Here is a 53910-nt window from a genome sequence, read left to right as displayed (position 1 = left end):
TGATGGCCGGTGGCGGCCTGTTCGAGACCGGCGCCGGTGGTTCGGCCCCGAAGCACGTGCAGCAGTTCGTTGAAGAGGACTACCTGCGCTGGGATTCGCTGGGCGAATTCCTGGCCTTGGCCGCGTCGCTGGAACACCTGGGCAACCGCTACGACAACGCCGCAGCCCGCGTGCTGGCCAAGGCGCTGGACGAAGCCAACGGCCAGTTCCTGGACAACGACAAGTCGCCGTCGCGCAAGCTGGGTGGCATCGACAACCGCGGCAGCCACTTCTACATCGCGCTGTACTGGGCGCAGGCGCTGGCCGCGCAGGACGAAGACGCCGCACTGAAGGCACGCTTCGCCCCGCTGGCCAAGGCGCTGACCGACAACGAGCAGAAGATCGTTGACGAGCTGATCGCGGTGCAGGGCAAGGCCGTGGACATCGGCGGCTACTACCGCCCGGACGTGGCCAAGGCCAGCAAGGCGATGCGCCCGAGCGCGACCTTCAACGCCGCGCTGGAGCAGCTGCGCGGCTGATCCATCGCCGCTCGGCCGTGACACCGGAACCCGCGCTTCGGCGCGGGTTTCTTTTTGGGCCAGGATTACTGCGGCCCTTCATCCACGCATGGCGTGGATCTACCGGGGACCAGAACCGTGACATCCATCGGCTGTCGGAATGCCGTCAAAGGGGCATGAAACTTGCCCGCGATGGCCGTCGCAGAACGGATAGGAGACAGCCTGCAACCGCCCTCGATCTGAGCAGTCGATCACGACGGCTGCCGCTGGCGATGCCCTAGCCTTGGCGACGCGAGGCCACCGGGGAGGTGGCCGCACGGGGAACACGGATGGCACGCGTGCTGGTAGTGGGAACCGACATCCAGGGCGAGCAGGCCCTGCTGCAGCGGCTGCGCGTGGCATCGGCCCTGCCGGACGGCCAGATCCGCCGCAGCCAGGACCTGGATGATTGCGATCTGCTGGTCATCCGCGATACGCCGGCGCTGCGCAACGCGGCCCAGCGCATGCGTCAGCAGCGTCCGCGACTGCAGTGCTGGATCGAAGACCTGGGCGGCCAGCTGCGTGACGGTGATGGGCACCAGGACGTGCTTGACGATGGTGCCATCGGCCGCGCGCTGCGCCGCATGCAGTTGGCACCGGAGCCCATGGCCATGCACGCACCCGCACCGATCCGTCTGGCCGATGGTGCACACGCCATCACCCGCCTGCTGCGCGAGCGGCTGCCGCTGCGACAGGGGCAGGCACTGTTGAGTGATGCGGGCGAGCCTCTGCTGCTGATGGATCTGGAGCACGACCAGGCCGTGCTGCTGCAGGAACCGGCTGCGGCGCTGGTGGAGCGTCTGGCCGATGCCTTCGAACGCCTGCAACTGGATGCGCTGACACCCGCACGCCTGCAGGCGCTGGCCGGTGAGCGGCCACGCCAGCCACTGCGACCGCTGCTGTGGCAGTGGGCGCAACGCAGCCGCCATTGGCAGGCATTGGACGAACGCCTGCGTGGCGCTTCAGTGAAGCTGCTGCGCTGGCCGGACTTCCGCGTACTGGGCCACGACCATGATGGCTTCCGCCTGTGTTCGCTGCTGCTCAAGCGCGCGTGCACGGTTGACGAGTGCGTGATGCTGCTTGATTTGCCGGCTGCGGCGGTGCGCGATTTCATCCATGCCGCCTACCTGTGCGGCTACGCGCAGCTGCAGACTGCACCGGCGGCGCCGCTGATGGCGACAGGTGGCACCCGCACCGACAACGGCCTGCTTGCCCGCCTGTGGCGGCACCTGCGCGGGAGCGAACGCAATGCGTGAGCACAAGGTGGTGGTGCTTGGCGGCATGGGCAGCGGCAAGTCGACCCTGGTACGCAGCATCGCGGTTGGCGCGGTGGTCGACACGGATGTGGCCAACAGTGATCGCTTCGGCGCCGACAAGGCCTCCACCACCGTAGCGCTGGACTACGCAGACATCGACCTGCCCAATGGCGAACGCCTGCGTCTCTACGGCACACCCGGCCAGCAGCGTTTCGATTTCCTGTGGCCGATCCTGCTGCAGGGCGCGCGTGGCGCGGTGCTGCTGCTGGATGCGCGTCGTGCCGGGCTGGCCAGCGAGCTGGAGGACTACCTGCAGGTGCTGCAGCCGTTCGCATCATCCCTGGCACTGGTGGTGGCGGTCACCCACCTGGACCAGGCACCGCAGGCCGCACTGGACGACTGGGCCGCCCGTGCCAGCCTTGACGACCAACCACTGCCGCTGCTGGCGGTGGATGCCCGCGACCGCGAACAGGGACTGTTGCTGATGGATGTGTTGATGAGCGAAATGGAAGCGCACGCACTGGTGGCGGCGCATGGCTGACGGGCAGATGGCGGTACTGCCCGATGCCGGTCAGCGTGAGCGACTGCAGCCGCTGCTGCAGGACCTGCAGCAGCGGGTCGAAGGCGTGCGCACGGTGGTGCTGGCCAGTGTCGATGGCTTCGCCCTGGTCAGTGCCGGGGCCGGAGGGCGCGGTGAGCGGCTGGCGGCGATGACCAGCGCGATGCTGGCGCTGGCCGCGGCAGTGGGCCGCGAACTGCTGCTGGGCGATCTGCAGACGCTGATGCTGGAGGCCGGGGGCGGCAAGGTGCTGATGCTGGCGATCCAGGCCGAAGGGCGCGCACCGCTGCTGCTGATGGCGGCCTGCGACCAGCGCAGCGTGATCGGCCAGGTGCTGTGGCAGAGCAGGGAATGTGGCCAGGCGATCCTGGCCGAACTCGGCGGATCGTGAGCCCGGCCGCAGGGGAACGAGGGGCTCGAACCAACATCGACAAGGGGTGCGACGTGGCTGGATTGAATGAATCGTTGAACGCACTGATGGGCATCGACGGCGCGCAGGCAGTGGCGCTGGTCGACTACGAAAGCGGCATGCTGCTGGGCGAAGCCGGTGCCGGCATGGACATGGAAGTGGCCGCCGCCGGCAACACTGAAGTGATCCGCGCCAAGATGAAGACCGCCGCGTCGCTGAACCTCAACGACAGCATCGAGGACATCCTGATCTCGCTGGGCAAGGCGTACCACATCATGCGCCCGGTGGCGAAGAAGAAGGGCCTGTTCTTCTACATCGTGCTGGACCGGACCAAATCCAACCTGGCGCTGGCGCGGCGCAAGGTGCAGGACGTAGAGGCCGAACTGGCGATCTGATCCACCGGCGCGTTGTAGAGTCGAGCTTGCTCGACTCTACACAAGCCACCCCACGCCAGCGTATGGTGGAGACGGTCCTCCCCGGGTACGCCGTGCATGTCAGAGCCTGTCATCGCAACCGTACTGGCGCCGCGTATCGCCGGTGCCATCCGCGATGGTTTCGAGCAGTACCATGCCCGCTTCGCGGCGATCACCGCGCGGGCGCGGCAGCGCTTCGAGCAGCGCGATTGGGCTGGTGCGCGACAGGATGCGGTCGAGCGCATCGCCCTGTACGACCTGTGCATCGCCGAGCAGATGGATGCGTTGCGCCGCCTCGCCGATGACGCGATCGGCGAGCGCGCGCTGTGGCTGCAGGTGCACGCGCAGTACAGCGCGCTGCTGCAGGGCCTGATCGACGCCGAGCTGTACAAGACCTTCTACAACACGCTGTCGCGGCGCCTGTTCGCTACCCGCGGCGTGGACCCGGCGCTGGAATTCATTGCTTTCGACGTCGAGCCCTCCGATGCAATCACCCATCCTGTCGCGCGGCATACCTACGCGGTCTCGCCGACGCGGCCGGTGGAGGCCCTGCAACGCGTGCTGGCCGACTACCGCTTCGACATCCCCTATGCGCACCAGCTGCGCTGTGCGGCGGCCATCGCCGTGCGCCTGCAGGACGACCTCGCCCATTGGGGGGACACGCCGGTACGCAGCATCGAACTGCTCGACACGGTGTTCTACCGCGAGCGCCGCGCTTACCTGGTTGGCCGCGTGTTCGGCGAGCATCGCTTTTCGCCATGCGTGATTGCCCTGGTCAACGATGCGCGCGGCCTGCGTGCCGATGCGGTGCTGACCCGGCGCCGTGATGTCGCCCATCTGTTTGGCGTGTCGCGCAGCTACTTCCAGGCTGACCTGGGCACCGTGGGCGACGCGGTGGTGTTCCTGCGCAGCCTGCTGCCGGGCAAGCCGATCGACGAGATCTACACGGTGCTGGGACGTGCCAAGCAGGGCAAGACCGAGCGCTACCGAACCTTCTTCCGCCACTTCAACGAGCATCCGCAGGAACGGCTGGTGCATGCCGAAGGCACGCCGGGCATGGTCATGGCGGTGTTCACCCTGCCCAGTTATCCATTGGTGTTCAAGCTGATCCGTGACCGTTTCGCCTGGCCCAAGGCAATGTCGCGGCAGCAGGTGGAAGAGAAGTACGCGCTGGTGTTCAATCTCGATCGTGTCGGCCGCCTGCTTGATGCGCAGCCTTATCGCCACCTGCGTTTCCCGCGCGAGCGCTTCGCGCCGGCCCTGCTGGAAGAGCTGCTGCAGCAGTGCGCGCAGAGCGTACGTGTCGATGGCGACGAGGTCGAAGTCGCACTGTGCTATGTGCAACGTCGTTTCCGACCTTTGAACCTGTACCTGCGCGAGCAGTCCGGCGAGGCGGTGCGCGCGGCGGTGCTCGACTACGCGCAGGCGATCACCGACATGGCGCGCAACAACATCTTCCCCGGCGACATGCTGCCGAAGAACTTCGGTGTGTCACGGCACGGCCGGGCCGTGTTCTATGACTATGACGAGCTGTGCCTGGTCAGCGACTGCGTGTTCCGCGCCTGGCCGCAGCCACGCACGCCAGAGGAAGCGATGGCCGACGAGCCGTGGTTCCATGTCGGCCCGCGCGACGTGTTTCCCGAGCGCTTCGGTCCGTTCATGGGCCTGCCTGCTGCGGAGCTGGCAGCCGTGCGCGAGCACTACCGGCACCTGTTCGACCCGGGCTGGTGGCAGGGCCTGCAGGAACGCTTCGCCCGGGGTGATTATCCGGACACGCCGCCCTACGCGGGCGCACACCGGCTGGCGTGAACCGGCTGTCATGGCGGCTGGGACTGGGATAGGCTCGCCGTTCATCACCAAGGATCCGGCAATGATGCGTTCCCCACTGTTTCTCGCCCTCGCGCTGGCCGTAGGTGCCGGCGCCCCCCTGCTTGCAGGCGATGCCACTGCGCAGACCGCACGTGCTGTACGTGCGACTGCGGAAATGAGCATGGTGCTGTCCGGTCATATCGAGGTCACGCCGGAGGGCGCGGTCCGTTCGCTGGTGCTGGACCAGAAAGCCATGGTGGCCCCGAGCATCGCCTCCTTCGTGGAAGGCACCATCGGTGGCTGGCGCTTCGAGCCCACGCTGCGCGATGGCCAGGCGGTGGCCACGCGGGCCCCTTTGCGCGTTCGCCTGCGCGGCAAGGCTGCGGCCGATGGCGGTTATGAAATCAGCATGACCAGTGTCGACTTCAGCGAGTACGATCCGAAGGCCACCGATTCGGTGACCCAGCTGCACATGACGCCGCCGCGCTACCCGGAAGCGGCCTACCGTAACGGTGGCCAGGGTGAGGTGCTGCTGTTGGTCAAGGTGGCCCGTGACGGAACAGTGGCCGATGTGGCCGCCGAGCAGGTGAACATGGCCGTGGTCGCACCTGAGCGGACCCTGGCCAAGATGCGCGACATCCTGGCCAGAGCCAGTGTCAGCACCGCCCGCACGTGGACCTTCAAGCCGCCGACCACCGGCGAGGACAGCACCCGGGACAGCTGGACGGTTCGCATCCCGGTGAACTTCGCCCTGAACAATGATCCCAATGCAGTGGCGGAACGCTATGGCCGCTGGCGCGCCTTCATTCCGGGGCCGCGGCAGACCGTCCCGTGGCGCGAGGCGGACCCGGTCGAGCAGGTCGGCAGCGATCTGCTGCCGGAAGGCGGCGTCTACATGGTGGACGGCGCCAAGCGCGGCCTGCGCCTGCTGACCCCGCTGGCGCAGGGCTGAGACCCGCTGCGGAGCCGGGCAGCCCGGCTCCGCGTCAGTCGGCGTACGGGTAGACCACCACCCGGTTGCGGCCCTGTTCCTTGGCCATGTACAGCGCCTTGTCGGCCAGCCGCAGCGCCTGTTCTGCGTCGACATGGAAGCTGGGGAAGTGGGCCACGCCCAGCGATACGGTGATGGTGCCGACCGGTTCGAACGGATGGTCGGCGATGTGCTGGCGCAGGCGTTCACCGGCCTGGCGGGCCGATTCAGTACTGATGCCCGGCAGCAGCAGCAGGAATTCCTCGCCGCCGGCGCGGCAGAGGATGTCGCTGTCGCGCGAGTAGCGGCGCATCTGGTCGGCGATGTGGACGATGGCGTTGTCGCCGACGTCATGCCCGTAACTGTCGTTGATCGACTTGAAGCGATCGATGTCCAGCGCCAGGATCGCGAACGGAATGCCCTGCACCTGCAGCGCATCCAGCGCCTGCTGCAGCCCGCGGCGGTTGAGCAGGCCGGTCAGCGGGTCGGTGCGGCTGGCACGGTTGAGCGTGCCGATACGATCCTGCAGCGCATTGAAGCTGTGCAGCACCGCCTGTTTGAGCTGGGCGACCTCGAAGTACCAGGCGCGGATGCCGCTGACGTGGTTGATCGCGTTGCCGGTGTCCTCGCCGCCCTGCACGTTGCGCGCCAGCTGCCACAGCGGCATCGAAATGCGGCGCGCGAACCACCAGGTGACCAGCAGCGACAGCAGGCCGAGTGGAATCGCATTCCAGATCACTGCGGTCATCAACCGCGATAGCGGCTGCAGGGTGGCCTCGGTCGGGCGCTGCGCGATGATGCCCCAGCCGGTGGCCGCCACCGGTGCATAGCCGGCCAGCATCGACACGCCGCGGTTGTTGCGTACCTGCTGTGCGCCCCGTTCTCCGCGCACCACGGCCTTCACCGCCGGGTTGCCGACCACGTAGTCACCCACCCGCTTGCCATCGGCGTGGTACAGCAGGCGGCCATTGCGGTCCACCACGTACAGGTAGGAACCGTCGCGGTAGTAGTGCTTGCCCAGCAGCGTGTGCAGTGCACTGCGCTGGCGCAGGTACAGGGTGCCGCTGACATAGCCGCGATAGCGGCCCTGGCGGTCGAAGATCGGGTGCGACAGCGACACCAGCAGCTTGCCGGTGGCCGATTGGTAGGGATCGCTGATCATGGGCTGGCGCGCCGCCAGTGCCGCGTTGTTGCCGACACTGTGCAGCACCTCACCCTGCAGCTGCAGGGTCTGCGGCGAGGTGGCGATCACCAGGCCGTCGGCATCCACCACCAGCGAGGAGTTGAAGCTGCTGGACTGCAGCTGCAGGCGGCTGGCTTCATCCTGGGCCTGCTTCGGATCAAGGTCGTCCTCGCCCAGGCGGGTCGCGGCATAGGCCAGCTGCTGCTGCGCGGCCAGCAGGAAGTTCTGGGTGGTCTCGGCCAGCTTGGTGGCGTAGACGCGGTTGGCTTCCAGGGTATTGCCGACCAGCTGGTCGCGCTGCACCCGGTAGCTGGCCAGCAGGGTGTTGGCCAGCGCGATGATGGCGCTGAGCAGGGCCAGGGCGAGGATCAGCTTGCCCAGGTTGAGGCGGGGAGACAGCGTTCGCATGCGTCGACGGATCCGGCAGGAGGCTGGACCCGACCGGTTCTCCGGAAGGGGCGACAGCGGGAATCGGTGGCAGGGCCCACGGGGGCCGGGCAGGGTATCGCGCGGATTATCGCCAAAAGCGGGCGCCAGCGAAGTGAAGTGCGTCGCCCTGCAGGCAAAAAAAAACCTGCCGCAGCGAGCGGCAGGTTTCTTCTGATGCAGCGCCAGGGATCAGCGCTTCATCGAACCGAAGAACTCGTCGTTGGACTTGGTGTTCTTCATCTTGTCGAGCAGGAACTCCATCGCGGCCATTTCATCCATCGGATGCAGCAGCTTGCGCAGGATCCAGATCTTCTGCAGCAGCTCCGGTTCGATCAGCAGGTCTTCGCGGCGGGTGCCGGAACGGTTGATGTCGATGGCCGGGAACACGCGCTTTTCAGCAATACGGCGGCTCAGGTGCACTTCGCTGTTGCCGGTGCCCTTGAACTCTTCGTAGATCACCTCGTCCATCTTCGAGCCGGTATCGACCAGCGCGGTGGCGATGATGGTCAGGCTGCCGCCTTCTTCCACGTTGCGCGCGGCACCGAAGAAGCGCTTCGGGCGGTGCAGGGCGTTGGCGTCCACACCACCGGTCAGCACCTTGCCCGAGCTCGGCACCACGTTGTTGTAGGCGCGGGCCAGGCGGGTGATCGAGTCGAGCAGGATCACCACGTCCTTCTTGTGCTCGACCAGGCGCTTGGCGCGCTCGATGACCATTTCGGCCACCTGCACGTGGCGCGCGGCCGGCTCGTCGAAGGTCGAGCTGATGACCTCGCCGCGCACGGTGCGCTGCATCTCGGTCACTTCTTCCGGGCGTTCGTCGATCAGCAGCACGATCAGGTGCACGTCCGGATGGTTGGTGGTGATGGCGGTGGCGACCTGCTGCATCATCATGGTCTTGCCGGCCTTCGGCTGCGACACGATGAGCGAGCGCTGGCCCTTGCCCTGCGGGGCCATCAGGTCGAGGATGCGGCCGGTGATGTCTTCCGACGAACCGTTGCCGCGCTCCAGGGTGAAGCGGCGGCGCGGGAACAGTGCGGTCAGGTTCTCGAACAGCACCTTGTTCTTCGACGCTTCGATCGGCTCGCCGTTGATGGTGTCGACGATGTTCAGCGCGAAGTAGCGCTCGCCGTCCTTCGGGAAGCGGATGCGGCCGGAGATGTGGTCGCCGGTGCGCAGGTTGAAGCGGCGGATCTGGCTGGGCGAGATGTAGGTGTCGTCCGGGCCGGCCAGGTAGCTGGCTTCAGCCGCGCGCAGGAAGCCGAAGCCGTCCGGCAGGATTTCCAGTACGCCGTCGGCGGCGACGCCGTCACCGTGGCGGGTCAGCACCTTCAGCAGGGCGAAGATCACGTCCTGCTTGCGGGCACGGGCCACGCCTTCGGAGATCTGCAGCTGCTCGGCGATTTCCAGCAGCTTCTGTGCCGGCATGCGCTTGAGGTCGCTCAGCGAGTAGACCGGGAAGCCCTCGGGCACGTTGGCGTGCGGACGCGGCACGAAGGGCTGCTGCTCGCCGCCGTCGTTGGGCATGCCGTCGTCGCGGAAGCGGTTGTTGTTGCGGTCACGGTCGCGGCGGTTGCGGAAGCGGTCACGGCGGTTGCCCTGGCCTTGCCCCTGGCCCTGCTGGCCGTTCTGGTTGTACGGGTTCTGGCCCTGGTTCTGGCCGCCCCCCTGGTGGTTCTGCTGCCGCGGCTGGCCGGATTCGCGACCCTCACCACCTTCGCCACCGCCACTGCTGGCAGGGGCCTCGGCGGCGGGCGCGCTCGGTGCGGGGGCGGGGGCCGGTGCCTCGGGCGCGGCGGCCAGCGGCAGGGTCGGCTGCGCCGGAGCGGCGCTGGTTTCGGCGGCTGCCGGGGCGGCGGCCTTGCTCACGCGGGGCTTGCGCACGCGCTTTTCGGCGGGCGCATCGGCGCTGCCGGTTTCGGAAGTGTTATCGGACAAGAGCGTTATTCCTCGCTTGAAGGTGCGAGCGCCCGGCTGGGGCGGCGAACGTTGGGAATGGGTCTGGAAGAAACTGCGTCCAGAGGGTGCGGCACGCGAACGCGGCCGGATGTGCCGACACTATCATCGGCCTGCGGCGCCGTGCAAGGGCTGCCGGGAACAGCATTCATCATGGACGCTGGGCGTCCGCCGGCAGCCGCGGGTGGCGGCTGCCGGAAAACAGCAGGATCAGGTCAGGGCCTTGTCCAGCAGGCCGGCCAGCTGGGCCTTGCCCACCGCACCGATCTGCTCGCCGACCTTCTCGCCGTCCTTGAACACGACCAGGTACGGGATCGAACGCACGTGGTACTTGGCGGCCAGCGCACGATTGTGGTCGACGTTGACCTTGGCGATCTTGGCGCGGCCCTGGTAGGCATCGGCCAGTTCGTCCAGCGCCGGGGCGATCATCTTGCACGGGCCACACCATTCGGCCCAGAAATCGACCAGCACCGGTTCCTTGGAATTCAGCACTGCGCTATCAAAGTCGGCGTCGCCGACATGTACAACCTTGTCGCTCATCTTGGTTTCTCGTCTTGGATTGCACCCGGCCATGCCGGAGGTGGGTGAACTGGGCCATGCCCGGTGGCGCGACCCTCGTCGTTGCCTCGCGGCGCACTGCCGCGGTGCGTTCGGCGGGATGCCTGGACGCTCACGGCCGGCAGTGTACCCCTATCGCAGGGCGGGGACAGGCGCCGGCTGGAACCCAGCGTATCGTGATCGCTTCGAAGCCCGGTATGTGTCGGATTTCACTGTCTTCCCGAAGATGGGGGTGGCAGCGGGCGACACCAGCGGGACCGGCGGGGTCGTTCAAGTCCTGTGTGGCTGGATGAAGGCGCGTCGTCTCTCCATCCGGTGAGACCGGGCATTCCGGTTTGCCTGCCCGAGTGCGTTAAACTGGGGCATTGTGCGGCGCGCGGACCGGGTGGTCCCAGCCTGCCAACCCGCCGCAGGGGCCGCAGTTTGCGACGGTGCCCCTAGACGATGAAGTGCCAGCCGCCCCACGGGCCGGCGGCCATACCAAGACGGACTCATGAGCGACAAACCGCTGACCGATTTGACCTTTTCCTCCTTCGAGCTGCACCCGGCCCTGCAGGCCGGCCTTGAAGGAGCCGGATTCACCCGCTGCACCCCGATCCAGGCGCTGACCCTGCCGGTCGCGCTGCCCGGCGGTGATGTCGCCGGCCAGGCCCAGACCGGCACCGGCAAGACCCTGGCCTTCCTGGTCGCTGTCGTGAACCGCCTGCTGACGCGTCCGGCGCTGGCCGATCGCAAGCCGGAAGATCCGCGTGCGCTGATCCTCGCCCCGACCCGCGAGCTGGCCATCCAGATCCACAAGGATGCGGTGAAGTTCGGTTCCGACCTGGGCCTGCGCTTCGCCCTGGTCTACGGCGGCGTGGATTACGACAAGCAGCGCGAGCTGCTGCAGCAGGGCGTGGACGTGATCATCGCCACCCCGGGCCGCCTGATCGACTACGTCAAGCAGCACAAGGTGGTGTCGCTGCACGCCTGCGAGATCTGCGTGCTGGACGAAGCCGACCGCATGTTCGACCTGGGCTTCATCAAGGACATCCGCTTCCTGCTGCGCCGCATGCCGGAGCGCACCACCCGCCAGACCCTGCTGTTCAGTGCCACCCTCAGCCACCGCGTGCTGGAGCTGGCCTACGAGCACATGAACGAGCCGCAGAAGCTGGTGGTCGAAGCCGAGACCATCACCGCCGCGCGCGTGCGCCAGCGCATCTACTTCCCGGCCGACGACGAGAAGATCCCGCTGCTGCTGGGCCTGCTGTCGCGCAGCGAAGGCGCGCGCACCATGGTCTTCGTCAACACCAAGGTGTTCGTCGAGCGCGTGGCGCGTTCGCTGGAAAAGGCCGGCTACCGTGTCGGCGTGCTGTCCGGTGATGTGCCGCAGAAGAAGCGCGAGAGCCTGCTCAACCGCTTCCAGAAGGGCCAGCTGGAAATCCTGGTGGCCACCGACGTGGCTGCGCGCGGCCTGCACATCGATGGCATCAAGTACGTCTACAACTACGACCTGCCGTTCGACGCCGAAGACTACGTGCACCGCATCGGCCGTACCGCGCGCCTGGGCGAAGAGGGCGATGCGATCAGCTTCGCCTGCGAGCGCTACGCGATGGGCCTGCCGGACATCGAGGCCTATATCGAGCAGAAGATTCCGTCCGAGCCGGTCACCAAGGAACTGCTGACGCCGCTGCCGCGCCCGGAACGCCCGGCCCCGGCTGCGGGCGAGGAAGGCGAGGACAACGAAAGCGTCGGCCAGATCTTCCGCGAAGCGCGCGAAGCCCGCGCTGCCGAGGAAGAGCGCCGTGGCGGTGGCCGCAGTGGCGGCCGTTCCGGCAGTGGTGGTGGCCGCGGTGGCCGCGACGGTGAGCGCAGCGGCGAGCGCCGTTCGCGTGGCCCGCGCAAGCCGCGCGTGGAAGGCGAGCAGGGCGCTGCCGCCCCGGCCGCCGGTGCCGAAGGCGCTGCCGCGCAGGCCCCGCGTCCGCCGCGCCCGCCGCGTGCTGAAGGCGCACCGGAAGGTGCGGTGGACGGTGAGCACAAGCCGCGCAAGCGCCGTCGTCGTCGCCACGGCCGTCCGGTCGAAGGTGCCGAGGGTGTGCAGAACGCCGCCGGCAATGGCGCCAGCCCGGTCACCCCGGTGCAGGTGGTGGCCAAGCCGGTGCGCACGGCTGCTGATACCGGCGATTCGTTCCTGACCCGCATCGGCCGCAAGATCCGCCGGATGCTGTCGGGCAGCTGATCGGCGCTGCCGATCAGCGGGTAGCACCCGACCGTTGGTCGGGTGACCTTGACCGGTGTGCCGACCAACGGTCGGCACCCACCCTGGCCGGCAACCCACACCGCTGCCGGCCAGCGGCCGGCACTACCGATCATATGACCGTCTCCACGACGTCGCGCCGGTCCTGCATAATCGGGGCATGAGTGTCCTGCGCTTCGACAATGTCAGCAAACAGTACGCCGGTGGCCACGAGGCGCTGACCGATGTCAGCTTCGAGGTCGCGCCGGGCGAGATGCTGTTCGTCACCGGCCATTCCGGTGCGGGCAAGAGCACCCTGCTCAAGTTGATCCACCTGGACGAGCGGCCCAGCCGCGGCGCGGTGGTGTTCGACGAGCGCAACCTGCTGAAGGTGCGCGGTGGCGACGTGCCCCGCCATCGACGCGCGGTCGGCGCGGTCTACCAGGACCACCGCCTGCTGATGGACCGCTCTATTGCCGAGAACGTGGCGCTGCCGCTGATCCTGCGCGGCACCCGCCGTAGCGACATCAACAAGCGCGTGCGCTCGGTGCTCGAGCGGATGGGCCTGGGCCATCGCGAGAAGGCGCTGCCCTCGCAGCTGTCGGCCGGTGAGCAGCAGCGCGTCGGCATCGCCCGCGCCATTGTCGGTGAGCCCAAGCTGCTGGTGGCCGATGAGCCGACCGGCAACCTCGACCCGACCCTGGCGGCGGAGATCATGGCCCTGTTCGCCGAGCTGCCCGCGCGCGGCACCAGCGTGCTGGTGGTCAGTCACGACCTGCCGCTGCTGCGCCGCATGCGCAAGCGCGTGCTGATCCTTGACCACGGCCGGCTGGTGGATGACATCTCGCCGCAGGACCTGGCGGAGTAATCGATGGCGAAGAACGAAAACAGCGAAGCCGCCGCCCCGTCGCGTGTGGGCGTCTGGTTCCAGCACCACGTGCACAGCGTGGTGTTCAGCCTCGGCCGCGCCTGCCGCAAGCCGTGGGCGACCCTGCTGACGGTGATGGTCATGGCGCTGGCGCTGGCCCTGCCGCTGGGCCTGTCGATCGCGCTGGACAACCTCAAGCAGTTCGCCGGCAGCGTGCAGCAGTCGCGCGACATCAACGTGTTCCTGAAGGGCAACGTCGATGGTCCCGGCGCGCTGCGCCTGGCCGGCCAGCTGCGCGATCGCGATGACGTGGCCGAAGTGAACGTGCGCACGCCGGAGCAGGGCCTGCAGGAACTGCGCGATGCCGGCCTCGGCGAGGCGATCGATGCACTCAACGACAACCCGCTGCCCTCGCTGCTGGTGATCACTCCGGGCCAGGGCAAGGACGACGCACGCCTGGCGCGCGCGCTGGAAAGCCTGCCCGAGGCCGACCTGGTGCAGCACGATGCGCTGTGGCGCCAGCGCCTGGATGCCTGGCTCGCGTTCGGTGCGCGGCTGGTGCAGGTGCTGTCGGTGCTGCTCGGCGTGGGCGCCGCGCTGGTGGTCGGCAACACCGTGCGCCTGGACATCCAGGCCCGCCGCGAAGAGATCGGCGTGCTGCAGCTGCTCGGCGCCAGTGATGGCTTCATCCGCCGCCCGTTCCTGTACCTGGGCGCGTGGTATGGCCTGGGTGCCGGCGCAGTGGCGCTGGCCCTGATTGCTGCGGCCGGCGCTGCCTTGCGCGTGCCGCTGGCCGAACTCTCGCGCAGCTACGGCAGCCCGTTCGTGCTGCACGGCCTGGACCTGCTGCATGGCAGCCTGGTCCTGCTCGGCACACTGCTGCTGGGCTGGCTGGGCGCGTGGCTGGTGACCGGCCATTTCCTTCGCCAGACCCGCCCGACCGACACCTGAGACCGGCATGCAACCGCAAGCGCTGAAGCACCTTGAAGGGCCCGCGACGCGGGTGATGGTGGTCGATGGGTCAAAGCTGGTCCGCAAACTGATCGCCGACGTCCTGCAGCGCGACCTGCCGGGCGTGGAAGTGATCGGCTGCGACAGCATCGAGGATGCGCAGCTGGCGCTGGCGCAGGGCCCGGTGGATCTGGTGACCACCTCGCTGACCCTGCGTGATGGCGACGGCCTGGCACTGGCGCGGATGGTCCGCGAAGCCGCAGGCCAGGCCTATGTGCCGGTGATCGTGGTCTCCGGCGATGCCCAGCAGCATCTGGAGCAGCGCCGCTTCACCGAGTACGTCACCGACTATTTCGACAAGGCGCTGGGCCACGAGGCACTGGCGACCTTCATCCGCGGCTACGTGCAGCCGCAGACCATTCCCGGCGCCACCATCCTCTATATCGAGGACAGCCGCGTGGTCGCCGAGGCTACCAAGCGCATGCTGGAACGCCAGCAGTTGAACGTGCTGCACGTGGTCAGCGCCGAAGAGGCGTTCACCCTGCTCACTGCCGAGTCGCTGGGCCGCAGTCGCCACCGCATCGACCTGGTGCTGACCGACGTCACCCTGAAGGGCGAACTGAGCGGTCGCGACGTGGTGCAGCGCGTGCGCGTGGACTTCGGCTACGGCAAGCGTCGCCTGCCGGTGCTGGTGATGACCGGCGATGGCAACCCGCACAACCAGACCGGGCTGCTGCAGTCCGGTGCCAACGACCTGGTGCTCAAGCCGATCGAAGAGCGCCTGCTGGTCACCAAGGTGCTGTTCCAGCTGCGCCTGGCCCGGTTGAACGATGGACCCCTGATTCGATGAAGTGGCGTGATGATTGATGAAGTAGCCGGCACCCCGACGATCCAGCTCGAGCCGAGCTGGAAGCAGCATGTCGGCGATTACCTGATGCAGCCGCAGATGCGCGAGCTGTCCAGCTTCCTGCGCCAGCGCAAGGCCAGCGGTGCGGCGGTGTTCCCGCCCGGCCCGCAGATCTTCGCTGCGTTCGATGCCACGCCGTTCGAGCAGGTGAAGGTGGTGATCCTCGGCCAGGACCCGTACCACGGCCGCGGTCAGGCGCATGGGCTGAGCTTCTCGGTGGCGCCCGGAGTGCCGGTGCCGCCGTCGCTGCTGAACATCTACAAGGAGATCGAGAGCGATCTCGGTATCCCGCGTCCGGACCATGGCTGCCTGATCCCGTGGGCGCAGCGCGGTGTGCTGCTGCTCAATGCCGTGCTGACGGTGGAAGAGGGCCAGGCCGGTGCCCACCAGGGGCGTGGCTGGGAAGGTTTCACCGACCACGTGGTGGATGTGCTCAACCGCGAACGCGACGGCCTGGTGTTCATGCTCTGGGGCGCGTACGCGCAGAAGAAGGGCAAGGTCATCGACACTCGCCGCCACCGTGTGCTGAAGTCGCCGCACCCGTCGCCACTGTCGGCCCACCGCGGCTTCCTGGGCTGCCAGCATTTCTCGATGGCCAACGAGTACCTGCAGCGCCGCGGCCAGGCCCCGATCGACTGGTCGCTGCCGCCGCGTTCGGCGCTCTGAGCGGGCCGGGCAGGGGCCCGGCGCCGCCAGCGATGGATCAGTGGCTCGCTGCTGGTGCGGGATCCGCGCGCCGGTAGTAGGCACGCGCGCCTTCGGCGATCACGCTCAACGCCTGCACGGTGCCATCGCCGCCGCGATGGAACAGCAGTTCCGCCCCCGCACTGCCTGCCAGGAAGCGGACGGGCGTCAGCGCCTGCAGCGCGACCGGTGCATCACGCCCGGGCAGGCGCAACTGCAGTCCAGCATCGACCGCCTGCACGTCCAGGGTCGTGACGTCGAACCAATCGGCCAGGCCGCTGCGCAGATCCATGGGCAGGGTGTCATCGAGTACGAAGCGACCGCTGAAGCGCGGATAGCCCTCCGCCAGCAATGCAGGATCCAGCGTGCGGATGACCGGCTTGGCGTTGTGGCCGAGCGCATCGGACAGGGCATTGCGGATCTCCCCACGCAGCGCGGGGCCGTTGTCGCCATTGGTCAGGATGACGAATCCATCGCCGCTCTCCGGGTAGCCTTCGATGCCGGCGTGATAGCTGTCATTGCTGCCATTGTGGAAGAAGCGGCGACTGGCACCGGTGCCGGCCAGCTCCGGTCCCAGGCCACGACCGGCCGGCGCCACTTCGCTGACCATCTGCAGGGCCAATGACTGCGGCAGCCATCCATCCTTCGTGCGGATGCTGCGCAGCAGGGCCGCGACGAACAGGCCCATGTCGTTGGCGCTGGTCCACAGCCCGGACGCCGCCTGTTCCGGAAAGCTCTGCCAGCCGCGTGGCAGGGCCTCCGGCAGGCCTTTGTTGTCGTGCGCATGGGCAACGTTGCCGTAGCCGGCAGGCAAGGGGTTCTGGTACGTGCTGCGGGACATGCCCAGTGGCGCGAACACCTCGCGACGTGCGACGTCAGCGAATGCTCTGCCCGTCAGGTCTTCGATCGCCAGCTGCACCACCGTGTAGCCGCCACCGGAATAGTCGACCTGCTGGCCGGGTGCGTGGATCAGGCGTATCGGTTCATTCTTTGCAGGCGCCAGTCCATCCAGTGTCTGCAGCAGGGTCGGCAAGCGCTCGGCGGGCTGGTAGTCCTGGAAGCCATGCACGTTGAAGCCGGCGGTGTGCGAGAGCAGCATGCGCAGGTTGATCGGCGGGTGCAGTCCCTGCGCATCGGCAGGCACATGCCAGCGGTGCAGGCGGGGATCGATGTTCTCCTCCAGCGAGACCTTGCCGGCAGCAACCAGCTTCAGGGTGGTCGCCGCAGCGCCCATCTTGCTGACCGAGCCCACCGAGAACACGGTATCGGCATCCACCGCGTCGCGCGTGCCTGCCTGGCGCAGGCCGTACCCGGCGGCGTACACCACCTTGCCATCGCGGATCACCGCAACGGCGGCACCCGGCACCTTGTAATGGGCAAGGCGTTCCTCGATCGACCACTGCGGCAGCGCCGCGCCCAGCTGCGCGGTGCTGGGGCGCAGGCCGTGGGCCATTGCCTGGGCAAAGCGCGCGGCGTCTTCTGCGCTGGCGTCAGTGGCCATCACGTGGAACGGGGTCAGGCAGACCAGCAGCGAACACAGCAACAGGCGGTTCATCATCGACATCCTTGCGGGAGTGGAAGAGGGTTGGGATCGGCGCAGGCGTTGCCACGCACGCCTGCCGCGTCCGATCGTTGCGGGTGGAACAGGTTGCCGCCGCAGCGCAGAAGGCGATGCGGCGGCGGAGTCAGCGTCGTTCGCGGCGGGCGCCCTGCGTCAGCAGGTAATCGCGTACGGCCGCGGTGCCGGCCTGGTTCAACGGTGTCCGCCAGCGGCCCAGCCAGCCGTCGGCTTCCACCCCCAGGTTGATATCGGCGCCGTGCGCGAGCAGGTACTGCACGGTGACCAGATGCCCTTCGCGCGAGGCATTGATCAGCGGCGTCTCGTCATAGGTCACGACCCGGTTGACGTCTGCACCGGCCTGCACCAGCTGCTCGACGATGGGTTGCAGGCCCAGCGCGGAGGCGACGATCAACGGATTGCCTTCGCCCAGCGCAGCGCGATCAGGGTCGGCTCCCAGCTGCAGCAGGGCGTCGACCATCACCGGATCGCGTGCGCGGATGGCCTGGATCAGCGCCGTGCCATCGCCGAGCACGCGCGCATCGAGATCGACGCCCGCCACCGCCAACGCGTGGACCTGCGCGAGGTCATGCGTGCTGGCGGCCTGGAGCAGAGTGTTGACGCGCGTATCGGAGGTGCTGGCCGCTGGTGAGGCCAGTCGTGGTGAGACAGCCACCGCGGTGCCGACGCAGGCCAGCAGAAGCAGCAGGCCCAGCATCAACAGACTGCGGCGCCGAGGGGCGTACGACGGGGCGTCCAGCAGTTGGTCGATGCGCTGCGCCAGCTGGCTGCGTGCACTGAACATGCCCAGTGCAAGCGTCGGCGCCTCTTCGCGCAGGGCCTGAAGCTGTTCGATACCGGCCAGCAGCGAGCCTGCATAGTCCAGCGGTTCGCGTGCCTGCATCGCAGCGCGTGCATCACAGGCCATTTCGCGCAGTAGCGCCAGGCGTGCCTGGGCAAGGTGCAGGAGTGGATTCCACCAGAACAGTGCTGTTCCCGCCCGCAGCAGCGTGCTTGTCCACAGATCGCGTCGATGCAGGTGTGCAACCTCGTGGCGGACGATGTCGCGCAGCACGTTGTTGTCCAGCCGTGCCAGCAAGGGGCGGGGCAGCAGGATCTGCGGGCGCCACAGGCCGACCACCATCGGCCCGTCGACGGCGCAGGTGGCGATCGTCACGTGGGCGGGCACGATGTCGGCCAGGGCCGCGCGCAGTCCGGCGGACGCCGGTTGTGCCAGCCGCCGCAGCCGGCGCGCGTGCAGCATCGCGTCCAGCAGGCGCATGCCCAGCCACAGGGTGCCCAGCAGCCACACCACTGCAAGCACTGTCGGCAGGGTCTTCGGTAGTTCGACGTAATAGATGTCGGGCTGCCGTCCAGCTTCGAAGATGGCCTCTCCCGCCGTTGCGCCTTCGCCGGGCAGGGGGTGGAACGCGGCGGCGGGCGGTGCCGGTGCAGGCAGGGTGGTCGACCAGCCCGGCAGGAAGGCGCTGAGCGGCAACAGCAGGGCTGCTGCCATCGCGGCGGTCAGCAGCCAGGAGCGCTGTTCGGCACTGAGGGCCCGCCGCCGTGCCAGCCACAGCGCGGGCAGCAGCACAACGGCAGACAACAGCAACTGCCGAAGGCCCAGTGCCATCGCCATGTCGATGAGGTTCATTCCTTCCTCCCGGCCCTGGCATCGCTGATGCGCTGCTGCAGTGCCTGCAGTTCGTTGCGGTCGATTTGGCGTTCGTCCACCAGGTGCTGTGCCAACACGTTTGGTGAGCCGTCGAAGAACTGATGCAGCAGATGGTCGAGCGCTTGCCGGCGGGCCTGCTCGCGGCTGAGCGTGGCGTGATAGATGTAGGCGCGACCTTCCTGGCGATGACTGACAAAGCCTTTCTTCGCCAGCACGTTGAACATGGTCAGCACCGTGGTGTACGCAACCGGCTTGTGTTCGCCGAGCACATCGGCCACTTCGCGCACGGAGGCTTCGCCCTTGTCCCAGAGGATGTCGAGGATGGCCTGCTCGGCCGGGGTGGGAGTCTGGGAGGCGGGGCGGGCCATGCGCATCTACGTATGAATTAGTTGATGCATCGGAGCATGCTGCCGCATGGCTGTCAACGGGTTTTTTAGTAGTAAAACATCGAGCCTGTGGCGCGCGGGGCTGAACATCTGGCAACATCCCCGCCCCTGAATGCGCCTCCAGGCCTACCCGTTCAGCTCCGCTTGACCGGAATCGGCCGGTTTCCGGTAGGTAATTGCTTGAATTCCAAGGGATTGTGAATCCCGAAAAGCGCGCTCGCCACTGTCATCAAATCGCGCTACGGTAGGGCTCTGTTTGGGACCAGTGTTGCATCAATAGGATGCTGGAACTTTTTCCTCCTTTAGCAGTCCAAATCCCGGACTGCTAAGATGGGTGCCTATGAGCCAGAACACCTCTACTGCCCTTGTGGCAAACAATCTCCCGATTCCCAGTGCGCTCGGTTCGCTGGACGCCTACATCGGTGCCGTGCACCAGATCCCGGTGCTGTCGGTCGATGACGAACAGGACCTGGCCCGTCGCTTCCGCGACGGCAACGATCTGGACGCCGCGCGCGAACTGGTGCATTCGCACCTGCGCTTCGTGGTGCACGTGGCCCGCGGCTACAACGGCTACGGCCTCGCCCTGGGCGACCTGATCCAGGAAGGCAACATCGGCCTGATGAAGGCGGTCAAGCGCTTCGACCCCGAAATGGGCGTGCGCCTGGTGTCCTTCGCCGTGCACTGGATCCGTGCCGAGATGCACGAGTTCATCCTGAAGAACTGGCGCATCGTGAAGGTCGCCACCACCAAGGCGCAGCGCAAGCTGTTCTTCAACCTGCGCAAGTCGAAGACGCGCCTGGGCTGGATGAACGCGGCCGAAGTGAGCGCGGTGGCCAAGGACCTGAACGTGTCCGAGCGCGAGGTCATGGAAATGGAGTCGCGCCTGTCCGGTCGCGATATCGGTTTCGATGCGCCGACCGACGAGGACAACGAACACGCGCCGCCGTCTCCGGCTGCGTTCCTGGTCGCCAACGACGAAGACCCGTCGATGGCCTACGAGCGTGCCGACAGCGAAGACAACCAGATGCAGCTGCTGCGCGAAGGCCTGGCCGAGCTGGATGCCCGTTCGCGCGACATCATCCGCCGTCGCTGGCTGGATGCCGACAGCAAGGTGACGCTGCAGGAACTGGCTGACGAGTACGGCGTATCGGCCGAGCGCATCCGCCAGGTTGAAGCGAACGCGCTGAAGAAGATGAAGGCGCTGTTCACCGCGTAAGGCGGGATGGCGTTGAAGCAATGAAAAGGCCCGGCATTGCCGGGCCTTTTCTTTTTGGTTGACCCGTCCTGAATTGGGTTGACACCTTTTCCCTCTGGAAAAGGAATGTTCAATGAAATCAACAATCAGGCGCAGTCAGCGGGATTACTCGCTGGCCTTCAAGTTGTCCGTGGTCGATCAGGTCGAGCGTGGAGAACTGACCTATAAGAAGGCTCAGGAGCGATACGGTATCCAAGGTAGCAGCACGGTTCTGAAGTGGCTTCGCCGCCATGGTCGGCAGGATTGGTCAGGTGGTGCATCATCTGCCCCCATGACGACTTCTCCCAAAAGTGGACCGGCCACGCCGCTGACGCCGGAACAACAGATCAAGGCCCTGCAGGTCCAGTTGCGGGAGGCCAACGAGAAAGCACAGCTTTTCGAAGCCATCGTGGATGTCCTCAAAGAGGATTACGGGGTGCGCATCGTAAAAAAGCCTTCAGGCAAGTCCTCACGCAAGGGCGCCTCAAAGGCGTAAGCGTGGCAAGGGCTTGCCGCCATTTCGGCATCAGTCGACAGGCGTTCTATCAAGCGGGGTGCCGGCATCAACGACGACGCGCCAGCGAGACCAAAGCACTGGCGCTGGTGAGCGATTGCCGCGTGCGGCAGCCACGGATCGGGACGCGCAAGTTGCACCATTTGATCGGACCGAAGCTGCAGGCGGCGGGAATCACCATGGGGCGTGACCGGTTGTTTGACGTACTTCGGGAAGCGCGCCTGCTGGTACCGAAACGTCGGGCTTATCACAAGACTACCGACAGCCATCATCGCTTTCGCAGGCATCCGAATCTGCTCAAACCTGGCCAAGGATGCGTAATACCAACCGGTAGCGAGCAGGTGTGGGTGGCGGACATCACCTATCTGCCGACGCAGGGGAAGTTCGTGTATCTGAGCCTGGTCACCGATGCCTGGTCGCGCAAGATCGTGGGCTGGAGCGTGCACGAAACGCTACAGACAGAGCAGGTAGCTCAGGCGCTGGAGATGGCGCTGAAAGGGAGAAAGACACCGCAGAAGCTGATCCATCACTCTGATCGTGGAATCCAGTACTGCTCGGATTACTACCAGAAGATCCATGCGCGGCACGGCCTGACCTGCTCGATGACCGACGGCTACGACTGCTATCAGAACGCTCTGGCAGAGCGAGTCAACGGGATCCTCAAGTGCGAGTTCCTGCTTCATCGCCCACGGGACCTGGGGCAAGCCCGCCAGATGGTGGCTGAGGCCGTAGACATCTACAACGCTGAGCGCCCCCACCTGTCCCTTAAAATGCAGACGCCCGATGCGATGCATCGGGCGTCTTTGGCCGCCTGACGGCGGCCGGACCATCCACCCATCGGTGTCAACCTATGGCAGGACGAGTCAGGTGGCGTTCTCATCCACGCATGGCGTGGCTCTACTCTGACGCCGGGGCGGTGGTTGCGCCGACCGGGTCATGCGCTGGATCCTGATGTTCACGCCGTACCACCAGGTGGCACGGTAAGATCATCCCACGCGTTTTCCGCACCCGAAGTTTCAATCGCAGCATGCGCAGGACCACCCTGTCCGATGCTGCGCTGTACCGGTCGGTACGTGAAATGGAAGCGGGTCTGGTGGATGCTGAGCGGCGGAATCTTCAAGAAGCGCGTTGCCTTGCCGGGGCGAGGAAAGCGCGGAAGCGCTCGAACCATCGTCGCAACACAGCGAGGCGGGCATTGGTTCTTCCTTTTCGGCTACGAGAAGAATGAACGTGCTGCAATCACGAATGCGGAACGCGATGCGCTGCAGCTGTACGCATCGGAGTTCTTGAAAATGAGTACGGCGCAGCTGAATCGTGCCGTGGAGTACGGGGATCTACAGGAGATCAGCCATGACGAAGACCTCTGAGCGACGGCGCGCGAAAAGTGCGCTTCTTGAGGCGGTGCATGATGCGGCTGTGAGTCTGCACGCACATGGCTTCATCGATAAACGTCGGTTGAGCAGCTACGAAGCGCTTTGCCTTGAGCCGGTCCCTGAATACAGCAGTGCCCAGATCCGTGCCCTGCGTGCGTCATTGCAGCTCAGTCAGCCGGTGTTTGCTGGAGTTCTCAATACCAGCGTTTCCACCGTACGCAGCTGGGAACAGGGCGAGAAGAAGCCCAGCGGACCGTCACTGAAGTTGCTTAACCTGATTGATCGGAAGGGACTCGAAGCAGTCCTGTAAAGCAAAGGCCCGGTTCTGACGGGCCTTTGCCTTTCCGTGGTGTTCAATCCACGCATGGCGTGGATCCACCCCGGCGGTGTGGCGCCTGTAGAGCCACGCCATGCGTGGCTGCGGCGCCGGACCTCACCCCTCGCGTGCGATCGCCCGCCAGCCGATGTCGTTGCGGTGGAACTCATTGGCCCAGGTCACCTTGGCCACGCCTGCATACGCATTCGCCTGCGCGTCGCGCACGCTGTCGCCCAGTGCGGCCACGCACAGAACGCGGCCGCCGGCGCTGACGACCTGGTCCTGCGCATCCAATGCCGTACCGGCATGGAACACCTTGGCACTGGCCGGCACATCATCCAGGCCGGAAATCACGTCACCGGTGATCGGTGCTTCCGGGTAGGGCTTCGCGGCCAGCACCACGCCCAGCGACGGGCGCGGATCCCAGTGTGCTTCCACCTGATCCAGCCGGCCATCGATGGCGGCTTCCACCAGCTCCACCAGATCCGACTGCAGGCGCAGCATCACCGGCTGGGTTTCCGGATCGCCGAAGCGCACGTTGAATTCGATCACCTTCGGCGCGCCGCTGGCATCGATCATCAGGCCGGCATAGAGGAAGCCGGTGAACGGGATGCCGTCGGCGATCATGCCCTGCACGGTCGGGTTCACTACCTCGCGCATCACGCGGGCGTGCACCTCCGGGGTGACCACCGGGGCCGGCGAATAGGCGCCCATGCCGCCGGTATTCGGGCCGGTATCGCCGTCGCCGACGCGCTTGTGGTCCTGCGAGGTGGCCATCGGCAGCGCATGCACGCCGTCCACCATCGAAATGAAGCTGGCTTCCTCGCCGTCGAGGAATTCCTCGATCACCACGCGGGCACCGGCATCGCCGAACGCGTTGCCCGAGAGCATGTCACGCACAGCGTCTTCGGCTTCGACCTGGGTCATCGCCACGATCACGCCCTTGCCGGCGGCCAGGCCATCGGCCTTGACCACGATCGGTGCGCCCTTCTCGCGGATGTAGGCCAGCGCGGCGTCCACGTCGGTGTGCACGGCGTAGAACGCGGTGGGGATGTCGTGGCGGGCCAGGAAGTCCTTGGCGTAGGCCTTGCTGCCTTCCAGCTGCGCGGCAGCGGCGGTCGGCCCGAAGATACGCAGGCCAGCAGCGCGGAAGCGGTCGACCACACCGGCCACCAGCGGTACTTCCGGGCCGACCACGGTCAGCGCCACGCCTTCGGCCTGTGCCAGCGCCAGCAGGCCGTCGATATCGGTGACCTTGACCGCCACGTTGCGGCACTTGTCTTCGCTGGCGGTGCCGGCGTTGCCGGGAGCCACGATCACTTCGGTGACACGGGAGGACTGGGCCAGCTTCCATGCCAGGGCGTGTTCGCGGCCGCCAGAGCCGATGACAAGTACGTTCATCACGAGATTCCAGATTGCGTGGGAAGGGAAGATCGATATCCCCGGCGGCGCGCGTGGTTCACTCGCAGCCTTCGCGTCGCAGCGATTCGGGGAAGGAATAGGCCCAGGTCTTCGGGTCCAGGGTGAAGCGGTGTTGCTGCCGGACCTGCTTGCCACCGCAGGTGGTGCCGGTTTCGTCGATCAGCAGCGGCCAGACCCGCGCGCTGCGGTCGCTGTCGTCGAAACGCAGGGCGAAATCGATGCTGAAGCGGCGGGTGCGGCAGTCATTGGCGGTGTCCGGGTCGGTACTGGCGTCGACCGTGTCGCACTCGTACTGGGCGTCATTGTCGATATGGCTGCGCACGCTGCCACTGGCCACCAGGTCGTTCGGGCCCGGCAGGATCAGCGACTGCGAGAGCAGCGAGAAGCCCTGCCCGAACCAGCCGTCCTCGACGCGGAAACCATAGAAGTCACTGCCGGCGCGGATGATGCTGGCGGTGCCGGGCTGGCCGCCGCTACCGAAGCGCTCGCCGGTCAGTTCGCTGGTCACCTCGAAGCCATCGCCCTTGGGGCGCAGCACAAAGAACTCGATGGTTCCCGGGTCGATGTGCGCGCCATCGACCAGCGCACCGCACACGGCCAACAACTGCTGCCAGCTGTCCCCGCTCACCACCGGTTGTTCCGCGCAGACCTGCCAGTCCACCGCATGGGTATCGCCATCGTCGGTCCAGCTGCCGCGCCATTCAGCGGAGAGCGTGGCGTTGCTGCCGTAGCGCTGGACCAGGAACGCCTGCAGTCGTGCGGTGCGGCTGACATGCTGCGCCGGTGAGGCGGGGGCCACTGCAGGCGCATCCACCTTCGGCGCCACGCTGGGCTCGCCGGCAGGCCTGCAGCCCGCCAGTATGGCCGCGCCCGCGAGGGCGAGGGCGGCCAGCGATTTCATTGAAACTGTGGACATCCGTGTCGCTCCAGGATCAGTGGCGGAAGTGGCGCACGCCGGTGAACACCATGGCCAGGCCATGTTCGTCGGCGGCGGCGATCACTTCGGCATCGCGCATCGAACCGCCCGGCTGGATGACCGCCTTGATGCCGGCGGCGGCAGCGGCATCGATGCCGTCGCGGAACGGGAAGAACGCATCGGAGGCCATCACCGAGCCCTCGACCACCAGGTTCGCATCGGCGGCCTTGATGCCGGCGATGCGGGCCGAGTACACGCGGCTCATCTGGCCGGCACCGACACCAATGGTGCGGTTGTCCTTGGCATAGACGATCGCGTTGGATTTCACGAACTTGGCCACCTTCCAGGCGAACAGCAGGTCGGTGAACTGCTTGTCGGTCGGCGCCAGCTTGCTGACCACCTTCAGTTCGTCGCGGGTCATGCCGCGGTTGTCCGAGGACTGCAGCAGCAGGCCCGAGCCGACGCGCTTGCTGTCGAAGTTGTTCAGGCCATCGCCGTGCGGGATGCGCAGCACGCGCACGTTGGCCTTCTTCTGCGCGTATTCCAGCGCGGCCGGCTCGTAGTCCGGGGCGATCAGCACTTCGACGAACTGGCGGTCCAGAATCACCTTGGCGGTGGCGGCGTCCAGCGGTTTGTTGAAGGCAATGATGCCGCCGAAGGCGCTGGTCGGGTCGGTGGCGTAGGCCAGCTCGTAGGCATCGCCGTTGCCGGCACCGACGGCCACGCCGCACGGGTTGGCGTGCTTGACGATGACGCAGGCCGGCGCATCGAACTGGCGCACGCATTCCCACGCCGCGTCGGCATCGGCCAGGTTGTTGTAGCTCAGTTCCTTGCCCTGCAGCTGCTGGAAGGTGGCCAGCGTGCCCGGCACCGGATACAGGTCGCGGTAGAACGCGCCGCTCTGGTGCGGGTTCTCGCCGTAGCGCAGGTCCATCACCTTCACGAAGGTGGAGTTCATCTGTGCCGGGTACTCGGTACGCGCCGGCACCGCAGCGTCGGTGGCGGTGACCGCCGACAGGTAGTTGCTGATCGCGGCGTCGTACTGGGCGACGCGGTTGAACGCGGCCACCGAGAACGCGAAGCGGGTGGCAGCCGACAGCTGGCCGTTGTTGGCCTCCAGCGAGGCCAGCAGCTCGGCGTACTGCGACGGATCGGTGGACACCGCCACGCGGGCGAAGTTCTTGGCCGCCGAGCGCAGCATGGCCGGGCCGCCGATGTCGATGTTCTCGACCGCGTCGGCCAGGGTGCAATCGGCCTTGGCGGTGACCGACTCGAACGGGTACAGGTTCAGCACCAGCAGGTCGATGGCGCCGATGCCGTGCTCGGCCATCACCGCATCATCCAGGCCCGAACGGCCCAGCAGGCCGCCGTGCACCATCGGGTGCAGGGTCTTGACCCGGCCATCCATCATTTCCGGGAAGCCGGTGACGTCGGCCACGTCCTTCACGGCCAGGCCCATGTCGCGAATGGCCTTGGCGGTGCCGCCGGTGGACAGCAGCTCCACGCCGCGTGCAGCCAGCGCGGTGGCCAGCTCGGCCAGGCCGGTCTTGTCGGAAACGGAGAGGAGGGCCCGGCGGACGGGCAACAGATCAGCAGTCATGGGACAGAATCGGCAGCGGAGCGGGGCCGATATTGTAGGCGGTGGGGGCCGGTGGCGGGCGCCGCCGGGCGAAATCGGCTGCCGGCGCGGGCCTGCGGCCCCCTTCGGCACAGCCCGGTTGGTTGCAGACTGCAAGCAATCCGATGGGGGGGCATCGCCCCGATCGGGTAGGCTGTGCCCGGACTGCCAAGGATCAGCAGGTACAGATCGTGTCGATCTATGCATTGAAAGGACGTTTCCAGGACCTGTTGCGTCCGGCCGTACGCGGCCTGTACCGCATGGGGATCACCGCCAATACGGTGACCGTGGCCGCCGCCGTGGTCTCGCTGCTGGTGGCTGCCGCCGTGTGGTGCTGCGCGCCGGCCCAGCCCCTGCTGTACCTGCTGCTGCCGCTGTGGATGCTGCTGCGCATGGCACTCAACGCGGTGGACGGCATGCTGGCCCGCGAGTTCGGCCAGCAGTCGAGGCTGGGCGCCTATCTGAACGAGCTGTGCGATGTGATCGCCGACGCGGCGCTGTACCTGAGCCTGCTCAGCGTGCCGGGCGTGCGCCCGGAAGCGCTGTGGCTGCTGGCCTGGACGGCGGCCCTGAGCGAGTACACCGGGGTGCTGGGGCTGATGGTCGGTGCCAGCCGCCGCTATGACGGCCCGATGGGCAAGAGCGACCGCGCGTTCGTCATCGGCGTGCTGGGCCTGCTGCTGGCGTTCGGCTGGGGGGCTGCGATGACTGTCACTGGCGTGGCCGCGGCCATGGCGGTGCTGTGCGTGCTGACGATGATCAATCGCGTCCGTCGCGGACTGCGGGAAGCGTCGGTTTCGCCTAATTAATCAAGCAGATACAAAAAGACAATCAGGAGATTGCATGCGTCAGGCGCAGGAACGGGAATTCCACAGCTTCGACCAGGTACCGCTGTTCTACCGGTACTGGGCGAGCACCACCGCGACCCCAGCCACCAAGGCTGTCGTGCTGCTGCATCGCGGCCATGAACATTCTGGCCGGGTCACCCACCTGGTCGATGAGCTGGACCTGCCCGACACCGCCTTCTTCGCCTGGGATGCACGCGGTAATGGCCGTTCGCCCGGCGCACGAGGCGATGCCCCGGGCTTCCCGGCGCTGGTGCGTGATCTGGACAGCTTCATCGCCCACATCGGCGCCGAGCACGGCATCGCGGTGGAAGACATCGTGGTGATCGCACAGAGCGTGGGGGCGGTGGTCGCCGCCACCTGGGTGCACGACTACGCGCCGCGCCTGCGCGCGCTGGTGATGGCTTCGCCGGCGTTCAAGGTGAAGCTGTACGTGCCGTTCGCACGCCCGGGCCTGGCCTTGATGCAGAAGCTGCGCGGCAATTTCTTCGTCAACAGCTACGTCAAGCCGCAGTGGCTGACCCACGATCCGGCGCGGGTGGAAAGCTACCGCACCGATCCGCTGATCACCCGACCGATCTCGGTGCGCGTGTTGCTGGGCCTGTACGAAGCGGCCGACCGCATCGTCGCCGATGCGCAGGCGATCAGCGTGCCGGTGCTGCTGCTGGTGTCCGGCTCGGATTTCGTGGTGCACCGTGGCCCGCAGGACCGCTTCTACGAGCGCCTGTCCAGCCCGATCAAGGAGCGCGTGCATCTGCCGGGCTTCTTCCACGACACGCTGGGCGAGCGCGATCGGGCGCCGGCGCTGGCGCGTATCCGCAGTTTCATCCAGGCACGTTTCGCCGAGCCGCTGCGCGAACTGTCGCGGCGCGATGCGCACCGCCATGGGCCGACTTTCGAAGAATCGGAGATCCTGGCCTGGCCACCGGAACGCAACAGCCTGGCCGACCTGCGCTGGCGCGTGGTACGTGGCGGCCTGCGCTTCGGCGGAACGTTGTCCGAAGGCATCGCGCTGGGCCTGCAGACCGGATTCGATTCGGGCAGCACGCTCGACTACATCTATCGCGATGAGGCGCGCGGCAAGGGCCCGTTGGGGCGCATGGTCGATCGCAACTATCTGGATGCGATCGGCTGGCGCGGCATCCGCATTCGCGGCCAGCACCTGCAGGAACTGCTGCGCGACGCTGCCCAGCGCCTGCGCGGGCAGGGCACGCCGGTGCGCGTGCTGGACGTGGCTGCCGGCCATGGCCGCTACGTGCTGGAAGCGCTGGGCCAGGGCGAACAGCGCGCCGAGCGCATCGTGCTGCGCGACTTCAGTGATCTGAACGTCACCCAGGGTCAGGCCTTGATCGAGCGCCTGGGGGCGGCCGACATCGCGCGCTTCGAGCAGGGTGATGCGTTCGACCCGGCACAGCTGGCCAAGGTCGATCCAGCACCGACGCTGGCCGTGGTATCGGGCCTGTACGAACTGTTCCCCGACAACGATGCGGTGCTGCGCTCGCTGCAGGGCATTGCTGCGACGGTGCCGGCGGGCGGCTACCTGGCCTATACCGGCCAGCCGTGGCACCCGCAGCTGGAGTTCATCGCACGCGCACTGACCAGCCACCGTGGCGGCGCCGCGTGGGTGATGCGCCGCCGTACCCAGCAGGAAATGGACGAGCTGGTGCGCCTGGCCGGGTTCGCGAAGGTGGCGCAGCGTATCGACGACTTCGGCATCTTCACGGTGTCGCTGGCGCGCCGGACCGCGTGATGGCGACGCTCGCCGCATCCCCGCTGGCCGCAGAGGGGCGCCCCTGGCGGCGCGCCCTGTTGTGGCTGGCCCTGCTGGGCCCATTCTTCTTCGCCAGCTATGGCTTCGCCAACTGGATGGCCGGCCGCCATGCCGAACTGCCGGTGATGGCGTTCGGATGGGAAACGCAGATTCCGTTCGTACCGTGGACGATCGTGCCGTACTGGTCGATCGATCTGTTCTATGCGGTTTCCTTCTTCCTGTGCCGGCAACGGTTGGAGCTGGACCGGCATGCGTTGCGGTTGTTCAGTGCACAGTTGATCGCGGTGACCTGCTTCCTGCTGTGGCCACTGCGCTTCAGTTTCGAGCGGCCGGAGATCGGCGGTGTGTTCGGTTGGTTGTTCGATGTGCTGCTGGGCTTCGACAAGCCGTTCAACCAGGCGCCATCACTGCACATCGTGTTGCTGATCGTGCTGTGGGTGAAATTCGCGCAGTACCTGCATGGGGTGTGGCGTTGGGTACTGCATGTGTGGGCGCTGCTGATCGGCGTCTCGGTGCTGACCACATTCCAGCATCATTTCATCGATATCCCGACCGGCCTGCTGGCCGGTTGGCTGTGCGTCTGGCTGTGGCCGGAGCAGGGCGCGCCACCGTTGCGTGCCTGGCGCACCGCGCGTGACGCCAGACGTTGGCGCCTGGCAGCGCTGTACCTGCTGGGGGCCGCTGCATTGCTGGTGCCGGTGGTGCTTCTGCGTGGCGCGGCGTTGTGGCTGCTGTGGCCGGTGGTATCGCTGCTGCTGGTGGCGTTGGCGTATGCGGGGCTCGGTACGGCGATGTTCCAGAAGCGTGCCGATGGTCGCCTGACCATGGCGGCACGCTGGCTGCTGGCGCCGTACCTGGGTGCGGCCTGGATCAATTCGCGGCTGTGGACGCGGCGTGCGCCGCAGCCGGTGCCGGTGATGGACGGTGTATGGCTGGGGCGTGTTCCCTGCGCTGCATTGCCGGCACCCTTGGTCGGCGTGGTCGATGCCTGTGCCGAACTGTCCTGTCGTGCACCGGGCGCGGCGTATGCCAGCGTGCCGATGCTGGACCTGGTGGTGCCCACGCCGCACCAGTTGCGCGAGGCGGCCGAGGTCATCGAGCGGCTGCGTGCGCATGGACCGTTGCTGGTGTGTTGCGCGCTGGGCTATTCGCGCAGTGCTGCCAGTGTGGCGGCCTGGCTGCTGCGCAGTGGTCGTGCCACCGATACCGATGCCGCGGTGGCGATCGTGCGCACGGCACGTCCGGGCGTCGTGCTGGGCGCGGCGCATCTGCATGCCATCACTGCTGCAGCGGGAGCACGCACGTGAGTACCGTTCCCGATCTGGTGACCATGCAGCTGCTGCTGCGGCAGGGCCGTTGGCCGGCCGGCCTGTCGCTGGGCCTGCTGCTGGTGGCGCTGCTGCTGCTCGGCACCGAACCTGGCCTGGCGATGATTGCCGCCGGCGTGTTGCTGCTCAGTGTTGCCGCGGGCCTCGCGCAGGCTTACCAGGCATGGCGGGTTGGTCTGGACGCGAGTCTGCTGCAGCTGCTGCGTAATGAAGGCCTGGACGGCGAAGCCGCCGCGCGCCGTATCGATCAGGTGCTGCATGACAGCGGCTTGCGCCGCGTATCGTCCGATGCGCCGCTGCGCGGCTGGGACCTGCGCTGGGCAGGCATGCGTCGCCTGCTGCTGCGGCAGTACCTGCTGACAGGCGTGCAGGGTGCGCTGCTGGTGCTGGCCGTGTTGTGGCCGCAGACGTGAACCGGAGGGACCGATGTTCGCTGAATTGATTGCGCGCGCCTGCAGTGGCGCGATCCATGTAGTTACCGGCGCCCGCGCGCTGTGGATCGGCTGTGCGCCGTCCAGCGAACGGCGCGTGTATTACGGCAACCACGCCAGCCATGGTGACTTCGTGCTGATCTGGTCGTCGATGCCACCGGCACTGCGGCGCCAGGTGCGCCCGGTGGCCGCGGCCGAATACTGGCAGCGCGATGGCCTGCGTCGCTACCTGATCGATGCGGTGTTCAACGGCGTGCTGGTCGAGCGCGAGGCCGGCCATCGCCAGCAGGATCCACTGCAGGCTCTGCGTGATGCGGTGGACGAAGACTGCTCGCTGATTCTGTTTCCGGAAGGTACCCGCAACGTGGGCGAAGAGCCGCTGCTGCCGTTCAAGAGCGGCATCTATCACCTGGCACGGCAACGCCCGGAGCTGGAATTCGTACCGGTGTGGATCGACAACCTGAAGCGGGTGATGCCCAAGGGCCGGTTCCTGCCGCTGCCGCTGCTGTGCACGGCCACCTTCGGTACGCCGCTGCGGCTGCAGGCCGACGAGGACAAGGCCGCCTTCCTGGCCCGCAGCCGGCAGGCGCTGCTGGACCTGGCGCCGAACGGGGGCAGGGCATGAGCTTCCTGATCGATGTGTCCGGCGACCTGGCCACGCAGAGTGTCGGTCAGCAGACCGGCCTGCTGTTTGCTGGCGTGGGTGCGGTGCTGGTGCTGGCCACGCTGGTGGCCGAGACATTGCGCTGGCGCCAGCGTGGGCAGCCCAGCGCGGTGATCGCCAACCTGGTCTCGCGCATCCGCGCGTGGTGGGTGATGGCGATCGTGGTCGGGCTGGCGCTGTTCTTCGGTCGTGCCGGGGTGATCGTGCTGTTCGCGATCATCTCGCTGTTCGCACTGCGCGAGTTCATCACCCTGGCGCCGACCCGCTCGGGCGACTACTACGCCCTGCTGGCCGCGTTCTACATCGTGCTGCCGTGGCAGTACTACCTGGTCTGGATCGACTGGTACGGCATGTACACGCTGCTGATCCCGGTCTACGCGTTCCTGTTCCTGCCGATCCTGTCGACCATTGGCGGTGATACCACGCACTACCTGGAGCGGACCGCGAAGGTGCAGTGGGGGTTGATGATCTGCGTGTTCTGCATCTCGCATGTGCCGCTGCTGCTGAACCTGCACGTGCCCGGCCATGACCCGTCGCGCAACGTGCTGCTGTTCGCCTTCCTGGTGATCGTGGTGCAGTCTTCGGACGTGCTGCAGTACATCTGGGGCAAGCTGCTGGGCAGGCATCTGATTGCGCCGAAGCTGTCGCCGTCGAAGACGGTGGAGGGCTTCGTGGGCGGTGTGCTGAGTGCCAGTGCGCTGGGTGCGGCACTATGGTGGATCACCCCGTTCACGCCGCTGCAGGCGTTCGGCCTGTCGCTGCTGATCAACCTGATGGGGTTCTGGGGCGGCCTGGTGATGTCGGCGATCAAGCGCGATCGTGGCATCAAGGACTGGGGCCACATGATCGAGGGCCATGGCGGCATGCTCGACCGACTGGATTCGGTGTGCTTCGCCGCGCCGGTGTTCTTCCATGTGGTGCGGTACTACTGGAAGGCGGGCGGCGGCGGTTGATTCTGCCGGCTTCCATCCACGCATGGCGTGGATCTACTGGCGGGCGGGGGCGGTTTACTCTGCCGGGCTTTCATCCACGCATGGCGTGGATCTACCGGTAGTGCCGGCCGCTAGTCGGGCACTGCAACATCCTGCCACCGTTCGTGGGGTTGCCGGCCAGCGGCCGGCACTACCCGTGCGCGTTTACGCGCTGATGCCGTATTCCTTCAGCTTCTTGCGCAGGGTGGCACGGTGGATGCCCAGCATCGCGGCGGCGCGGCTCTGGTTGCCTTCGCAGTGATTGAGCACTTCCACGAACAGCGGAATCTCCATCTCGCGCAGCACGATCTCGTAGACATCGTCCGCATCGCAGCCATCAAGGTCACGCAGGTAGCGGCGCACGGACTGGGCGACGTGTTCACGCAGCGGTGGCCGGGGAGCGCCACGACTGTTGTCAGGACGAGAAAGGACAGCGTTCAAGGGGGTTCCCGATTCGGTTGGCCCGTGCGCGCGGAGCGCGCGGCCGGACGAGGTGGTGGCGGCCAGTCTAGCGCGAGCGTGCCCGGCCTGCCACGGCTGGTCGCCTCTCCCCGGTCAGAGGAAGTCGAAGGTGAATGCGACGGTGGACGCAGCGGGCTCCTGCAACCGGAAGGCGACGCGCGCGCTCTGGCCCGGTTCCAGCAGGGCTGCACCGGGGTTCTCGCCCAGGTACTGCGCGGGCGTGAACACGCCGCTGCCGATCACCCGGCCATCGGCATCGGACAATGACAACCGCAGGTCCGGCCACGCCTGTGCCCAGCGCGCATCGTTGCGGATGCTGGCCTGCACCTGCAGCACACCGGCCTGGCCCGGCAGGGGGCGGATCTCGCGGCTGGTCATGGTGAACGCAGTGGGCTCGTGCCAGGCAGGCAGGCTGCAGCGCAGCACGCCGCACAGCGTGCCCAGCCATGCGCGGTTGCCGGCGTCGGCGGCCAGCCGCGCGCGGTCGGCCAGTACGCTCTGCAGTACCAGCAGCAATGCCAGCCCGGCGACCAGCAGCCAGTGCCAGCGGGGTGTTGGCAGCGTGCGCGTGCGCGCGCTGCCGAGGAAGCTGGGGGCATCACTGGCGACCGCCGTTGCCTGCACCGCGACCGGCGCCGGTTCGATGGCCGCTGCTTCATCAACGATGACAACGTCATCGTCGTGTCGCATCTCTGTCGCCGGTGGGCGTGCCAGGTCGATGGGCTCGGCCTGCATCTGCTCCACAGGCGTTGCGTGCCGGGCTTCGTCCTGCATGCGCGCATCGGTCGCAGGCGCAGGCTCACCCTCCGGCGTCGTGCGCAGGAAGGTGGCCAGGGGACGGCGCGGTGGGTTCGGCTCGGACATGCTCAGGGCGCGGGCTCGGATCCAGCGGTCATTCAACCACGATCAGGCGCGGCGCACGCCGGTGATGCGCATCCAGTCGCCATCCTGGGTGGCCTGCAGATCGTCGAACCATGCTGCATAGCGCTGCAGCAGTTCGCCTTCCTGGCCATGCAGGATGCCGGACAGGGCGATGCGGCCACCGGCAGCAACGCGCGCAGCCAGCAGTTCGGCCAGCGCATCCAGCGCCGAGGCGAGGATGTTGGCGACCACGATCGGATAGGTCGCGACCGGTTCGTCCTGCGGCAGGTACACATGCATGCGGGCCTGCTCGCCGTTGCGCTCGGCATTGTCGGCGGTGGCGACCAGGGCCTGCGGATCGTTGTCCACGCCGATGGCTTCGGCGGCGCCCAGCTTCAGCGCGGCCAGTGCGAGGATGCCCGAGCCGCAACCGAAGTCGAGCACGCGCTGGCCCTGCAGCAGGCCATCGACCGCCAACTGGTCCAGCCAGCGCAGGCACAGTGCGGTGGTCGGGTGGGTGCCCGAACCGAACGCCAGGCCAGGGTCCAACCGCACCACGGCGGCATCGGCGGCCTGTGCGGCATCGGGCAGTTCATGGTTCCACGGCACGATCCAGGTACGGCTGCCGAAGTCCATCGGCTGGAACTGGTCGAGCCAGGCACGTTCCCAGTCTTCATCCTCGACCGCGCGGAAGCTGCCGCTGCTCCAGTCCAGCTCCGGATCGAAGGATTCCAGTGCGGCCAGCAGCAACAGCGCGTTGCTGTCGGCGGGGAACAGCGCGCTCAGCACCAGCGTGTCCCACAGCGGGGTCTCGCCCACGCCCGGTTCGAGAATGGCCTGTTCGTTGCTGGTATCGGCCTCGGCATCGAGCAGGGTCACGGCCAGTGCACCAACGTCCTCCAGTGCATTTTCATAGCGGGGCTGGGTGGCTTCGGTGCAGCGCAGGGTCAGTTCCAGGAACGGCATGGTGGTGGGGGCAATCGCGGGAAAGGGGGCCATGCTAGACCATCGGGGCGTCTCCGTATTGCCTGAGATGCCGCTCCGAGATGAACGAAGCCCGTTCAGACAGGCCCGTCGGGCCTTGCTAAACTTCGTGCTTTCCTATGCGCCGCATCGCCTACCGCCGCCGATGGCCTTCGCTCCGACCCTGAAAACCTGGTTGCTCGTACTGCCGGCTGTGGCCGTGCTGGGCGTGGCCGGTTATCGGGCCAGCGGCCATGCTGCGACGTCTTCGGTAGCGTCGGCGGATCTGGCAGGTGCGGTCGCGGCCGCTGACAGTGCGGCGCCGCTGCCGGTGATGCCGGAGGCGCTCGCGCGCCGCCTGGCACCCTTCGAGCGTGGCAACGCATTGCCGTCCGGGCTGCCCCTGGATCTCCGCGCCGATATCGAAGACGCCACCGACCTGTATGCCTATGCTCAGCGGTTGCGTGCCCAGGCGGACGAAGGCAACCACGAGGCGCGCTGGATGCTCAGCCGTGTCTATGACTACTGCGCGCAGTACGCGGTCGATCCGGGTGGCTACCGCTTGGACAACAACGTGCTGGCCGGGCTGGGCCTGACCGCCGCACCGGCGATGGTGCAGGCGCGCGAACGCGTCGCGCAGCGTTGTGGTGGTTTCGTGCCGGGCGACAAGCTGGGCACGGCCTTGGTGCTGTCCGAACGTCGCAAGGCGGCCGCACAAGGCAATCTGGCTGCTGAGGCTGCGTTGTTCGCCGAGGGCGAACCGCTGCAGGACAGCCCCGAGTACCGCCGTGACCTGGTTGAACGGGTGCGCACCTCGCGCGACCCGGAGGCCTTCATGGCGATCGCACCGGGCATGGGCGTGCGCGCCTCGGGTGACCGCGCGCTCAACGGCCTGGTGGCGGGCGAGCAGCTCAGTGAACTCGCATGGCGGCTTGCGGCCTGCGAACTCGGTCTACCGTGTGGGGCAGACAGTGTGCTGGTCAACAGTTTTTGTGCGAACGGAGGGATCTGTTCGCAGGATGGTACGCAGGATTTCCGGGATTTCGTGTATGACGCTGCGGTATCGCGGCAGGGCGCTGGGAAGATGAAGGAATGGATCAAGCGATTGGTTGGAAAGAGGAACGAGCAATGAACTACCGCCGATTCCTGCACGGGGCCAAGTTCTGGTTCTGGGTGGCCCTGTTCGTGGCCTACTCGGCCGGCGCGGTTGGCCTGTTGATGATCGATACCTATGAAGATCGCTACCGGCATCTGTCGAAGGTGGAACTGACCACGGTGAAGGCGCAGGAAGACGTGCGCCGTGCCGGTGCCAGCCAGGTGGCCGCGGTCTATCGCGCGCAGAGCGGCATGCCGTTCGCGTCGCTGCCGGCGGGCAGCACCTTCCAGGTGGTGTGGCCGGATGGTTCGACCGAGACCATGGTGATCGTCGACCCGACGTCGCCCAATGGCGTGCGTCCGCTGGCGAACTCGCAGATTCCGGCCGAAGCTTCCGACAAGCGCTGATGCGCCTGCTGTAGCGCCAAGCCCACGCTCGGCTGAGCTTTCCGGCAAGCCGAGCATGGGCTCGGCGCTGCAGCAACAGAAAAGGGCGGGGATATCCCCGCCCTTTTCATGTCCAGCACGTGGCGCCGATCAGGTCAGCGCGATCGGCTTGTTCTTGCGTTCGGCCAGGCGCTTTTCCAGGTAGTGGATGTTCTGGCCACCGGCCTGGAAGCCCTTGTCGCGCATGATCCGCTGCTGCAGGGCGACGTTGGTCTTGATGCCATCGACCACCATTTCGCTCAGTGCCACGCGCATGCGGGCAATGGCGGTTTCGCGGTCCGGGCCGTGCACGATCAGCTTGCCGATCATCGAGTCGTAGTTCGACGGCACGCGGTAGCCACTGTAGATGTGGGTGTCCACGCGCACGCCGGGGCCGCCTGGCGGATGGAAGCCGGTGATGGTGCCCGGGCTCGGCACGAAGGTCTCCGCATCTTCGGCGTTGATGCGACACTCGATGGCATGGCCGGTCAGCACCACGTCGCTCTGCTTGATCGACAGCTTCTGGCCGGCGGCGATCTTCAGCTGCTCGGCCACCAGGTCGATGCCGGTGACCATTTCGGTGACCGGGTGTTCCACCTGGATGCGGGTGTTCATTTCGATGAAGTAGAAGCGGCCGTCCTCGTACAGGAACTCGAACGTGCCGGCACCACGGTAGCCGATGCGTACGCAGGCTTCGGTGCACACCTTGCCGATCTGCTCGCGCTGCTCGGCAGTGATGCCCGGTGCCGGCGCTTCTTCCACCACCTTCTGGTGGCGGCGCTGCATCGAGCAGTCACGCTCGCCCAGGTGGATGGCGTTGCCCTGGCCGTCGGCCAGTACCTGGATTTCCACGTGGCGCGGGTTCTCCAGGAACTTCTCCATGTAGACCTCGCCATTGCCGAACGCGGCCTTGGCCTCGCTCTTGGTGGTTTCGATCGAGGTCTTCAGCGAGGCTTCGGCGTGCACCACGCGCATGCCGCGGCCACCGCCACCACCGGCCGCCTTGATGATGACCGGGTAGCCGATCTCACGGGCGATCTTGGTGTTGGCGACGATGTCTTCGCCCAGCGGGCCGCCCGAGCCGGGCACGCACGGCACGCCGGCGGACTTCATCGCGCGGATGGCTTCGACCTTGTCACCCATCATGCGGATGGTGTCGGCCTTGGGGCCGATGAAGATGAAACCGGACTCTTCCACGCGCTCGGCGAAGTCGGCGTTCTCCGACAGGAAGCCGTAGCCCGGGTGGATGGCCTGGGCGTCGGTGACTTCCGCCGCGGCGATCAGTGCCGGGATGTTGAGGTAGCTCTGCGGCGACGGCGCCGGACCGATGCAGACCGACTCGTCGGCCATGGCCACGTGCTTGAGGTTGCGGTCGACCGTGGAATGCACGGCCACCGTGCGGATGCCGAGGGTGTGGCACGCGCGCAGGATGCGCAGCGCGATTTCCCCTCGGTTGGCGATGACGACTTTGTCGAGCATGGCGTGCCCCTCAGCCGATCACGAACAGCGGCTGGTCGAATTCGACCGGCTGGCCGTTCTCGCCGAGGATGGCGACGATGGTGCCGGACTTGTCGGCTTCGATCGGGTTGAACATCTTCATCGCTTCGATGATGGCCAGGGTCTCGCCTTCCTTGACCTGCTGGCCAACGCTGACGAACGCAGGCTTGTCCGGGGCGGACGACGCGTAGAAGGTGCCGACCATCGGCGAGCGCAGCACGTGGCCTTCCGGCAGCGCCGGGCCCGGCTTGGCGGTGCCACCGGTGGAGGCTTCGGTCGGCGACTGCATCGGCATCGCCTGCGGCGCCGGAGCGGCCGGAGCGGCGTACACCGGGGCGGCGACCGGGGCGGCATAGCCGGCCACCGGGGCGCGCGACAGGCGCACCGACTCTTCGCCTTCCTTGATTTCGATTTCAGCCAGGTTCGACTCTTCCAGCAGGTCGATCAGCTTCTTGATTTTGCGGAGATCCATGGTGGCCTCTTTGCTCTTGATGTCAGTGTGGTGGGAAGCGCATCGCGCTCGGGTCAAAGCAGTTCGTAGAACTCGCGCAGCTGCCGCGTACGGTCGCGCGTCTGGGTGATCAGGCACTGCATCTTCGCAGGGTTGCGCGAGGTGCCGTCTGCATTGAAGGCGTAGACTGCCTCGCAGTCTGCATCGCGCAGGGTTATCCAGATGCGCTGGGCCTTCACCAGCTGCTGTTCGGCCGCTGCGCATCGGCTGCAGCTGCCATCGGCGGCCTGCGCCTTCAGTTCGCCGCGCGCCTGGACGTAAACGGCGTTCAATGCGCTGTCGGCGTCATCCAGGCGATCGGAATCGCACATGTCGCGCTCGTAGCCGCCGGTCGCCTGCGCGCAGTCAATGCCAGCGGCCGCGCGCTCGGCGGCGATGCTGGCGCCGCACACGCCGGCCCACAGCACGATGCAGGCAAGCACTCTTGGGAGCATCTTCACGCGCGGGCCGCCTGCACGCGCAGCAGCGCCGCGTCCATCGCGTAGCGGTAGCTGTCGGCGCCGAAACCGCAGACCACGCCCACGGCCTTGTCACTGAAGTAGCTGTGCTGGCGGAACGGTTCGCGGGTATGCGGGTTGGACAGGTGGATCTCGATGAACGGCACCGCCACCGCCGCCAGCGCATCGCGCAGGGCGACCGAGGTGTGGGTGAAGGCGGCGGGGTTGATCAGGATGAAAGCGGTTCCGTCGTCGCGTGCGGCCTGCACGCGGTCCACCAGCACGTGCTCGGCATTGGACTGCAGGCTCTCCACCGCGTGCCCGGCAGCCGAGGCCTGGACGGCCAGCGCCTGGTCGATGTCGGCCAGCGTGGTGTGGCCGTAGACCTCCGGCTCGCGGGTGCCGAGCAGGTTGAGGTTGGGGCCGTGCAGGACCAGCAGCTTCGCCATGGGATCCGGAAGACGGGAAAGGGCGGCAGTCTGGCGGAACCGGCGGATGCTGTCCAGTTCGGCGAAGTTTGCAGCGTTTCAATCAATTGTTTGAAATTCCCCGGAGGGCTTGCGGCCGTATGGCGGGCGCTGGATCAAGGCGCGCTGAACGCCGTGCAGGTGGGGGATGCGTGCACGTAGGCCGACGATGGCGGCAGGCCGGGCGATGACGGATGCCGCAACGGGCTGTGATGCGGTAGATCCACGCCATGCGTGGATGAAGGAAGTTCGGTGCGCAGCAGGCTACGCACCCACCGAGGGACGGCCCAAGGTGCGCTGCACGCCACCCACCGCCCCCGCCACGCACCCGCTCACGTCTCCAGCGGCACCGTCGGCACCACGTTCGGGAACACCTCCTCCAAGGGCTCCCGTTCCCCCGGCTTCGGTGCCGGCCAGTTGTAGGCGTTCACCGGCTGCGCGCGGTTCACCCACAATGCGTAATACAGATGGTCGGCGCGGCCATCACCGGTATTGGGGTGGATCAGGATGGTCAGGCCCAGGCTGTTGAGCTGCAGCCAGGGCACCAGCACCGGCAGCAGGTCGTTGGTGAAGCCGAAATAGAACGACGGGGTGACGTGCGGTCCGCGTGGTTCCAGGTTCCAGTTGCCCAGCTCCACCGGGAAGCGCTCCGCCGCCCAGCGCCGCAGCAGCGCAGCTTTCTCGAAGCTGTCCTCGTCGAAGTAGATATGCGCGTGATAGCTCTTGATGTCGGTGTAGGCGCGTGGGGTCGCGGGCAGGGGGGCCTCCCCGGGACGCACGCTGGCCGGGCGCGGGGTCGGTTCGCTGGCGGTGACCTGGCCCCAGGGGCTGCTGCCCTTCACCGGCGGCGGGACGATGGCACGGAAGCCTGGGCGCCCGGGTTCGGTGGTGTTCACCGTGCTTTCGCCGCGCGGGGCTGCGGCGGCGGTCGACGCACTGGCCAGGCCGCCGGCGGCCAGACCGGCCGATGCGATCAGGCGGCGGCGTGTGGGCGAAAGCAGGTCGGCCCAGTGGGCGTCATCGTCGCCGGCGTCGATCAAGGTCAGCGGGTCCGGGTGCATGAAGGGCTCCGTGGCGGCATCGTGTGGGCAGGCAAGCACGCTCGGGCACCTGCATCCACAGCGTCCAATAAGCAGGTGGCATCACCTCATGCAGGTTTGCGCCGTCGTCGTTGAGCCCGGCTGCAGGGCGGGCTAGGGTGCAGGTCTGCCGCCCCGGAGCCCGCCATGACCTCGCCCGATGCCGATACCCAACGCAAGCGCGCGGCCTTCCGCCAGCTGCATTCAGCAGGGTGCTTCGTACTGCCCAATCCATGGGACGTGGGCAGTGCGCGCTACCTGCAGCGGCAGGGCTTCCAGGCACTGGCCACGACCAGTGCCGGCTGTGCCTGGAGCGAAGGGCGGCCGGACGGAGCGGTTTCGCTGCAGGCCACGCTGGAGCATCTGCGCCTGATGGCGGCAGCGACGCCGCTGCCGTTGAACGCCGATTTCGGCGATGGCTTCGGTGATACGCCGCAGAAGGTGCAGGAGGCGGTGGCCGCGGCGATCGACACCGGCATCGCGGCGTTGTCGATCGAGGATGCCAGCGGCGTCGCCGATGCACCGCTGCGTCCGATCGATCAGGCGGTGGAGCGTCTGCGCGCTGCCCGTGCAGCCATCGACCGCGCGGGCGGCGACGTGCTGCTGGTTGGCCGTGCCGAGAACTTCTTCGTCGGCGTGCCGGATCTGCCGGACACCCTGCAACGCCTGCGCGCCTATGCCGAGGCCGGTGCAGACGTGCTGTATGCACCGGGCATCAGCACGCGCGAGCAGATCAGCGCGGTGATTGCCGCCGTATGGTCGAAGCCGGTGAACCTGCTGGTCGGTGGGCCGACACCGCTGAGCCTGCAGGACATTGCTGCACTCGGCGTCCGCCGCGTCAGCCTGGGCGGCGCATTGGCCCGTGCTGCATGGGGCGGACTGATGCAGGGGACACAGCCGATCGTGCAGGCCGGACGCTTCGACGGCCTGCAGCAGGCGGCTTCCGGGGCCGCGTTGAACGCGCTGTTCCGTTGAGCGAAATCCCGGTGCAGTCCCAGACCAGCAGGGATAGTAGATCCACGCCATGCGTGGATGGATGCGCCTGCGATTACAGCGCTTCCATCCCACCCTTGGGCAGCGTCACCCCAGGCTCCAACGCTGGCAGCAGTTGCCGAAGCAGCGCGGGATTGTCCAGCAACGCAGCACCGTCAATGAAACTCCATTGGGCTGTGCCGACGCGGCGCACGGCGAGCATGAACGAGGTGCTGCGCATCGGCGCCTCGCGCACGCGCAGCAGCGACTGGCGTGGCACGAAGCAGACTTCCTCATCACCGGCCGCATAGGTGCGGCCCGGCACGCCCGCTTCGTCGCTGATGATGGTGACGCCGGCCTTGCGCAGTTCCTTTACCGTGTCGCGGGTCATCCGTGCATAGGCCTCATCGCCCCCGGCCAGGCGCTTCAGGCTGGGATGGGTTCGGGCGATGATCAACTCGGCATCGCCGCGGGCGAATGCGCCCATCATCGCCTGCACGTCCTGGCGCAATGCGGCTGAGTCTTCCGGACTGAGCTCACCGGCCAGCGCTGGCGCAACGGCCATTGCCATCGGCAGGGCCAGCAGAAGGGCGAGCAGGTATCGGTGCATCGTCGGGTATCTCAGCGGGAACCGCCGCACTATACGGCGGATGCGGAAACAGCATCCCACGCATGGCGCTGGTGTCCCGGGCGTCATTAACTACTATTGGTAGGTAGTGAATTCCGGACATCCCCCATGCACACCCTCATCGTTACCGCCCATCCTGAATCCGCCGCGTTGACCCATGCCATCGCCAGGCGCATCGGCGAAGCCATCACCGCAACGGATACCGCCAATACCGTGACCCATGCCGATCTGATGGCCGAAGGCTTCGATCCGCGCTTCAACACGCACGACCAGGCGCTGTTCCGTGGCACCGGCGCACCTCCAGCCGACGTCGCCGCCGAGCAGGCGCGGCTGGATGCTGCCGACACGCTGGTACTGGTCTATCCGCTGTACTGGTGGTCGTTCCCCGCACTGCTGAAGGGCTGGATCGATCGCGTGTTCACCCAGGGCTGGGCCTACCAGGACGGTGCAGACGGCAAGGTGCAGAAGAAGCTGCAGCGGTTGCGCGTGCACCTGGTCGGCATCGGTGGAGCCGGCGCGGACATGGTCGAACGTCGTGGCTACGGCGCGGCGATGAAGACGCAGATCGACATGGGCATCTTCGACTACTGCGGCGCGCGCGTGCTGACGTCAGAACTGCTGCTGGATGCCGATACCGGTGCGGCCGAAACGCATCTGCAGACCGCGCTGGCGATCGGCTGTAAAATCGGAACTCCGATGCACTGATCGCCGTGTTCCGCCGATGCCTGCCAACGCCGCTCCCACGCGCCGCCGATTGACCCGCGAGCAACGCGCCCGCCAGTTGCTGGACGTGGCCTGGGCGCTGGTTGGCGAAGAAGGCACCGACACGTTGACCCTGGGTCGGCTGGCCGAGGCCGCGGGCGTGACCAAGCCGGTGGCCTACGATCACTTCGTGACCCGCAACGGCCTGCTGGCCGCGCTCTACGATGACTACGACGGTCGCCAGACGGTGGTCTTCAACGAGCGCATCGGCCGCGCACGGGCGCAGTTGGCCGATCGTGCGGCGGCAATCGCCTCCGGCTACATCGACTGCATCCTCAGCCAGGGCAGTGAAGTGCAGGGCATCCTCGCCGCGCTGGTGGGCGCGCCGGAACTGCACGAGGTGCGGCGGCGCTACCAGCAGGATTTCATCGACAACTGCGATACCTGGCTGGGCCCGTTTGCTGCCGACGGCACGGTGCCACTGGCCGGGCGCTGGGCGATTCTCGGTGCGGCCGAAGCCCTGTCCGAAGCCGTGGCAGCAGGCGCGCTGGACAAGGCCGCAGCCGAAGCCGAGCTGCAGCGGCTGATCGTGGCAACGGTCAAGCGGCGCTGAGCCGCTCAGGCGTCGGCGGTGCTGTCGGCCAGCGCCGCGAACCCGGCGGCCAGCCGCTCGCGCACAAGGGCATCGCGTGCGTCGCGGCTTTCAGAACCCAGCACCACGGTGATCAGGCGTACCGGCTGATCCCGCCCGGGCACTGCCCGGCAGGCGGTGGCGGCCAGGCAGAAGCCTGCGGCCTGGGTGTAGCCGGTCTTCAAGCCATCCACGCCGTCATCGCCGAGCAGGGCGTTCTGGTTGCTGCGGCTGAGGCTGCCATGCGCGAACGTGCGCTGCGCGGTGATTGCCAGTATCTGCGGATGGTCATTCAGCAGGCAGGCGGCGAGTACTGCCATGTCGCGCGCGCTGGAAGCATGGTGCGGGGTGGTGATGCCGGATACGCTGGCGAACCAGCTGCTGCGCAGGCCAAGCTGGCGCGCGTGCCGGTTCATGCGGTCCAGGAACGCAGGCTGTGATCCGTCCAGATGGCGCGCGATGGCCAGCGCCGCGTCATTGCCGGAGACGATCATCAGTCCTTCCAGCAGGCGCGCGAGGGTGACTGTTTCACCGGGCACCAGGCCCATGCGCGTTTCATCATCGGCCACCGCGTGCACATCCCCGGCGGCGATGGTGACCGCTTCGTCCCACGCGCCTCCGTTCTCTTCGACGCATTCGTACGCCGCATAGGCGGTCATCAGCTTGGTCAGCGAGGCCGGTTGCCGCGCGATGTCCGCGTTGTGCTGATGGACCACCGCGAAAGTTGCCGCATCGAGGGTGATCGAGGACAACGGCGCGCGCTCAGTAGCGGGAGGCGGCATGGATGGGCCGATGGAGGAGGGCCTGCAGGATAGCCCGCGGCGGCTGCATGAAGCTGCAATATTGAAACGATATAACGTACCGCCATTGTGGGCCGCCGTTGGCCCGACGGGACATCCGATGACTGCACGCATGCCACGCCGTTGGCTCCATTCCTCGCTGCTGCTTGCGTTGGCTACGCTGGGTGGCTGCCAGCCCAACCTGCGCGCCGAGGCTGTTGCTTCCGGCCCAGCGCGCCCGCACAACGTGATCGTGATGATCAACGACGGTGCCGGTTGGGGCACCTGGGACGCCGCCGCCTACTGGCAATACGGCAGCCGCGAAGGGGCGCCGTATGCGGATTTTCCGCAGCGCCTGGCGGTAACCACCTTCCCGTTAAACGCCAGCAGCCAGCCGACCCGCGACAACGCGCAGACCCTGGGCTACGACGCGGGCAAGGCCTGGGATGACACACCGGTTCCTGCGCAGGACCTGCCGTTTGCGGGCTACCAGTACCTGGCTGCGGTGGCTACCGACAGTGCGGCGGCGGGCACCGCGTTGTCCTCGGGCATCAAGACCTACAACAACGCCATCAATTACAACAACGATGGCAATCCGGTCGAGTTCAACACGCTGCGCGCCAAGCGGCTGGGCATGGCGACCGGTGTGGTGACTTCGGTACCGTTCGCGCATGCCACGCCGGCCGCGTTCGCGGCGCAGAACGAATCGCGCAACAACTATCACGCCATCGCCCATCAGATGCTGGCACAGGGGCATATGGACCTGGTGATGGGCACCGGAGGCCCTGGCTACAGCGTTGATGGTCGCGCCTGTGACGAGAGTGCCGGCACGGCCAAGGCCGAGGGCTGTGCGAACCCGTGGGAATGGGTGTCGCCGCAGGATTGGCAGCAGCTGGAAGCGGGCAGCACCATCGGCGGCAATCCGTCGGGGCCGTGGCGCCTGATCCGCAGCAAGGAAGCGTTCGCCGCGCTGGCGCAGGGACGGTTGCCGGCCGACCGGCCGCTGATCGGCGTGCCGCGCGTGGCCAACACGCTGCAGCAGGCGCGCCAGCTGCAGGTGCTGGGCAAGGATGCGGCCACGCCTTCCGGTGTGAGGAAGATCGACAGCGTGCCGGATCTTGCGACCATGACCCGTGGCGCGCTGCAATTCCTGCAGCAGCGTTCGTCCAACGGCCTGTTCCTGATGGTGGAAGGTGGCGCCACCGACTGGGCCGCCCATACCAGTGCCTGCGGCACTGAATGGCACTACGGCCAGTGCAGCGACCAGCCGCAGTACGGCCGGCTGATCGAGGAAACCGTGGAGTTCAACGACGCGGTGACAGCAGTGATCGAGTGGATCGAACGCAACGGTGGCTGGGAGCGCAACCTGCTGATCGTCACCACCGACCACGACAACAGCATGCCGATGGGCCCGGATGCACAGAACGTCGCCTTCGAGCCGGTGCGCAACAACGGCCGTGGGCGCATGCCCGGGATCAGCTTCCGTCCCACCGGCAACCATTCCAATGCGCTGGTGCCGTTGTGGGCCAAGGGCGCGGGCGCGGAGCTGCTGGGCCAGCGCGTGCGGGGCGTTGATGCCGGCTACCGTCAGCACGTGCGCTGGAACGACGGCAGTTACATCGACAACACCGACGTGGCTGCGGCGGTGCAGGAAGCGCTGCAGCGTTAGGGGTGTGCCGGCCGCTGGCTGGCAGCTGCAGGTTTCCCGGTCGGCGAGGTTGCCGGCCAGCGGCCGGCACTACCGGGGGCGGTGCTGGGCGGCGGCGTCGGCGACGGGCTGGCCAGCTGGCGTGCCAGCTCGACACTGGCCACGTGGCCGTGCAGGAACAACAAGCCGCTGAAGATGTTCATGAGCGTGCCTCCACTTGAGTGGATTGCACGATACGGGCAGCATGGACGGGCAAAAAAGCGACATTTCCGCAAGCATGCCTTGAGAGGAATTCAAGCCTGATGTCCCGCCCTCCGCTCCATGCCCTGCAGGGCTTCGTGGCTGCTGCCCGGCTCGGCAACCTGTCGCGTGCCGCTGCGTCGATGAATGTGACCGTCAGTGCGCTCAGCCATCAGATGCGGCAGCTGGAAGAACGGCTCGGGCAGCCGCTGCTGATCCGCCAGCCGCGTGGTGTCACCCTCACCCTTGAGGGGCAGCGCCTGCTCGACCAGGTCGGACCGCATCTGGATGCGATCAACGAAGCCTTCCAGCCCTATGCCGCACGTGCCGAGCACGTGCTGACGATCAGCGCGGTGCCGTCGATGGCGTCGGCCTGGCTGGTGCCGCGCCTGGGTCACTTCGTGGCCGAGCATCCACAGATCGAGATCAACCTGCAGTCGAGTGAACGCCTGATTGATTTCGAGCGGCAGCGCCAGTTCGACGCCGCGCTGCGTCTGGGCAGCGGGCAATGGCCGGGCCTGGTGGTGGAACCGCTGTTCGACGAGTGGCTGGTGCCGATGGCGAGCCCGGCGCTGATCGAACGCATGGGCGGCATTGACCGTGTGCCGTTGACCCGGTGGCCGCTGCTCGGTGATCCGGATGGCGCGTGGGGCGCCTGGTTCGCGTTGAGCGGGCAGAGCCCACCGTCGCGTTTCGTGGCGGTGCTGGATGATTCGGAGGCGCACCATCGCGCCGCTCTGGATGGCGTGGGCGTAGCGCTCGGGCGGGTGACGCGGGCGCGGCTGCTGCTGGATTCGGGCCAGCTGGTTGCACTGTCCAGCCAGCGCCTGAAAACCGACTGGCCGCATTGGCTGGTGTACCCGCAGCGCTCGGCCAGCCATCGCGGTTTCCTTGCGTTCCGCGACTGGCTGCACGCGCAGGCCGCCGAGCACGTGCGGCACATGGCAGACGCACATCTATAGCGTCGAGCCATGCTCGACCATTGCATCTGGATCTGTAGCGTCGAGCCATGCTCGACTGCTGGTGCTCTACAGTCACCGAACCAGCGTGACCGCCTGCCCGGCACGCGCGAACGCTGCCTCAAGCAACGGGCCTGCCTTGATCGCCTCCACTTCCTCGAACAACGCCCGCAATGCATCGGCCGGGCGTGAGGCCGGCGCCGCCACTGCCTGCTGGATCGCGGTGAAACGGCCGGCCAGCACACGGTGGCCGGGATGCACCTGCGCCCATGCTTCCAGCGGCTGGCGTACACCGGCGGCGGCATCCAGGCGCTGCTGATCGAACAGGGTGATGGCCGCCGCCGAGGTCTCCGCCCGCTCGATCGTGGCGTGGCGCAGTTCGCGACTGAGGAACAGGTCATAGGCCGCGCCACGCCCCACCGCGATGCGCAGCCCCTCGCGATCCAGGTCGGCCACCTGCTGCGCAGGGCTGTCCTCGCGCACCAGATAGGTGCCTTCGATCTCCACATACGGAGCACTGAAGGCAATGCGGTCGGCGCGTGCCGGATCGATGGCCAGGAAGGCCAGATCCCAGCCGTCTTCGCCTGCTGCCTCGACCACCGAGGCTGCGGCATCGTGGCAGGTGAAGCGAGCCTGCACCCCCATCCGTTGCGCCAATGCGGTAGCCAGTTCCAGTGAGGGGCCGCGCGGTGAGCGCGCATCGCCCTGTGCCAGCACCGGGTTGCCCAGGTTGATCGCCGCGCGCAGGAAACCGTGTGGTGCCAGCGTACTTCGGTGGTCGGCCAGGGACATGCGGGACTCCACGGGGCAGGGGAGACCCAGCATGCCAATAACGGTGTCCGCGTGGCGTGGAATCAGCCGCGCGCGGCGAAGGTGCCGTGGAAGCCCAGTGGTACCGCATAGGGCAGCCAGGCCTGTGCCAGCGGACCGTCGTCCAGGTGGCGGGCATCGAGCACCGCCAGGCCGCTGCGCTTGTTCACCGGGTCAAGCAGGGTGCCGATCAGCCAGCCATCATCGGCGTTGCGGCTGCCCGGGCGCGGTACGAACACATGCTCTTCGGCCATGATGTCCGGGCCATAGTTCCACAGCTGGCGGCGCCCGTGCTCGATGTCGAACGCGGCCACGGCGTTGAAGTACGGCGCATTGGCCGTGCCGTCGATGGTCGGCGCATACAGCCGTGCGCCACGTGTGTTCGCCGAGCGCGGGTCGAACAACGGGAACTCCACTGCGCTGATGCCCAGCGGCTGCCAGCGGGCCTGGCCACGACGCAGGTCCAGATGCAGCTCGACCAGGCTGGCGCCACTGTTGGCAGCGTGTGCGCCATCACCGGCCATCGCTTCCTTCATCGGCGAGCGCGCCTCATTGATGTCGTCGTGGCGCACTGCACGCAGCACGATGCCGCCATTGCGGGTGAACGCATCGCCGAAGTGGTAGATCGCCGCGAACGGGGCTTCGAACCACTGCGCCTTGTCCGGCGCATCCTTGGCGACCACCGCGATGCGTACGGGACGCTGCGGTGCGAACTGCATGCGCTCGAAGAAGCTGCCGCCTGCGCCGGTGAAATCGAACGGCATCATCACGAACACCAGGTGCTGGTCGGTCATCGCGAAGGCATGCAGGTAGCCATGCTCGGGTGTTTCGATCACATTGGCGCTGCGCAGCTGGCCGTTCGCACCGATGTGCCAGACCAGCAGGCCATGGCCACCCATCAGGCTGATCGAGCCGAAGTTCCAGACGCTGCCGTCGCGGTCGCGCAGCGGGTGCGCCGAGAACGGCAGTGCGGCGAGGTCCGGACGCCAGGTCACCGGACCCAGCGTCTGCAGGGAATCGGGGTCTACTTCGAATGCCGAGCCGGACTCGCACAGCGCGAACAGGCGGCCATTGATCATGGTTACCGAGGTATTGGCCACGTTGGCATCGTCGTTGTTTCGAACTGCCAGCGCACCGGGAACGCTGGTGCCGGCAGCCGGATACTGGAAGCGGCCGGCCTTCTGTTCACGGGTGAATTTCGGCGTGGCGACCATGCGCCCGTGATGGGTCAGGCTGCCATCACCATTGAAGCGCCAGCCATGCACCATGCCGTCGCCGTCGAACCAGTGGTCATAGCGGAAGCCATCGCGCTCGGTCCACGCCGGGCCGTTGCGGTACAGCGTACCGGCCAGGCCTGACGGCAGCTTTCCCTGCAACTGCACGGTGGTCGGGCCGAGGCTTTCGCTGCCGACGCTGCGCCAGCCAAGCAGCCACGGGTGTTCCTGCATGCCCTGCGCGAACCGCGCCGGGTCGCCGGCGAAGGCGGGAGCGCTGCGCAGCGCGGTGGCGCCCAGGGCCAGACAGGCACTGCTGCTGAGCAGGGTACGAAGGAAGCGGCGACGGTCCATGGTGGCCTCGGGTATGGATGCGGAATCAGCGCAGGGTGATGTCGATGGCGGTGCCGGCGGCCGGCACGTCGACGCGCGCCTCGTCGAAGGTCGGCTTGCGCATCACCTGCGGGTTGTTGCTGAAGCCGTAGCCTTCCACCGGCATCCCGACCAGGTTGGTGTCGAGCTTGCCGTTGTCGTTCTCGTCGTGGGTGAGCAGCACGGCATAGCTGCCGGCCGGCACGCCCTTGAACGTGAAGTGGGCGCTGTCGCCGCTGGGCGCCGCCTGCTGGGCCTGCACGGGCTTGGCCTTGCCGTCCCAGGCGGCGGCGTTGCCGACCAACGCAACGCGCAGGGTGCCGGTCTGCGCGCGGACGTCGTGCACGGTCACGGCCAGGTCGGCGGCGTGGGCACTGCCGGCCAGGGCCAGGGCAGTCAGTGCGGTGCTGAGCAGGGCGGTGCGGATCATGGCAGTGGCTCCGGAAGTGTGTGTGGCGGTGTGGAGCCAGTCTGCGTGGGGCGCTGCACCGGGTTCAGGGCCAGTGGTCATCGATTCGACGTGCCAGAAGTCACTTTCTGCGCCGGACCCATTGCCGCCGGCGTGCGCGGCCGTCAGCATCTGGCCATGCCCAGCCTGTTCCGCCATCTGTTGCGTCCGCTCAGCCTTGCCGGCCTGATCACCGTGCTGGTGGTCGGCCTGTCGTTCGCAGTGCAGCGCAGTGGCGCCGGGCTGAGCCTGCTGTTGCTTGCTGTGTTCCTGCTGCTGTTCGTGGTGCACGGCTGGGCGTCGATGCCATCCCGCGTGCGCGCCGCTGCTGCGGTGTTGCAGGCGCTGCTGGCGGTTGTGCTGGTTGCGCTGCAGCCGCGTACCGGTACCGCCCCGGTGCTGCTGGTGGTGCTGGTTGCACAGCTGGCCGAACACTGGCCGCCGCGCTTCGTGCTGGGCGTTGCGCTGCTGGCCAACCTGGCGGTGTATGCCGTGCTCCGCCACAGCGGCTTCAGCCAGCCGCTGCTGGTGGTGTTGCTGTATGGCGGTTTCCAGGCCTTCGCCGCGCTGACCGCGCACTATGCCCGCAGCACGGCGCTGGCCCGCGACGACCTGGCCCGGGTCAACGCCGACCTGCTGGCCACCCGCGCGCTGCTGGCCGACAGCGCACGCGATGCCGAGCGCCTGCGCCTGGCGCGCGAGCTGCACGATGTGGCCGGGCACAAGCTCACCGCGATGCGGCTCAACCTGCGCGCCCTGGCCGCAGACCCTGCGCTGGCCGGCCGCGAAGGGCTGGTGCTGGCCGAACAGTTGTCCGGCGAGTTGCTGGCCGACATCCGCCAGGTGGTGCAGTCGATGCGCGATGATCGCGGCCTCGATCTGGCCACCGCGCTGCATGCGCTGGCCGCACCCTTCCCACGACCGAAGCTGCAGCTGCAGATCGGCGACGGGGTGCGCGTGGCTGACCCGTTGATGGCCGAGACCGTGCTGCGGCTGGTACAGGAGGCCCTGACCAATGCCGCCCGGCACGGCAATGCAGACACCGTGTGGTTGACGATCAGTGAAGAGGAATCCCAGTTGCGTATCGATATCCGCGATGATGGCCAGCGCGCCGAACGCATCCGCGAGGGCAATGGCATCGCCGGCATGCGCGAGCGCCTGGCGGCCGTACAGGGGCGGCTGGAGTTGGCCCGAACCGCGCAGGGCGGCATGCATCTGACCGCGCGGTTGCCGGCATGAGCCCGGCCGCAATCCGCGTAGCGCTGGCCGACGACCAGGCATTGGTGCGTGCAGGCCTGCGTGCGCTGCTGCAGGGCCTGGGGGTGGACGTGGTGCTGGAGGCCGAGGATGGCCAGGCCCTGCTGGATGCGCTGGATACTCAGCGCGTGGACGTGGTGCTCAGTGACATCCGCATGCCAGGGCTGGATGGGATCGAGGCACTGCGCCAGCTGCGCGCGCGCGGCGATGCCACGCCGTGGCTGCTGCTGACCACCTTCGATGAAAGTGATCTGCTGCTGCGCGCCAGCGAGGCCGGCGCACAGGGCTTCCTGCTCAAGGATGCCGCGCCGGCCGACCTGCGCGAGGCCATCGAACGCGTTGCCGCTGGCGAGACCCTGCTGCTGCCGGTCAGTACCGATCCGGTGCGCGCGCGTTACCGCTTCCACGATGAAGCGCCGCCCACCGATACCTTCGGCGAACGTGAAGTGGCAATCCTGCGCCTGCTGGCCGGGGGCTACAGCAACAAGGAGATCGCGCGCAGCCTGTTCCTGGCCGAGGGCACGGTGAAGAACTACGTGTCCGCCATACTCGACAAGCTGGGCACCCGCGATCGCACCCGTGCAGTGCTGAAGGCGATTACCCTGCGCATCATCTGAGTGGACGTGGCAAGGAATGTCAGTGAACCCGATCCTGCATGTGGAAATCCCGGCCAGTGACCTGGACCGGGCCATCACGTTCTACCAGCGATGGCTGCAGGTTGCGGTGGACGAACCCATCGTGCTGCACGACTGCCGGATGGCCTATCTACCGTTTTCCGATGAGGCCGCCGGTGCCAGCATTGCGCTGGTGCACGGCGCGGACTATCTGCCTTCCGAGCAGGGCGCGCGCATCTACATCGGCGTCGGTGACCTGGATGCCAGCCTCGACCGTGCGCTGCAGGCCGGAGCCGAGCTGCGCTTCGGCCCGGCCGATGCCGGCGATTGGCGCGTGGCCGAGATCCGCGACAGCGAAGGCAACCGTATCGCATTGCAGGCGCGCACAGCGCCGTAACGTCAACGCTGCGGTGCGCGCATCTGTAGAGTCGAGCTTGCTCGACTGATTTTGACGTCGCCGTAGATGCATCAGTCGAGCAAGCTCGACTCTACAGCGTCGCGGCGCGTGAGCGCTGCAGCCAGTCGTTGATTGCGGGATCCAGCCGCGGGTCGTCCGGAAGCTGGATGCCGAAGCGCTGCTCCAGCACGTCGCGCACATCACCCACATCATGCAGCGGGCGCTTGTCCGGTGCCTGTCCGGGGCGGTACTCGGTGTAGTTGCCGCTGCCGATGGTGCGGCGCCAGTCCGGCCCGGTCAGCGACGCGCGCAACTGGCCGGGGAAACTGGAATCGGGATGGGTACATACGTACCAGTTGCCCACCACGTTGTCGATCGGCGCCGGCGCCTGCAGATCGAAGCGGTACATCACCCGCCAGCCGTCGCTGGATTCGGCCGACAGCATGAAATCACCGCCGTCTCCCAACCGCTGCAACAGATAGCGTTCGTGCGGGGTGGCCTGCGGCTGCGGGTCATGCAGGCGCAGCGGTACGGTCGGGGTCAGGCTGCCAAAACCGGCATCCACCAGCCAGTCATCGCCGTCCACCTGCACGCGCAGCAGCAGATGGGTACGCGCGGTCAGTTCGCCGTCCTGGGCGGCCAGCAGTACGCGCGCGCTCAATGGCTGGGCATCGAAGCCCAAGGCCTGCAGCAGCGCCAGCAACCCACCATTGAGCTCGAAGCAGTAGCCACCGCGGCACTCGTCAAGCAGCTTGCGCTGCACGCTGTCCAGGTCGATCGGCACCGCATCGCGCAGCAGGCAGCTGAGGGTTTCGAAGGGCAGCAGTGCGTTGTGGCGCTGCTGCAGCAGGGTCAGGCCGGCCAGGGTCCGTGGTGGCGGCGCATCCAGCTGCAGGCGCTGCAGGTAGCGGGGGACATCGAGCCTCGTCATGGGGGCACCGGGCGGGGAAGGGAGGTCCACTGTGCTCCCCCAACCGGGGTTGAGGTCAAGCACGGCGGCCGTGTCATGCCCCCGTCGCCTGCACCCGGTACAAAGACCGCGTCCGCCAGTGACGGGGGACGCAGACGAAAAAAGGCCTAAAGTTGACCTGAATCCGGCCGATACAGGTGCGTCCTTCCGCCTGGAGTCTGTCATGTCGGCCGTTGTCCCCCACCTCCGGTCCCTGCGCACGCGTCTTGCCACGTTGCGCTCGGCGTCCCCCGGCCTGCTGCTGTGGCTGCAACCACACCGGCTCAGCGTGGCCAACAAGCTCAAGGCGACCCTGTGGGTCTGTGGCCTGGGGCTGGTGGCGATCGCCGCTGTCTACGCCTGGACTGGCCATGCCAACGCCCTGGCCGCGCGCAGCCAGGCCAGCTACCAGCGCGGCAGCGATCTGGCTGCCAGCCTGTCCACGCGGGTGGCCGAAGCGCGCCGCCTGCAGACCCAGTATGCACGCAGTTTCGATGATGCTGACCGCAGCCAGTTGCTGGCAGCACAGAAGGCCCTGCAGGCTGACCTGCAGGCGCTTCGCGCGATGCCGATGGACGCCGGCCGACGCAAGGCGCTGCAGGTGCTGACCGAATCGGCCGACGCGTTCTCGCAGGGTGTCGCCGCCCTGTTTGAACGGGTCGACGAGATGGGCCGCGGTGAGGCCGGCCTCGCTGCACAGCTGCAGCAGGCCGCCGAAACCCTGCAGGCACAGGTGGATGCGCTGCAGCGGCCGTCGCTGGCGCTGTCCC

At 67.2% G+C, this 53910-nt stretch carries 56 protein-coding genes and 1 pseudogene (2 of these 57 running past the window's edge); 33 read left to right on the top strand and 24 right to left on the bottom strand.

What is annotated here, in order from left to right; translation table 11 throughout:
* From ACZK3J_RS20670 to ACZK3J_RS20640, 7 genes are all read left to right on the top strand, one after another.
* Positions 1–518, top strand: partial view of an NADP-dependent isocitrate dehydrogenase gene (locus ACZK3J_RS20670; protein WP_049463298.1) — the 3' portion only. It extends 1705 nt beyond the left edge of the window; the window shows 518 of its 2223 coding nt (coding positions 1706–2223); its start codon lies off the left edge, out of view; its stop codon occupies positions 516–518.
* Positions 519–826: 308 nt separating this feature from the next.
* Entirely contained in the window at positions 827–1792 is a 966-nt protein-coding gene (locus tag ACZK3J_RS20665; RefSeq protein ID WP_049463297.1) for a hypothetical protein, read from the top strand.
* Entirely contained in the window at positions 1785–2333 is a 549-nt protein-coding gene (locus ACZK3J_RS20660; protein WP_049463296.1) for a GTP-binding protein, read from the top strand. Before ACZK3J_RS20665 ends, ACZK3J_RS20660 begins: the two co-directional genes overlap by 8 nt.
* Positions 2326–2742, top strand: a complete 417-nt coding sequence (locus ACZK3J_RS20655) for a roadblock/LC7 domain-containing protein (RefSeq protein ID WP_049463295.1) — start codon at positions 2326–2328, stop codon at positions 2740–2742. The genes ACZK3J_RS20660 and ACZK3J_RS20655 overlap by 8 nt, the downstream gene beginning before the upstream one ends.
* Before the next feature lie 53 nt (positions 2743–2795).
* Positions 2796–3155: a hypothetical protein gene (locus ACZK3J_RS20650; protein ID WP_005419760.1), complete on the top strand. Its 360-nt coding sequence runs from the start codon at positions 2796–2798 to the stop codon at positions 3153–3155.
* Positions 3156–3251: 96 nt separating this feature from the next.
* A complete protein-coding gene (gene aceK, locus ACZK3J_RS20645; protein WP_049463294.1) occupies positions 3252–4982 on the top strand; it encodes a bifunctional isocitrate dehydrogenase kinase/phosphatase in 1731 nt (576 codons plus the stop codon).
* Positions 4983–5043: 61 nt separating this feature from the next.
* Positions 5044–5934, top strand: a complete 891-nt coding sequence (locus ACZK3J_RS20640; RefSeq protein ID WP_032130286.1) for an energy transducer TonB — start codon at positions 5044–5046, stop codon at positions 5932–5934.
* Positions 5935–5968: 34 nt separating this feature from the next.
* On the opposite strand, the gene ACZK3J_RS20635 is transcribed toward ACZK3J_RS20640, so the two are convergent.
* The 3 genes from ACZK3J_RS20635 to trxA form a co-directional block, all read right to left on the bottom strand.
* A complete protein-coding gene (locus ACZK3J_RS20635; RefSeq protein ID WP_032130287.1) occupies positions 5969–7543 on the bottom strand; it encodes a sensor domain-containing diguanylate cyclase in 1575 nt (524 codons plus the stop codon).
* Between the two features lie 210 nt (positions 7544–7753).
* A complete protein-coding gene (rho, locus tag ACZK3J_RS20630; protein ID WP_005414668.1) occupies positions 7754–9499 on the bottom strand; it encodes a transcription termination factor Rho in 1746 nt (581 codons plus the stop codon).
* A gap of 228 nt (positions 9500–9727) precedes the next feature.
* On the bottom strand, positions 9728–10057 hold the full coding sequence (trxA, locus tag ACZK3J_RS20625) for a thioredoxin (RefSeq protein WP_049463293.1): 330 nt from the start codon (positions 10055–10057) through the stop codon (positions 9728–9730).
* A 511-nt stretch (positions 10058–10568) separates the two neighbouring features.
* On the opposite strand from trxA, the gene rhlB reads away from it, so the two are divergent.
* From rhlB to ung, 5 genes are all read left to right on the top strand, one after another.
* Positions 10569–12293, top strand: coding sequence for an ATP-dependent RNA helicase RhlB (gene rhlB, locus ACZK3J_RS20620; protein ID WP_032129537.1), 1725 nt, complete (start codon positions 10569–10571; stop codon positions 12291–12293).
* A 178-nt stretch (positions 12294–12471) separates the two neighbouring features.
* On the top strand, positions 12472–13158 hold the full coding sequence (gene ftsE / locus ACZK3J_RS20615; protein WP_032129538.1) for a cell division ATP-binding protein FtsE: 687 nt from the start codon (positions 12472–12474) through the stop codon (positions 13156–13158).
* A 3-nt stretch (positions 13159–13161) separates the two neighbouring features.
* Positions 13162–14109: a permease-like cell division protein FtsX gene (gene ftsX, locus ACZK3J_RS20610; RefSeq protein WP_010481047.1), complete on the top strand. Its 948-nt coding sequence runs from the start codon at positions 13162–13164 to the stop codon at positions 14107–14109.
* Positions 14110–14116: 7 nt separating this feature from the next.
* Positions 14117–14959: a response regulator gene (locus ACZK3J_RS20605; RefSeq protein WP_032129540.1), complete on the top strand. Its 843-nt coding sequence runs from the start codon at positions 14117–14119 to the stop codon at positions 14957–14959.
* 9 nt (positions 14960–14968) lie between these two features.
* Positions 14969–15682, top strand: a complete 714-nt coding sequence (gene ung / locus ACZK3J_RS20600) for a uracil-DNA glycosylase (RefSeq protein WP_049400766.1) — start codon at positions 14969–14971, stop codon at positions 15680–15682.
* 37 nt (positions 15683–15719) lie between these two features.
* Here the strand turns inward: ung and ACZK3J_RS20595 are convergent, their stop codons facing one another.
* From ACZK3J_RS20595 to ACZK3J_RS20585, 3 genes are all read right to left on the bottom strand, one after another.
* Positions 15720–17255, bottom strand: a complete 1536-nt coding sequence (locus ACZK3J_RS20595; protein WP_223224702.1) for a serine hydrolase domain-containing protein — start codon at positions 17253–17255, stop codon at positions 15720–15722.
* Between the two features lie 130 nt (positions 17256–17385).
* Positions 17386–18912, bottom strand: a complete 1527-nt coding sequence (locus tag ACZK3J_RS20590) for a M56 family metallopeptidase (RefSeq protein ID WP_049463291.1) — start codon at positions 18910–18912, stop codon at positions 17386–17388.
* Positions 18909–19301 (bottom strand): BlaI/MecI/CopY family transcriptional regulator, encoded by a 393-nt coding sequence (locus ACZK3J_RS20585; protein ID WP_478476208.1) that lies wholly within the window; start codon positions 19299–19301, stop codon positions 18909–18911. Before ACZK3J_RS20585 ends, ACZK3J_RS20590 begins: the two co-directional genes overlap by 4 nt.
* 358 nt (positions 19302–19659) lie before the next feature.
* Here ACZK3J_RS20585 and rpoH point away from each other — a divergent pair, with 358 nt between their 5' ends.
* The 4 genes and pseudogenes from rpoH (at position 19660) to ACZK3J_RS20565 (ending at position 22750) form a co-directional block, all read left to right on the top strand.
* Entirely contained in the window at positions 19660–20535 is an 876-nt protein-coding gene (rpoH, locus tag ACZK3J_RS20580; protein WP_049428989.1) for an RNA polymerase sigma factor RpoH, read from the top strand.
* A 112-nt stretch (positions 20536–20647) separates the two neighbouring features.
* A protein-coding gene (locus ACZK3J_RS20575) for an IS3 family transposase (RefSeq protein ID WP_223224739.1) occupies positions 20648–21882 on the top strand; the annotation gives its coding sequence in 2 pieces (ribosomal slippage) (positions 20648–20999 and positions 20999–21882; 1236 coding nt in all).
* Positions 21883–22094: 212 nt separating this feature from the next.
* Positions 22095–22434: pseudogene (locus ACZK3J_RS20570) on the top strand (type II toxin-antitoxin system RelE/ParE family toxin).
* Positions 22418–22750 (top strand): helix-turn-helix domain-containing protein, encoded by a 333-nt coding sequence (locus ACZK3J_RS20565; protein WP_049401752.1) that lies wholly within the window; start codon positions 22418–22420, stop codon positions 22748–22750. The pseudogene ACZK3J_RS20570 and the gene ACZK3J_RS20565 overlap by 17 nt, the downstream one beginning before the upstream one ends.
* Positions 22751–22873: 123 nt before the next feature.
* Here the strand turns inward: ACZK3J_RS20565 and purD are convergent, their stop codons facing one another.
* The 3 genes from purD to purH are packed head-to-tail and all read right to left on the bottom strand — an operon-like array spanning position 22874 to position 26694.
* The gene (gene purD, locus ACZK3J_RS20560) at positions 22874–24157 is read right to left on the bottom strand and encodes a phosphoribosylamine--glycine ligase (protein ID WP_049463290.1); all 1284 of its coding nucleotides are present in this window, start codon (positions 24155–24157) and stop codon (positions 22874–22876) included.
* A gap of 58 nt (positions 24158–24215) precedes the next feature.
* Positions 24216–25094, bottom strand: a complete 879-nt coding sequence (locus ACZK3J_RS20555) for a hypothetical protein (RefSeq protein WP_049463289.1) — start codon at positions 25092–25094, stop codon at positions 24216–24218.
* Positions 25095–25110: 16 nt separating this feature from the next.
* On the bottom strand, positions 25111–26694 hold the full coding sequence (gene purH, locus ACZK3J_RS20550) for a bifunctional phosphoribosylaminoimidazolecarboxamide formyltransferase/IMP cyclohydrolase (RefSeq protein WP_049463288.1): 1584 nt from the start codon (positions 26692–26694) through the stop codon (positions 25111–25113).
* Between the two features lie 209 nt (positions 26695–26903).
* Here purH and ACZK3J_RS20545 point away from each other — a divergent pair, with 209 nt between their 5' ends.
* From ACZK3J_RS20545 to ACZK3J_RS20520, 6 genes are read left to right on the top strand one after another with little or no spacing between them, the layout of a single operon-like run.
* Entirely contained in the window at positions 26904–27521 is a 618-nt protein-coding gene (locus tag ACZK3J_RS20545; RefSeq protein WP_049463301.1) for a CDP-alcohol phosphatidyltransferase family protein, read from the top strand.
* Between the two features lie 34 nt (positions 27522–27555).
* Positions 27556–29307, top strand: a complete 1752-nt coding sequence (locus tag ACZK3J_RS20540) for a bifunctional alpha/beta hydrolase/class I SAM-dependent methyltransferase (protein WP_049463287.1) — start codon at positions 27556–27558, stop codon at positions 29305–29307.
* Between the two features lie 23 nt (positions 29308–29330).
* Entirely contained in the window at positions 29331–30635 is a 1305-nt protein-coding gene (locus ACZK3J_RS20535) for a phosphatase PAP2/dual specificity phosphatase family protein (protein WP_180862765.1), read from the top strand.
* The gene (locus tag ACZK3J_RS20530; RefSeq protein WP_049463285.1) at positions 30632–31069 is read left to right on the top strand and encodes a hypothetical protein; all 438 of its coding nucleotides are present in this window, start codon (positions 30632–30634) and stop codon (positions 31067–31069) included. The genes ACZK3J_RS20535 and ACZK3J_RS20530 overlap by 4 nt, the downstream gene beginning before the upstream one ends.
* A 13-nt stretch (positions 31070–31082) precedes the next feature.
* Positions 31083–31712, top strand: a complete 630-nt coding sequence (locus ACZK3J_RS20525) for a lysophospholipid acyltransferase family protein (RefSeq protein WP_032129554.1) — start codon at positions 31083–31085, stop codon at positions 31710–31712.
* Positions 31709–32704 (top strand): phosphatidate cytidylyltransferase, encoded by a 996-nt coding sequence (locus tag ACZK3J_RS20520; RefSeq protein WP_032129555.1) that lies wholly within the window; start codon positions 31709–31711, stop codon positions 32702–32704. The genes ACZK3J_RS20525 and ACZK3J_RS20520 overlap by 4 nt, the downstream gene beginning before the upstream one ends.
* 183 nt (positions 32705–32887) lie before the next feature.
* Here ACZK3J_RS20520 and fis read toward each other — a convergent pair whose 3' ends face one another.
* The 3 genes from fis to prmA all read right to left on the bottom strand — a co-directional run bounded on the left by fis (position 32888) and on the right by prmA (position 35011).
* The gene (fis, locus tag ACZK3J_RS20515; protein ID WP_005419706.1) at positions 32888–33163 is read right to left on the bottom strand and encodes a DNA-binding transcriptional regulator Fis; all 276 of its coding nucleotides are present in this window, start codon (positions 33161–33163) and stop codon (positions 32888–32890) included.
* Between the two features lie 114 nt (positions 33164–33277).
* Positions 33278–34048 (bottom strand): DUF3426 domain-containing protein, encoded by a 771-nt coding sequence (locus tag ACZK3J_RS20510; protein WP_049463284.1) that lies wholly within the window; start codon positions 34046–34048, stop codon positions 33278–33280.
* A 42-nt stretch (positions 34049–34090) separates the two neighbouring features.
* Entirely contained in the window at positions 34091–35011 is a 921-nt protein-coding gene (gene prmA / locus ACZK3J_RS20505) for a 50S ribosomal protein L11 methyltransferase (protein ID WP_049463300.1), read from the bottom strand.
* Between the two features lie 163 nt (positions 35012–35174).
* Between prmA and ACZK3J_RS20500 the strand changes: the two genes are divergently transcribed.
* Complete coding sequence (locus tag ACZK3J_RS20500; RefSeq protein ID WP_032129558.1) at positions 35175–36140, top strand: hypothetical protein; 966 nt, start codon at positions 35175–35177, stop codon at positions 36138–36140.
* Entirely contained in the window at positions 36137–36511 is a 375-nt protein-coding gene (locus ACZK3J_RS20495) for a hypothetical protein (RefSeq protein WP_049463283.1), read from the top strand. The genes ACZK3J_RS20500 and ACZK3J_RS20495 overlap by 4 nt, the downstream gene beginning before the upstream one ends.
* A gap of 129 nt (positions 36512–36640) precedes the next feature.
* Here the strand turns inward: ACZK3J_RS20495 and accC are convergent, their stop codons facing one another.
* The 5 genes from accC to ACZK3J_RS20470 all read right to left on the bottom strand — a co-directional run bounded on the left by accC (position 36641) and on the right by ACZK3J_RS20470 (position 40502).
* Positions 36641–38008 (bottom strand): acetyl-CoA carboxylase biotin carboxylase subunit, encoded by a 1368-nt coding sequence (accC, locus tag ACZK3J_RS20490; RefSeq protein WP_032129559.1) that lies wholly within the window; start codon positions 38006–38008, stop codon positions 36641–36643.
* 10 nt (positions 38009–38018) lie between these two features.
* On the bottom strand, positions 38019–38498 hold the full coding sequence (gene accB, locus ACZK3J_RS20485; protein WP_032129560.1) for an acetyl-CoA carboxylase biotin carboxyl carrier protein: 480 nt from the start codon (positions 38496–38498) through the stop codon (positions 38019–38021).
* Positions 38499–38551: 53 nt separating this feature from the next.
* Entirely contained in the window at positions 38552–38977 is a 426-nt protein-coding gene (locus ACZK3J_RS20480; protein WP_080355197.1) for a lysozyme inhibitor LprI family protein, read from the bottom strand.
* Positions 38974–39423: a type II 3-dehydroquinate dehydratase gene (aroQ, locus tag ACZK3J_RS20475; protein ID WP_049401743.1), complete on the bottom strand. Its 450-nt coding sequence runs from the start codon at positions 39421–39423 to the stop codon at positions 38974–38976. The genes ACZK3J_RS20480 and aroQ overlap by 4 nt, the downstream gene beginning before the upstream one ends.
* A 350-nt stretch (positions 39424–39773) precedes the next feature.
* Positions 39774–40502 carry a DOPA 4,5-dioxygenase family protein gene (locus ACZK3J_RS20470; protein ID WP_049463282.1) on the bottom strand — a complete coding sequence of 243 codons (729 nt, stop codon included), beginning with the start codon at positions 40500–40502 and terminating at the stop codon, positions 39774–39776.
* A gap of 165 nt (positions 40503–40667) precedes the next feature.
* On the opposite strand from ACZK3J_RS20470, the gene ACZK3J_RS20465 reads away from it, so the two are divergent.
* Positions 40668–41495: an isocitrate lyase/PEP mutase family protein gene (locus ACZK3J_RS20465; protein WP_478476207.1), complete on the top strand. Its 828-nt coding sequence runs from the start codon at positions 40668–40670 to the stop codon at positions 41493–41495.
* A gap of 73 nt (positions 41496–41568) precedes the next feature.
* Here the strand turns inward: ACZK3J_RS20465 and ACZK3J_RS20460 are convergent, their stop codons facing one another.
* Positions 41569–42102 (bottom strand): hypothetical protein, encoded by a 534-nt coding sequence (locus ACZK3J_RS20460; RefSeq protein WP_049463280.1) that lies wholly within the window; start codon positions 42100–42102, stop codon positions 41569–41571.
* 126 nt (positions 42103–42228) lie between these two features.
* Between ACZK3J_RS20460 and ACZK3J_RS20455 the strand changes: the two genes are divergently transcribed.
* On the top strand, positions 42229–42825 hold the full coding sequence (locus ACZK3J_RS20455; protein ID WP_049463279.1) for an NAD(P)H-dependent oxidoreductase: 597 nt from the start codon (positions 42229–42231) through the stop codon (positions 42823–42825).
* A gap of 16 nt (positions 42826–42841) precedes the next feature.
* Positions 42842–43435: a TetR/AcrR family transcriptional regulator gene (locus tag ACZK3J_RS20450; protein ID WP_049463278.1), complete on the top strand. Its 594-nt coding sequence runs from the start codon at positions 42842–42844 to the stop codon at positions 43433–43435.
* A 5-nt stretch (positions 43436–43440) separates the two neighbouring features.
* Here the strand turns inward: ACZK3J_RS20450 and ACZK3J_RS20445 are convergent, their stop codons facing one another.
* Positions 43441–44235, bottom strand: coding sequence for a D-alanyl-D-alanine carboxypeptidase family protein (locus tag ACZK3J_RS20445; RefSeq protein ID WP_049463277.1), 795 nt, complete (start codon positions 44233–44235; stop codon positions 43441–43443).
* A gap of 118 nt (positions 44236–44353) precedes the next feature.
* Between ACZK3J_RS20445 and ACZK3J_RS20440 the strand changes: the two genes are divergently transcribed.
* Positions 44354–45901: an alkaline phosphatase gene (locus ACZK3J_RS20440; protein ID WP_049463276.1), complete on the top strand. Its 1548-nt coding sequence runs from the start codon at positions 44354–44356 to the stop codon at positions 45899–45901.
* Here ACZK3J_RS20440 and ACZK3J_RS20435 read toward each other — a convergent pair.
* On the bottom strand, positions 45898–46083 hold the full coding sequence (locus ACZK3J_RS20435; RefSeq protein ID WP_049463275.1) for a hypothetical protein: 186 nt from the start codon (positions 46081–46083) through the stop codon (positions 45898–45900). The genes ACZK3J_RS20440 and ACZK3J_RS20435 overlap by 4 nt on opposite strands.
* A 99-nt stretch (positions 46084–46182) precedes the next feature.
* Here ACZK3J_RS20435 and ACZK3J_RS20430 point away from each other — a divergent pair, with 99 nt between their 5' ends.
* Positions 46183–47082: a LysR substrate-binding domain-containing protein gene (locus ACZK3J_RS20430; protein WP_049463274.1), complete on the top strand. Its 900-nt coding sequence runs from the start codon at positions 46183–46185 to the stop codon at positions 47080–47082.
* A 72-nt stretch (positions 47083–47154) separates the two neighbouring features.
* Here the strand turns inward: ACZK3J_RS20430 and ACZK3J_RS20425 are convergent, their stop codons facing one another.
* The 3 genes from ACZK3J_RS20425 to ACZK3J_RS20415 form a co-directional block, all read right to left on the bottom strand.
* Positions 47155–47871: an ABC transporter substrate-binding protein gene (locus ACZK3J_RS20425; protein ID WP_049463273.1), complete on the bottom strand. Its 717-nt coding sequence runs from the start codon at positions 47869–47871 to the stop codon at positions 47155–47157.
* Positions 47872–47933: 62 nt separating this feature from the next.
* Positions 47934–49457, bottom strand: coding sequence for a carotenoid oxygenase family protein (locus tag ACZK3J_RS20420; protein WP_049463272.1), 1524 nt, complete (start codon positions 49455–49457; stop codon positions 47934–47936).
* 25 nt (positions 49458–49482) lie between these two features.
* Positions 49483–49905, bottom strand: coding sequence for a DUF2141 domain-containing protein (locus ACZK3J_RS20415; RefSeq protein ID WP_049463271.1), 423 nt, complete (start codon positions 49903–49905; stop codon positions 49483–49485).
* 156 nt (positions 49906–50061) lie between these two features.
* On the opposite strand from ACZK3J_RS20415, the gene ACZK3J_RS20410 reads away from it, so the two are divergent.
* Genes ACZK3J_RS20410 through ACZK3J_RS20400 form a run of 3 tightly spaced genes read left to right on the top strand, consistent with a single transcriptional unit; the run spans position 50062 to position 52191 of the window.
* Positions 50062–51162 (top strand): sensor histidine kinase, encoded by a 1101-nt coding sequence (locus ACZK3J_RS20410; protein ID WP_049463270.1) that lies wholly within the window; start codon positions 50062–50064, stop codon positions 51160–51162.
* Positions 51159–51797 carry a response regulator transcription factor gene (locus tag ACZK3J_RS20405; RefSeq protein WP_032129575.1) on the top strand — a complete coding sequence of 213 codons (639 nt, stop codon included), beginning with the start codon at positions 51159–51161 and terminating at the stop codon, positions 51795–51797. The genes ACZK3J_RS20410 and ACZK3J_RS20405 overlap by 4 nt, the downstream gene beginning before the upstream one ends.
* A 22-nt stretch (positions 51798–51819) precedes the next feature.
* Entirely contained in the window at positions 51820–52191 is a 372-nt protein-coding gene (locus ACZK3J_RS20400) for a VOC family protein (protein ID WP_032129576.1), read from the top strand.
* Between the two features lie 91 nt (positions 52192–52282).
* On the opposite strand, the gene ACZK3J_RS20395 is transcribed toward ACZK3J_RS20400, so the two are convergent.
* A complete protein-coding gene (locus ACZK3J_RS20395; protein WP_049463269.1) occupies positions 52283–53122 on the bottom strand; it encodes an arylamine N-acetyltransferase family protein in 840 nt (279 codons plus the stop codon).
* Positions 53123–53324: 202 nt separating this feature from the next.
* On the opposite strand from ACZK3J_RS20395, the gene ACZK3J_RS20390 reads away from it, so the two are divergent.
* On the top strand, positions 53325–53910 hold the 5' end (the start) of the coding sequence (locus ACZK3J_RS20390; RefSeq protein ID WP_049463268.1) for a methyl-accepting chemotaxis protein. The gene runs 1952 nt beyond the window's last position; the window shows 586 of its 2538 coding nt (coding positions 1–586); it begins with the start codon at positions 53325–53327; its stop codon lies beyond the right edge, outside the window.

It is taken from the genome of Stenotrophomonas sp. 86428_Sma (assembly GCF_056481585.1).
The sequence above is the reverse complement of the archived record's forward strand: the minus strand, read 5'-3'. Positions and strand labels throughout refer to the sequence as shown.

What these genes read in the sequence shown, in the direction of transcription:
- ftsX (WP_010481047.1), top strand. Translation starts at nt 13,162, where the DNA reads ATGGCGAAGAACGAAAACAGCGAAGCCGCCGCCCCGTCGCGTGTGGGC.
- ACZK3J_RS20435 (WP_049463275.1), bottom strand. Translation starts at nt 46,083, where the DNA reads ATGAACATCTTCAGCGGCTTGTTGTTCCTGCACGGCCACGTGGCCAGT.
- aroQ (WP_049401743.1), bottom strand. Translation starts at nt 39,423, where the DNA reads ATGGCGAAGCTGCTGGTCCTGCACGGCCCCAACCTCAACCTGCTCGGC.
- ACZK3J_RS20420 (WP_049463272.1), bottom strand. Translation starts at nt 49,457, where the DNA reads ATGGACCGTCGCCGCTTCCTTCGTACCCTGCTCAGCAGCAGTGCCTGT.
- ACZK3J_RS20595 (WP_223224702.1), bottom strand. Translation starts at nt 17,255, where the DNA reads ATGAACCGCCTGTTGCTGTGTTCGCTGCTGGTCTGCCTGACCCCGTTC.
- ACZK3J_RS20635 (WP_032130287.1), bottom strand. Translation starts at nt 7,543, where the DNA reads ATGCGAACGCTGTCTCCCCGCCTCAACCTGGGCAAGCTGATCCTCGCC.
- ACZK3J_RS20425 (WP_049463273.1), bottom strand. Translation starts at nt 47,871, where the DNA reads ATGTCCCTGGCCGACCACCGAAGTACGCTGGCACCACACGGTTTCCTG.
- ACZK3J_RS20590 (WP_049463291.1), bottom strand. Translation starts at nt 18,912, where the DNA reads ATGAACCTCATCGACATGGCGATGGCACTGGGCCTTCGGCAGTTGCTG.
- accB (WP_032129560.1), bottom strand. Translation starts at nt 38,498, where the DNA reads ATGGATCTCCGCAAAATCAAGAAGCTGATCGACCTGCTGGAAGAGTCG.
- ACZK3J_RS20555 (WP_049463289.1), bottom strand. Translation starts at nt 25,094, where the DNA reads ATGTCCACAGTTTCAATGAAATCGCTGGCCGCCCTCGCCCTCGCGGGC.
- ACZK3J_RS20565 (WP_049401752.1), top strand. Translation starts at nt 22,418, where the DNA reads ATGACGAAGACCTCTGAGCGACGGCGCGCGAAAAGTGCGCTTCTTGAG.
- ACZK3J_RS20585 (WP_478476208.1), bottom strand. Translation starts at nt 19,301, where the DNA reads ATGGCCCGCCCCGCCTCCCAGACTCCCACCCCGGCCGAGCAGGCCATC.
- rpoH (WP_049428989.1), top strand. Translation starts at nt 19,660, where the DNA reads ATGAGCCAGAACACCTCTACTGCCCTTGTGGCAAACAATCTCCCGATT.
- prmA (WP_049463300.1), bottom strand. Translation starts at nt 35,011, where the DNA reads ATGCCGTTCCTGGAACTGACCCTGCGCTGCACCGAAGCCACCCAGCCC.
- ACZK3J_RS20460 (WP_049463280.1), bottom strand. Translation starts at nt 42,102, where the DNA reads ATGCACCGATACCTGCTCGCCCTTCTGCTGGCCCTGCCGATGGCAATG.
- purD (WP_049463290.1), bottom strand. Translation starts at nt 24,157, where the DNA reads ATGAACGTACTTGTCATCGGCTCTGGCGGCCGCGAACACGCCCTGGCA.
- ACZK3J_RS20500 (WP_032129558.1), top strand. Translation starts at nt 35,175, where the DNA reads ATGGCCTTCGCTCCGACCCTGAAAACCTGGTTGCTCGTACTGCCGGCT.
- ACZK3J_RS20395 (WP_049463269.1), bottom strand. Translation starts at nt 53,122, where the DNA reads ATGACGAGGCTCGATGTCCCCCGCTACCTGCAGCGCCTGCAGCTGGAT.
- ung (WP_049400766.1), top strand. Translation starts at nt 14,969, where the DNA reads ATGATTGATGAAGTAGCCGGCACCCCGACGATCCAGCTCGAGCCGAGC.
- aceK (WP_049463294.1), top strand. Translation starts at nt 3,252, where the DNA reads ATGTCAGAGCCTGTCATCGCAACCGTACTGGCGCCGCGTATCGCCGGT.
- ACZK3J_RS20640 (WP_032130286.1), top strand. Translation starts at nt 5,044, where the DNA reads ATGATGCGTTCCCCACTGTTTCTCGCCCTCGCGCTGGCCGTAGGTGCC.
- ACZK3J_RS20510 (WP_049463284.1), bottom strand. Translation starts at nt 34,048, where the DNA reads ATGTCCGAGCCGAACCCACCGCGCCGTCCCCTGGCCACCTTCCTGCGC.
- ACZK3J_RS20445 (WP_049463277.1), bottom strand. Translation starts at nt 44,235, where the DNA reads ATGCCGCCTCCCGCTACTGAGCGCGCGCCGTTGTCCTCGATCACCCTC.
- trxA (WP_049463293.1), bottom strand. Translation starts at nt 10,057, where the DNA reads ATGAGCGACAAGGTTGTACATGTCGGCGACGCCGACTTTGATAGCGCA.
- ACZK3J_RS20405 (WP_032129575.1), top strand. Translation starts at nt 51,159, where the DNA reads ATGAGCCCGGCCGCAATCCGCGTAGCGCTGGCCGACGACCAGGCATTG.
- ACZK3J_RS20525 (WP_032129554.1), top strand. Translation starts at nt 31,083, where the DNA reads ATGTTCGCTGAATTGATTGCGCGCGCCTGCAGTGGCGCGATCCATGTA.
- ACZK3J_RS20665 (WP_049463297.1), top strand. Translation starts at nt 827, where the DNA reads ATGGCACGCGTGCTGGTAGTGGGAACCGACATCCAGGGCGAGCAGGCC.
- accC (WP_032129559.1), bottom strand. Translation starts at nt 38,008, where the DNA reads ATGCTCGACAAAGTCGTCATCGCCAACCGAGGGGAAATCGCGCTGCGC.
- ACZK3J_RS20465 (WP_478476207.1), top strand. Translation starts at nt 40,668, where the DNA reads ATGACCTCGCCCGATGCCGATACCCAACGCAAGCGCGCGGCCTTCCGC.
- ACZK3J_RS20440 (WP_049463276.1), top strand. Translation starts at nt 44,354, where the DNA reads ATGACTGCACGCATGCCACGCCGTTGGCTCCATTCCTCGCTGCTGCTT.
- ACZK3J_RS20455 (WP_049463279.1), top strand. Translation starts at nt 42,229, where the DNA reads ATGCACACCCTCATCGTTACCGCCCATCCTGAATCCGCCGCGTTGACC.
- ACZK3J_RS20410 (WP_049463270.1), top strand. Translation starts at nt 50,062, where the DNA reads ATGCCCAGCCTGTTCCGCCATCTGTTGCGTCCGCTCAGCCTTGCCGGC.
- ACZK3J_RS20605 (WP_032129540.1), top strand. Translation starts at nt 14,117, where the DNA reads ATGCAACCGCAAGCGCTGAAGCACCTTGAAGGGCCCGCGACGCGGGTG.
- ACZK3J_RS20655 (WP_049463295.1), top strand. Translation starts at nt 2,326, where the DNA reads ATGGCTGACGGGCAGATGGCGGTACTGCCCGATGCCGGTCAGCGTGAG.
- ftsE (WP_032129538.1), top strand. Translation starts at nt 12,472, where the DNA reads ATGAGTGTCCTGCGCTTCGACAATGTCAGCAAACAGTACGCCGGTGGC.
- ACZK3J_RS20430 (WP_049463274.1), top strand. Translation starts at nt 46,183, where the DNA reads ATGTCCCGCCCTCCGCTCCATGCCCTGCAGGGCTTCGTGGCTGCTGCC.
- ACZK3J_RS20520 (WP_032129555.1), top strand. Translation starts at nt 31,709, where the DNA reads ATGAGCTTCCTGATCGATGTGTCCGGCGACCTGGCCACGCAGAGTGTC.
- ACZK3J_RS20415 (WP_049463271.1), bottom strand. Translation starts at nt 49,905, where the DNA reads ATGATCCGCACCGCCCTGCTCAGCACCGCACTGACTGCCCTGGCCCTG.
- rhlB (WP_032129537.1), top strand. Translation starts at nt 10,569, where the DNA reads ATGAGCGACAAACCGCTGACCGATTTGACCTTTTCCTCCTTCGAGCTG.
- purH (WP_049463288.1), bottom strand. Translation starts at nt 26,694, where the DNA reads ATGACTGCTGATCTGTTGCCCGTCCGCCGGGCCCTCCTCTCCGTTTCC.
- ACZK3J_RS20495 (WP_049463283.1), top strand. Translation starts at nt 36,137, where the DNA reads ATGAACTACCGCCGATTCCTGCACGGGGCCAAGTTCTGGTTCTGGGTG.
- ACZK3J_RS20450 (WP_049463278.1), top strand. Translation starts at nt 42,842, where the DNA reads ATGCCTGCCAACGCCGCTCCCACGCGCCGCCGATTGACCCGCGAGCAA.
- ACZK3J_RS20660 (WP_049463296.1), top strand. Translation starts at nt 1,785, where the DNA reads ATGCGTGAGCACAAGGTGGTGGTGCTTGGCGGCATGGGCAGCGGCAAG.
- ACZK3J_RS20470 (WP_049463282.1), bottom strand. Translation starts at nt 40,502, where the DNA reads ATGCACCCGGACCCGCTGACCTTGATCGACGCCGGCGACGATGACGCC.
- ACZK3J_RS20540 (WP_049463287.1), top strand. Translation starts at nt 27,556, where the DNA reads ATGCGTCAGGCGCAGGAACGGGAATTCCACAGCTTCGACCAGGTACCG.